This window comes from Brenneria salicis ATCC 15712 = DSM 30166 (genome assembly GCF_003315515.1).
Taxonomy (GTDB): Bacteria; Pseudomonadota; Gammaproteobacteria; order Enterobacterales; family Enterobacteriaceae; genus Brenneria; species Brenneria salicis.
Window position 1 is genome coordinate 1 of the sequence record NZ_QNRY01000011.1, and the last position, 57,671, is coordinate 57,671.

Annotated in this window: 50 protein-coding genes and 3 pseudogenes (1 of these 53 running past the window's edge); 18 read left to right on the forward strand and 35 right to left on the reverse strand. The window is 53.6% G+C overall.

Annotated features, from left to right (window positions below; genetic code table 11):
- Positions 1–121 precede the first annotated feature (121 nt).
- The 11 genes and pseudogenes from DES54_RS06815 to DES54_RS06870 form a co-directional block, all read right to left on the reverse strand.
- A pseudogene (locus tag DES54_RS06815) lies at positions 122–420 on the reverse strand (KUP/HAK/KT family potassium transporter); the annotation flags it as partial.
- Complete coding sequence (kdpE, locus tag DES54_RS06820) at positions 416–1,084, reverse strand: two-component system response regulator KdpE (protein ID WP_113865837.1); 669 nt, start codon at positions 1,082–1,084, stop codon at positions 416–418. The gene kdpE and the pseudogene DES54_RS06815, both read right to left, overlap by 5 nt.
- Positions 1,081–3,768, reverse strand: a complete 2,688-nt coding sequence (gene kdpD / locus DES54_RS06825) for a two-component system sensor histidine kinase KdpD (RefSeq protein WP_113865838.1) — start codon at positions 3,766–3,768, stop codon at positions 1,081–1,083. Before kdpD ends, kdpE begins: the two co-directional genes overlap by 4 nt.
- A gap of 9 nt (positions 3,769–3,777) precedes the next feature.
- Positions 3,778–4,353: a potassium-transporting ATPase subunit KdpC gene (kdpC, locus tag DES54_RS06830; protein WP_113865839.1), complete on the reverse strand. Its 576-nt coding sequence runs from the start codon at positions 4,351–4,353 to the stop codon at positions 3,778–3,780.
- Positions 4,354–4,364: 11 nt separating this feature from the next.
- Complete coding sequence (kdpB, locus tag DES54_RS06835) at positions 4,365–6,377, reverse strand: potassium-transporting ATPase subunit KdpB (RefSeq protein WP_427846348.1); 2,013 nt, start codon at positions 6,375–6,377, stop codon at positions 4,365–4,367.
- Between the two features lie 54 nt (positions 6,378–6,431).
- Positions 6,432–8,117, reverse strand: coding sequence for a potassium-transporting ATPase subunit KdpA (gene kdpA, locus DES54_RS06840; RefSeq protein WP_113865841.1), 1,686 nt, complete (start codon positions 8,115–8,117; stop codon positions 6,432–6,434).
- The gene (gene kdpF, locus DES54_RS19095) at positions 8,117–8,206 is read right to left on the reverse strand and encodes a K(+)-transporting ATPase subunit F (protein ID WP_113865842.1); all 90 of its coding nucleotides are present in this window, start codon (positions 8,204–8,206) and stop codon (positions 8,117–8,119) included. Before kdpF ends, kdpA begins: the two co-directional genes overlap by 1 nt.
- Before the next feature lie 594 nt (positions 8,207–8,800).
- Positions 8,801–8,965, reverse strand: a complete 165-nt coding sequence (locus DES54_RS18550) for a hypothetical protein (protein ID WP_169050426.1) — start codon at positions 8,963–8,965, stop codon at positions 8,801–8,803.
- A gap of 1,090 nt (positions 8,966–10,055) precedes the next feature.
- The gene (locus DES54_RS06860; protein ID WP_113865968.1) at positions 10,056–10,961 is read right to left on the reverse strand and encodes a DUF2145 domain-containing protein; all 906 of its coding nucleotides are present in this window, start codon (positions 10,959–10,961) and stop codon (positions 10,056–10,058) included.
- 41 nt (positions 10,962–11,002) lie between these two features.
- Complete coding sequence (locus DES54_RS06865) at positions 11,003–11,467, reverse strand: hypothetical protein (protein ID WP_113865847.1); 465 nt, start codon at positions 11,465–11,467, stop codon at positions 11,003–11,005.
- 361 nt (positions 11,468–11,828) lie between these two features.
- Complete coding sequence (locus DES54_RS06870; protein WP_113865849.1) at positions 11,829–12,485, reverse strand: TetR/AcrR family transcriptional regulator; 657 nt, start codon at positions 12,483–12,485, stop codon at positions 11,829–11,831.
- Positions 12,486–13,082: 597 nt separating this feature from the next.
- Between DES54_RS06870 and DES54_RS06875 the strand changes: the two genes are divergently transcribed.
- Positions 13,083–13,979: an MlaA family lipoprotein gene (locus tag DES54_RS06875; protein ID WP_113865851.1), complete on the forward strand. Its 897-nt coding sequence runs from the start codon at positions 13,083–13,085 to the stop codon at positions 13,977–13,979.
- A gap of 58 nt (positions 13,980–14,037) precedes the next feature.
- Here the strand turns inward: DES54_RS06875 and DES54_RS19355 are convergent, their stop codons facing one another.
- The 10 genes and pseudogenes from DES54_RS19355 to DES54_RS06920 all read right to left on the reverse strand — a co-directional run bounded on the left by DES54_RS19355 (position 14,038) and on the right by DES54_RS06920 (position 22,766).
- A complete protein-coding gene (locus tag DES54_RS19355) occupies positions 14,038–14,151 on the reverse strand; it encodes a DUF7916 family protein (RefSeq protein WP_439329957.1) in 114 nt (37 codons plus the stop codon).
- Positions 14,152–14,300: 149 nt separating this feature from the next.
- Positions 14,301–14,804, reverse strand: coding sequence for a nuclear transport factor 2 family protein (locus tag DES54_RS06880; protein ID WP_113865853.1), 504 nt, complete (start codon positions 14,802–14,804; stop codon positions 14,301–14,303).
- A gap of 423 nt (positions 14,805–15,227) precedes the next feature.
- A pseudogene (locus DES54_RS06885) lies at positions 15,228–16,237 on the reverse strand (S66 family peptidase).
- Between the two features lie 304 nt (positions 16,238–16,541).
- Positions 16,542–17,504, reverse strand: a complete 963-nt coding sequence (gene nrdF, locus DES54_RS06890) for a class 1b ribonucleoside-diphosphate reductase subunit beta (RefSeq protein ID WP_113865855.1) — start codon at positions 17,502–17,504, stop codon at positions 16,542–16,544.
- Positions 17,505–17,528: 24 nt separating this feature from the next.
- Positions 17,529–19,679, reverse strand: a complete 2,151-nt coding sequence (nrdE, locus tag DES54_RS06895; RefSeq protein ID WP_113865857.1) for a class 1b ribonucleoside-diphosphate reductase subunit alpha — start codon at positions 19,677–19,679, stop codon at positions 17,529–17,531.
- Positions 19,658–20,065, reverse strand: coding sequence for a class Ib ribonucleoside-diphosphate reductase assembly flavoprotein NrdI (gene nrdI, locus DES54_RS06900; protein WP_113865859.1), 408 nt, complete (start codon positions 20,063–20,065; stop codon positions 19,658–19,660). Before nrdI ends, nrdE begins: the two co-directional genes overlap by 22 nt.
- Positions 20,066–20,074: 9 nt before the next feature.
- Positions 20,075–20,314: a glutaredoxin-like protein NrdH gene (gene nrdH, locus DES54_RS06905; RefSeq protein WP_113865861.1), complete on the reverse strand. Its 240-nt coding sequence runs from the start codon at positions 20,312–20,314 to the stop codon at positions 20,075–20,077.
- 301 nt (positions 20,315–20,615) lie between these two features.
- Entirely contained in the window at positions 20,616–21,410 is a 795-nt protein-coding gene (gene speD / locus DES54_RS06910; RefSeq protein ID WP_113865863.1) for an adenosylmethionine decarboxylase, read from the reverse strand.
- 40 nt (positions 21,411–21,450) lie between these two features.
- On the reverse strand, positions 21,451–22,311 hold the full coding sequence (gene speE, locus DES54_RS06915; protein ID WP_113865864.1) for a polyamine aminopropyltransferase: 861 nt from the start codon (positions 22,309–22,311) through the stop codon (positions 21,451–21,453).
- A gap of 107 nt (positions 22,312–22,418) precedes the next feature.
- On the reverse strand, positions 22,419–22,766 hold the full coding sequence (locus DES54_RS06920; RefSeq protein ID WP_113865866.1) for a YacC family pilotin-like protein: 348 nt from the start codon (positions 22,764–22,766) through the stop codon (positions 22,419–22,421).
- Between the two features lie 282 nt (positions 22,767–23,048).
- Here DES54_RS06920 and DES54_RS06925 point away from each other — a divergent pair, with 282 nt between their 5' ends.
- The 3 genes from DES54_RS06925 (at position 23,049) to hpt (ending at position 26,518) form a co-directional block, all read left to right on the forward strand.
- Positions 23,049–24,701 (forward strand): ABC transporter permease, encoded by a 1,653-nt coding sequence (locus DES54_RS06925; protein ID WP_113865868.1) that lies wholly within the window; start codon positions 23,049–23,051, stop codon positions 24,699–24,701.
- Positions 24,702–24,705: 4 nt separating this feature from the next.
- Positions 24,706–25,764, forward strand: coding sequence for an ABC transporter ATP-binding protein (locus DES54_RS06930; RefSeq protein WP_113865870.1), 1,059 nt, complete (start codon positions 24,706–24,708; stop codon positions 25,762–25,764).
- Positions 25,765–25,984: 220 nt separating this feature from the next.
- A complete protein-coding gene (gene hpt, locus DES54_RS06935; RefSeq protein WP_113865970.1) occupies positions 25,985–26,518 on the forward strand; it encodes a hypoxanthine phosphoribosyltransferase in 534 nt (177 codons plus the stop codon).
- Positions 26,519–26,564: 46 nt separating this feature from the next.
- Here hpt and can read toward each other — a convergent pair whose 3' ends face one another.
- Positions 26,565–27,206: a carbonate dehydratase gene (gene can, locus DES54_RS06940; RefSeq protein ID WP_113865872.1), complete on the reverse strand. Its 642-nt coding sequence runs from the start codon at positions 27,204–27,206 to the stop codon at positions 26,565–26,567.
- A gap of 127 nt (positions 27,207–27,333) precedes the next feature.
- Here can and DES54_RS06945 point away from each other — a divergent pair, with 127 nt between their 5' ends.
- Together DES54_RS06945 and DES54_RS06950 are read left to right on the forward strand one after the other, a co-directional pair.
- On the forward strand, positions 27,334–28,257 hold the full coding sequence (locus tag DES54_RS06945) for an ABC transporter ATP-binding protein (protein WP_113865874.1): 924 nt from the start codon (positions 27,334–27,336) through the stop codon (positions 28,255–28,257).
- A complete protein-coding gene (locus tag DES54_RS06950; protein WP_113865875.1) occupies positions 28,254–29,024 on the forward strand; it encodes an ABC transporter permease in 771 nt (256 codons plus the stop codon). Before DES54_RS06945 ends, DES54_RS06950 begins: the two co-directional genes overlap by 4 nt.
- 44 nt (positions 29,025–29,068) lie before the next feature.
- On the opposite strand, the gene panD is transcribed toward DES54_RS06950, so the two are convergent.
- From panD to thpR, 9 genes are all read right to left on the reverse strand, one after another.
- Entirely contained in the window at positions 29,069–29,449 is a 381-nt protein-coding gene (gene panD, locus DES54_RS06955) for an aspartate 1-decarboxylase (RefSeq protein ID WP_113865877.1), read from the reverse strand.
- 17 nt (positions 29,450–29,466) lie between these two features.
- Positions 29,467–30,321: a pantoate--beta-alanine ligase gene (gene panC / locus DES54_RS06960; RefSeq protein WP_113865879.1), complete on the reverse strand. Its 855-nt coding sequence runs from the start codon at positions 30,319–30,321 to the stop codon at positions 29,467–29,469.
- A 30-nt stretch (positions 30,322–30,351) separates the two neighbouring features.
- Positions 30,352–31,146 carry a 3-methyl-2-oxobutanoate hydroxymethyltransferase gene (gene panB, locus DES54_RS06965; protein WP_113865881.1) on the reverse strand — a complete coding sequence of 265 codons (795 nt, stop codon included), beginning with the start codon at positions 31,144–31,146 and terminating at the stop codon, positions 30,352–30,354.
- Positions 31,147–31,280: 134 nt separating this feature from the next.
- Positions 31,281–31,778, reverse strand: a complete 498-nt coding sequence (gene folK / locus DES54_RS06970; protein ID WP_113865883.1) for a 2-amino-4-hydroxy-6-hydroxymethyldihydropteridine diphosphokinase — start codon at positions 31,776–31,778, stop codon at positions 31,281–31,283.
- A complete protein-coding gene (pcnB, locus tag DES54_RS06975; protein ID WP_147247271.1) occupies positions 31,775–33,190 on the reverse strand; it encodes a polynucleotide adenylyltransferase PcnB in 1,416 nt (471 codons plus the stop codon). Before pcnB ends, folK begins: the two co-directional genes overlap by 4 nt.
- Positions 33,191–33,276: 86 nt before the next feature.
- A complete protein-coding gene (gene gluQRS / locus DES54_RS06980) occupies positions 33,277–34,167 on the reverse strand; it encodes a tRNA glutamyl-Q(34) synthetase GluQRS (RefSeq protein ID WP_113865887.1) in 891 nt (296 codons plus the stop codon).
- Between the two features lie 71 nt (positions 34,168–34,238).
- Positions 34,239–34,694 carry an RNA polymerase-binding protein DksA gene (dksA, locus tag DES54_RS06985; protein WP_113865888.1) on the reverse strand — a complete coding sequence of 152 codons (456 nt, stop codon included), beginning with the start codon at positions 34,692–34,694 and terminating at the stop codon, positions 34,239–34,241.
- A 339-nt stretch (positions 34,695–35,033) separates the two neighbouring features.
- Positions 35,034–35,735 (reverse strand): DNA/RNA nuclease SfsA, encoded by a 702-nt coding sequence (sfsA, locus tag DES54_RS06990; RefSeq protein WP_113865890.1) that lies wholly within the window; start codon positions 35,733–35,735, stop codon positions 35,034–35,036.
- 7 nt (positions 35,736–35,742) lie between these two features.
- On the reverse strand, positions 35,743–36,285 hold the full coding sequence (gene thpR / locus DES54_RS06995) for an RNA 2',3'-cyclic phosphodiesterase (protein ID WP_113865892.1): 543 nt from the start codon (positions 36,283–36,285) through the stop codon (positions 35,743–35,745).
- Positions 36,286–36,368: 83 nt separating this feature from the next.
- Between thpR and hrpB the strand changes: the two genes are divergently transcribed.
- The 5 genes and pseudogenes from hrpB (at position 36,369) to fhuB (ending at position 45,472) form a co-directional block, all read left to right on the forward strand.
- Positions 36,369–38,828 (forward strand): ATP-dependent helicase HrpB, encoded by a 2,460-nt coding sequence (gene hrpB / locus DES54_RS07000; RefSeq protein ID WP_113865894.1) that lies wholly within the window; start codon positions 36,369–36,371, stop codon positions 38,826–38,828.
- Positions 38,829–38,930: 102 nt separating this feature from the next.
- Positions 38,931–41,405 (forward strand): bifunctional glycosyl transferase/transpeptidase, encoded by a 2,475-nt coding sequence (gene mrcB / locus DES54_RS07005; protein WP_113865896.1) that lies wholly within the window; start codon positions 38,931–38,933, stop codon positions 41,403–41,405.
- A gap of 370 nt (positions 41,406–41,775) precedes the next feature.
- The gene (fhuC, locus tag DES54_RS07010) at positions 41,776–42,573 is read left to right on the forward strand and encodes a Fe3+-hydroxamate ABC transporter ATP-binding protein FhuC (protein ID WP_113865972.1); all 798 of its coding nucleotides are present in this window, start codon (positions 41,776–41,778) and stop codon (positions 42,571–42,573) included.
- 2 nt (positions 42,574–42,575) lie between these two features.
- The gene (gene fhuD / locus DES54_RS07015; RefSeq protein ID WP_113865974.1) at positions 42,576–43,496 is read left to right on the forward strand and encodes a Fe(3+)-hydroxamate ABC transporter substrate-binding protein FhuD; all 921 of its coding nucleotides are present in this window, start codon (positions 42,576–42,578) and stop codon (positions 43,494–43,496) included.
- Positions 43,486–45,472 (forward strand): annotated as a pseudogene (gene fhuB / locus DES54_RS07020) (Fe(3+)-hydroxamate ABC transporter permease FhuB). The gene fhuD and the pseudogene fhuB overlap by 11 nt, the downstream one beginning before the upstream one ends.
- Position 45,473: 1 nt before the next feature.
- On the opposite strand, the gene DES54_RS07025 reads toward fhuB, so the two are convergent.
- Entirely contained in the window at positions 45,474–46,064 is a 591-nt protein-coding gene (locus DES54_RS07025; protein WP_113865898.1) for a LysE family translocator, read from the reverse strand.
- A gap of 139 nt (positions 46,065–46,203) precedes the next feature.
- Between DES54_RS07025 and DES54_RS07030 the strand changes: the two genes are divergently transcribed.
- Positions 46,204–47,664 (forward strand): aminotransferase-like domain-containing protein, encoded by a 1,461-nt coding sequence (locus DES54_RS07030; protein WP_113865900.1) that lies wholly within the window; start codon positions 46,204–46,206, stop codon positions 47,662–47,664.
- Positions 47,665–47,803: 139 nt separating this feature from the next.
- Here the strand turns inward: DES54_RS07030 and hemL are convergent, their stop codons facing one another.
- On the reverse strand, positions 47,804–49,084 hold the full coding sequence (hemL, locus tag DES54_RS07035) for a glutamate-1-semialdehyde 2,1-aminomutase (protein ID WP_113865902.1): 1,281 nt from the start codon (positions 49,082–49,084) through the stop codon (positions 47,804–47,806).
- 269 nt (positions 49,085–49,353) lie between these two features.
- Between hemL and erpA the strand changes: the two genes are divergently transcribed.
- Positions 49,354–49,698: an iron-sulfur cluster insertion protein ErpA gene (gene erpA, locus DES54_RS07040; protein WP_113865904.1), complete on the forward strand. Its 345-nt coding sequence runs from the start codon at positions 49,354–49,356 to the stop codon at positions 49,696–49,698.
- A gap of 72 nt (positions 49,699–49,770) precedes the next feature.
- On the opposite strand, the gene btuF is transcribed toward erpA, so the two are convergent.
- Positions 49,771–50,586 (reverse strand): vitamin B12 ABC transporter substrate-binding protein BtuF, encoded by an 816-nt coding sequence (btuF, locus tag DES54_RS07045; RefSeq protein WP_113865906.1) that lies wholly within the window; start codon positions 50,584–50,586, stop codon positions 49,771–49,773.
- A gap of 2 nt (positions 50,587–50,588) precedes the next feature.
- A complete protein-coding gene (gene mtnN, locus DES54_RS07050; RefSeq protein WP_113865908.1) occupies positions 50,589–51,287 on the reverse strand; it encodes a 5'-methylthioadenosine/S-adenosylhomocysteine nucleosidase in 699 nt (232 codons plus the stop codon).
- Positions 51,288–51,406: 119 nt separating this feature from the next.
- Here mtnN and dgt point away from each other — a divergent pair, with 119 nt between their 5' ends.
- The 5 genes from dgt to cysT form a co-directional block, all read left to right on the forward strand.
- Entirely contained in the window at positions 51,407–52,915 is a 1,509-nt protein-coding gene (gene dgt, locus DES54_RS07055) for a dGTPase (protein WP_113865910.1), read from the forward strand.
- A gap of 145 nt (positions 52,916–53,060) precedes the next feature.
- Entirely contained in the window at positions 53,061–54,503 is a 1,443-nt protein-coding gene (gene degP, locus DES54_RS07060; protein ID WP_113865912.1) for a serine endoprotease DegP, read from the forward strand.
- A 174-nt stretch (positions 54,504–54,677) separates the two neighbouring features.
- Entirely contained in the window at positions 54,678–55,835 is a 1,158-nt protein-coding gene (locus tag DES54_RS07065; protein ID WP_113865976.1) for a CdaR family transcriptional regulator, read from the forward strand.
- A 345-nt stretch (positions 55,836–56,180) separates the two neighbouring features.
- A complete protein-coding gene (locus DES54_RS07070) occupies positions 56,181–57,191 on the forward strand; it encodes a sulfate ABC transporter substrate-binding protein (RefSeq protein WP_113865914.1) in 1,011 nt (336 codons plus the stop codon).
- A 108-nt stretch (positions 57,192–57,299) separates the two neighbouring features.
- Positions 57,300–57,671: the 5' portion of a sulfate ABC transporter permease subunit CysT gene (gene cysT, locus DES54_RS07075; RefSeq protein ID WP_113865916.1), read on the forward strand. The gene runs 441 nt beyond the window's last position; only the first 372 of its 813 coding nucleotides appear in the window; the start codon lies at positions 57,300–57,302; the stop codon falls past the right edge of the window.

Below are 57,671 nucleotides of genomic sequence, written 5' to 3' on the forward strand. Positions count from 1 at the left end.
TGAATGCTATGATCGGCATAACTCAGTCCGGTTGGTGATTTGTTTTGATTTGGCGATTGATCAGATCGCTCAAACCGGATTGAGTTCCCTTCAGTGATCTACTATTAGGCGCAGTTATTTAGCCGAAATAATTAAGAATCAGGGAGGGCATCGCTAAAAATAACCATACTATTCTGATCGGAGCCTTACCCAGATGCTACATGTCGGCATAAAGCGCTTCCGCACCGGTGACGGCAACAATAACCATGCCTAATGCGGCAAAGGGGAGTGTTTTGTGCTGAACAAAGCACGCCAGTGCAACCGCAGGGTTCAGTGCTTTCAACACGCCGGCATTCATCACGATCCCTCTCTGCCTAGGGCAACCAGGGTAATAAACCACACCAGCATGACAGGTCCGAATATCCGGCTGACTAAATCACTGTACGAATCGGTATCCAACGCCATTCTCTGTAATAAAATGCGCTGGCTGTGCTGGTTGTGCTTCCAGTTTCTGACGCAGATGGCCCATATAAATGCGCAGATACTGGCTATTGTCCGTTTTAGGTCCCCAGACATGCTTCAAAATCTGTGCTTGCGTTAGCACTTTCCCGGGATTGCCCGCTAACAGGGCAAGTAAGCGGAATTCAGTCGGCGTCAGGTGGATATGTTCGCCGGAGCGTGTCACGGTATGCGCGTTGAGGTTGACGGTAACATCGCCAAAAGTGACTACCTGCTCCTTCTCATGTTCACCACGCCGGAGCGCGACGCGTACTCTTGCCTGTAGTTCCCCGATGCCAAATGGTTTGCAAAGGAAATCGTCAGCACCCAAATCTAATGCTTCGATTTTATCCTCTTCGCCCGAGCGTGCGGAAAGCACGATCACGGGATTATCACTCCACTGTCGAAATTCCCGGATGAACGAAATGCCATTGCCGTCGGGCAGTCCCAGATCGAGAATCACCAGATCGGGCTGCCTGGCCGCCGCGGTGCTTAAGCCCCTGGCCAGCGTATCCGCTTCATATACCTTGATCTCATCACTCTCCAGCGCAGTACGCAGAAATCTGCAAATTTGCTTTTCGTCATCGATAATCAGTATGTTCTTCACAGGTTCTCCTCCAGATTTTCCGCTAACAGCGGCACTGGTGGCAAAGGGAGGATAAGGGTAAAACAGGCACCGTTCTCAGGACGATTGGTTGCTTTAATTTCACCATGATGCATCGCTACAATAGCGCGACAGATAGCCAATCCCATCCCGACGCCTGGGATAGCCGACTCCTCACGTCCTCGAATGAATTTTTCAAAAATCTGCTGCTCCTTGCCAGGCGGGATACCTGGTCCATTATCCCAGACGTCGATCCTTATTTTTCCGGGCAGTAGGTGAGCTTTTATGCCAATTGTCGACTTATTGCCCGCATATTTCAGCGCATTTTCCAGCAAGTTGACAAAAACGCGTTCAAGCAGAGGCCCGTCGGCTTGAAGCAGCACCATCTCTTTAGGCAAATCCAGTTGAACGCTATGCGTAGACAGGATGGTTTCCAGCGACTTCAGCGCACTCCCCACAACCTCCTCAAGCGAAACCCAGTCCGTTTTCAGACGAAAACCATCAGATTCAATGCGCGCCATGTCCAGCATATTATTCACTAAGCTAATGGTGCTCAGCGTTTGCTGACGCATCTCATTTGCCTGTTGTACATATTTCGATCCTTCTTCCGACAAATCCAGCATCAGTATCTCGGCCTGGCCGAAAAGCACCGTCAGGGGAGTGCGCAGATCATGGGACAAGGCTGAAAGCAGTGAATTTCTGAGTTCTTCACGCTCTGCCGCCAGACGTGATTGCTGTTCTCGCCGGGTGAGTTCAAGCCGCTCAAGGGCACCGGAAATGATGACCAGGAAGGTATCCAGCAAACGCTGTTGCTCAGGGATCATCAGATGGCGCAGATTACTGGGCTCAATGACTAACAGCCCGAGCGTCCGCCCGGATGAAGCCAGCGGGAGAATCTTATAAGGTACGCCCGGCAACGTATCCGTACCAGCGCCGGCAACCTGCCCTTTATCGAAGCTCCATTTGATAATAGCGGGATCCGGCATCGTATTCAGCCTTCGCTCCGACGGCGCGACCAGGACGCCTTGTTTATCGGGAAGCCAGATTTCGCAACGGGCAAGCAACGCGGCGCTGACAACCTGCTGGCAAATTTGGGTGACGTCTGCCGGAAGAAGCGCCCGGCTTAATCCATCGGCCAGTTCATAAAGATAACGGGCGCGCTGTTCCCTGTGCCTGGCGACTCTGGCTTGATAGCGCACCCCCGCGGTCATATTGCCAGTGATCACGCCTACCGCCAACATAACCGAAAAAGTCACCAGATACTGTGCATCCATCACGGCGAAAGAGCCTGCCGGCGCCACAAAAAACAGATCAAACGCAATAATGTTAAGCACTGCGGCCACGACTGACGGAAGGCGGCCAAAACCAATCGCGATCAACACCACGCCCAACAAATAGATCATCACCAGATTAATCAGTGAAAAACCAGGCAGCAGGCATTTGCATACCAGCGTAATCAACATACACAGCGCGGCTGCCGCCAGACAACCGCGTAATTTCTGACGCCATTTTTCAGTTGAAACGCGCGAAGCAGCGACTCGCCCGCTACTGATCTCAGGCATGTCGTCGAGTGCCACAATCACCAGATCCAAATCCGGTCCGAGACGGCTCAAACGGCTGGCGAAACGATGAGAAAAACGCCAGCGGCGTTGCGGCGGGCGCCCCACAATAATTTTGCCCAAATTATGCTCCCGCGCATAACGCAACACGGCTTCCGCTTCATTAGGGTCTGACAAGGTAGCGGTAACAGCGCCCATATTCTGTGCCAGTTGCAGCGTTCGCAGAATAGCCCGGCGCCGAGTCTCCCCTTGCCGGTGCAGCGTTGGGGTTTCTACCGTCACGGCATGCCACTCGCTACCGAGTTTAGCCGCCAGCCGCGCCGCAATACGGACCAGTTTTTCACTGCCGGTGTTAGCGCCGATGCATAACAGAATCGCATCACGGGTATGCCAAACTTTCTCTTCACGCCCACGGGCGTCACGCCAGGCCCGCATCTGATCGTCAACTCGATCAGCCGTGCGGCGTAGGGCCAGTTCCCGTAAGGCAAATAAGTTGCCTTTACGGAAAAAATTCTCAATCGCGCGTTCTGCGCGATCTCCCACATAAACTTTCCCTTCCTTAAGCCGCTGACGCAGATCATCCGGCGGTAAATCCACCAAAACAACTTCCGATGCAGAGTCAAAAAAGGGATCGGGCACCGTTTCCCGCACACGAATACCCGTCACGCCACTGACGACATCATTCAAGCTTTCGAGATGTTGGACATTCACCGTGGTCAGAACATCAATGCCGGCATCAAGCAATTCATCAATATCCTGCCAGCGTTTGGGATGGAGGGAGCCCCGCGTATTCGAATGGGCAAGCTCATCCATCAGAATAACGGCGGGACGCCGCGCCAGCGCAGCATCCAGATCAAACTCCTGATAACGGTTGTGCCCGGTAGCTCGCCGAGGCAGGATTTCCAATCCCTCGAGCAAAGCAGCGGTTTCCTGGCGGCCGTGGGTTTCCACCACGCCGACCAGCACATCCAGGCCTTGCGCACGCAAGCGGCGCGCCTCCTGAAGCATGGCCCAGGTTTTGCCTACCCCCGCACAGGCGCCAAAAAATATTTTCAGTTTACCGCGCCCGTCGTTATCCGTCTGCGCCAGCAGTGCGTCTGGGTCCGGGCGCTGAGGCTCTTCCGTCATCATAATTCCTTAACGCTGTTGCAATGCATCCAGCGCCATATTCAGTTTCAGCACGTTTACGACGGGTTCACCGATAAAATACAGCAACGGATGAACAGTATTTTCATCAACCAGACGACGGACGTCCTCCTCCGGCAAATGGCGGGCCTGCGCTACACGTGGCACTTGCCACTCAGCGGCAGCCGGGTGAATGTTCGGATCCAGTCCACTGGCCGATGCGGTGACCAATTCAACCGGCACCGTCTCGTTCGCCTGCGGATTCGCTTTGCGCAATTTAGCCACACGTTGCTTGATCGCATCGTCCTGAGTCGGATTGCTGACCGCAAGGTTGCTGCCCGAAGACGCCATCGGGTTATAAGGTGTTTCCGCCGTAGCGGAGGGGCGCCCCTGAAAATAATCTGGACGAGTGAAGTTCTGACCAATCAAGGTCGATCCCACCACCCGATCGCCTTGCTGCGCCAATGATCCTGTTGCCGCACCAGAAAACCACCATTGCGACAGGCCGGTTGTCAACAGCGGGTACCCTACGCCGGTGATCAACGTCAACAGGATAAACAAAGAAATTGCGGGACGTAACAGATTCATTTTCTGTCTCCTCAACCCAGACCCAGAAGAGTCAATATGACATCAATCAGTTTGATGCCGATAAATGGAACCACAAGCCCGCCCACACCGTAGATCCAGAGATTACGGCGTAACAGAGAAGCAGCGGACATCGGCCGGTAGCTCACTCCTTTCAGCGCCAACGGGATTAAGAGAACAATAATCAGCGCGTTGAAAATAACCGCGGACATGATTGCCGACGTTGGAGAGTGCAACCCCATGATATTAAGCATATTAAGCTGAGGATAAGTCACGGCGAAGGCCGCCGGGATAATCGCAAAATATTTCGCCACATCGTTGGCGATGCTGAATGTAGTGAGTGAGCCACGGGTCATCAGCATCTGTTTACCGATATGAACGACTTCCAGCAGCTTGGTGGGGTTGGAGTCAAGATCGACCATATTGCCCGCTTCCTTTGCCGCCTGCGTACCCGAGTTCATCGCCACGGCTACGTCCGCCTGCGCCAGGGCCGGCGCATCATTAGTGCCGTCACCGGTCATCGCGACCATTCGCCCTTCGCTTTGATACTGGCGGATCAGCGCTAGTTTAGCTTCAGGCGTAGCCTCAGACAGGAAATCGTCAACACCCGCTTCCGCAGCAATGGCTGCGGCCGTTAATGGGTTATCGCCCGTCACCATCACGGTTTTGATCCCCATTTTACGCAACTCGGCGAAGCGTTCCTTGATGCCGCCTTTGATGATATCTTTCAGTTCCACGACGCCCATCACCGCACTGTCTTCGGCCACGACCAGGGGCGTTCCCCCTTTGCGCGCCACACTCTCTACCAGTTCCTCCACATCCTGCGGGAACCGGCCGCCATTGCTTTCAACGTGTCGGCGGATTGCATCGGCCGCACCTTTTCGCAGCATTTTCTGGCCGATATTTACGCCGCTCATCCGCGTCTGGGCAGAGAAAGGAATAAAGGTGGCGTCCAGGCTCTGCAAATCCCGTTCACGCAGATTGAACCGGGTTTTGGCAAGTATCACGATGCTACGCCCTTCCGGTGTTTCATCCGCCAGCGAAGCCAATTGCGCCGCATTCGCCAGGGCATCTTCCTTCACCCCTTTGGCGGGAAGAAACTGGCTGGCCTGCCGGTTTCCTAACGTAATGGTGCCTGTTTTATCCATCAGCAGAACATCTACATCGCCTGCCGCCTCAACCGCACGTCCACTGGTCGCTATCACATTCGCGCCCAGCATACGGCTCATGCCGGCGATACCGATGGCGGACAATAACGCGCCGATCGTTGTCGGGATCAGGCATACCAAAAGTGCCACCAGCACCGTTACGCTGACCGGAGCGCCGCCCCAGGCGGAAAACGGGTATAGGGTCGCCGTGGCCAACAGGAAAACGATAGTCAGCGAAATCAGCAAAATGGTCAGCGCCACTTCGTTAGGCGTTTTACGACGTTGGGCACTTTCTACCATCGCAATCATACGATCGAGAAAGGTCTCTCCCGGATTAACGCTGCACTGAATCACCAACCAATCGGACAGAATACGCGTCCCGCCGGTGACAGAAGCAAAATCGCCGCCGGACTCGCGAATAACAGGGGCGGATTCGCCAGTGATGGCGCTTTCATCCACAGAAGCCCCGCCGACCAGAACCTCGCCGTCACAAGGGATAATATCGCCCGCTTCCACCAAGACGAAATCCCCTTTACGCAGGCTGTCCGCCGCAACTTTTTTCTGTTCCGCATCATGCGCGGCTTCATACAGTTTTTTAGCCCAACTGGTGCGTTTGATACCTTTAAGACTCTCCGCCTGCGCTTTGCTGCGTCCTTCCGCCAGTGCTTCGGCATAGTTGGCGAATAAAACCGTAAACCACAACCATACGCTGATCGCCACGGTAAAACCGATCTGGTGATCTGCGTGGTTCGGCGCTATCGCGATTGCGATCACCGTGGTCAGAATACTGCCCAGATATACGATAAACATCACCGGATTACGATACTGAATCCGGGGGTCGAGCTTCCTGAAAGACTCGACGAACGCGGCACGCCACATGGCTTTGCGCTGTCGAGAAGGCAATTGATGTCCCATACAAGAATTCTCCGGCAATTAGTGACCCAGTAATTGCAAATGTTCAACAATGGGCCCAAGGGCCAGTGACGGAATGAAGGTCAGCGCCCCCACCAACCAAACAGTACCGATGATCAGCCCGACAAACAGGGTGCCGTGAGTCGGCAAAGTGCCTGGACTCGCCGGTTGAGTTTTTCTTGACGCCAGCGATCCTGCAATAACCATCAGCGGAATGAACGGCGCGAAGCGACCCATTAACATGGCCGCGCCCAGCAACAGATTCCAGAAAGGGGTGTTGGCGGACAGACCGGCGAACGCGCTGCCATTGTTATTCGCCGCAGAAGAAACCGCATACAGCACTTCGCTGAAACCATGCGCGCCTGGATTGAGCATTCCTGCACGACCGGCTTCGGACATCATCGCCAGCGCCGTGCCCAGCAGCACCAGGCAGGGAGTTATTAAGATATAAATCGCCGCCATCTTCATTTCCGGCACTCCGATTTTCTTACCGAGGTATTCGGGGGTCCGGCCGATCATCAACCCGGCGATAAATACCGCCAGCAGCACATTCATCAACATGCCGTACAACCCTGAACCAACGCCGCCGAACACCACTTCACCCAGTTGTATCAACCACATAGGGATCATGCCGCCCAACGACGTAAAGGAGTCATGCATGGCGTTTACCGCTCCGCAAGAGGCAGCGGTGGTAATGACGGCAAACAGGCTGGAATTGAGAATGCCGAACCGGCTTTCTTTTCCTTCCCAGTTCATCGCGCTGTCGGCGCCGGATGCCAGCAGATGCGAATTCCCCTTCACTTCGGCCATCATCACCAATGTGACCGCCAACACGAACATCAAAGACATCGCCCAAAGAATGGTTTTACCCTGACGACGATCGCCCACCGTCTCACCAAAGGTAAAACACAGAGCCGCCGGGATAATTAATATCGCCAGCATTTGAACGAAGTTGGTCAACGCTGTCGGGTTTTCAAACGGGTGCGCGGAGTTAGCGTTAAATAAGCCGCCTCCATTGGTTCCGAGCATCTTGATAGCTTCTTGCGAGGCCACCGGTCCCATAGGTAGTGTTTGCTGAACGCCTTCAAGCGTGGTGACGGTCAAATACGGGCTGAAGTTCTGTATCGCACCCTGGCTAACCAAAAACAGCGCCATAATGAACGACAACGGCAACAGGACGAACAGCGTAATACGCACCAGATCCCGCCATGCATTGCCCAGGTTATCCGTCGTATGGCGGGCAAAACCACGGAACAGTGCAAATAGCACCGCAATCCCGGTCGCCGCTGACAAAAAGTTCTGTACGGCAAGGCCGATCATTTGGCTGAAATAGCTCATGGTGGATTCACCGGCATACGACTGCCAGTTAGTGTTACTTACGAAACTGATTGCGGTATTCAATGCCAAATGCCAGGACAGCCCGCCGAACCCCTGCGGATTCAAGGGCAAAATTCCCTGCATTATCAAAATAGCGAACAAAAAAATCACGCCGAGCAGGTTGAACAACAAGATAGCGTACAGATATTGACGCCAACACATTTCCCCCTCTGAAACCCCACACAGACGCCATATCCAACGCTCAACACCCGCCATCGCGGGTAATGAACAATCCTGCGCCATCGTTGTCATCCACCGCCCCAGCGGTTGGGCCAGCACAAGCAAAACCACCATAAAGGTGGCCAGCAATAAAAACGCTTCGGCTGCCATCAGAGTTCCTCCGCCCGGAAAAGGGCATAAAACAGATAGGCCAGTAACAAAAACACCAGCGCGATGCCAGCTATCAACCCTATGTTCACAGCAATTCTCCAACATATTGAGTGTTGATAAATCTTAGATAAATAAAAATAAAAATGTCGTCAATTTCCCTTCTGCACATATATAAAAAATATAAAAATAGAGTGATAGAGATGATGTTTTACCTGACGGCGTATCTTAAATGACGGGAAAAAACAGCGGGAATGCCGGTTTCTCGAACAAAACCGGCAATAAGCTCCAAGCTGCGAATAGCCCAAATCAATGGCGATGATAAAAAAAGATGAGGCGGGTTATTTAAATATCACAGTAAAAAACTCATGTTGTATTATTCCCCTCTGTCATGAAGTTAATGTCAGCGTTAATTATTGGCGATAATGCACGAAGTATACGACGGGCCTTCAGTAATAATCGTTCCGTCATAATGGTTGAAGGATATCTGATGAATTTCTTGTTTGCCTCCTTTATTACCGTTGTTACAAAGCCTTTCAACAATGCCACGCAAGACTTCAGGGTGTGTGAAATGATACTGCGCGGCCACTCGGCCAACCTCATCTTTTGCGCCGCTGTGAAAATACCCTCTGCCCTAAAGACACAGGAGACATGGCCTGACTGGTGGCACTGCGCCAACCACAATCCTAATCCGTGCCCTGATATTCATCGCTGATGAAAACATCGCTCAGATAAGCGAATTTGTCAAAGTCCGTAATGATATGGGCAAAACCGACCTGACGGTTGCGCCGACCGTGACGGAACACGCCGGAAAAAATACTATTTTTATCGACATTTCGACATTTCGACATTTCGACATTTCGACATTTCGACAGTTTGTCTGTCTATGCCTTGGGCCCAGTAGGAGCGGGGCAGAAAACTATGAATAAACACAGTATTTAGCTCATTTAAATCCTTGCTAATTCGGAAATCGGGAACGGTGCCAGCGATGAATATTCCCGTTATCTCGCTTGCTTAAATATTCCCACGCTCAGGCATAATATTTAAATATCATACTCTTGATTAGAGTTGTTATCAATTTAACCCATATAAATATAAAAATCCTGTCATTTTATAAATTTCATATATGTTCCACTTCCGTAACCCGCTTCTCAATGTTATCTGGTTTTGCGCTTTTGCCAGTACTGAAAAAAAGAAAGAGATAGCCCAAAATCCAGTAAGATTCTCAGTCATTCATCATTAAAGTCGGAGATTATATTAGTTTCAAAACTGGGGTGTTAAGTTTTTCATATATTAAAAATCAGATGACCCATGTTGATATCTATTATATTAGTCTGAGAAATGAGGATATCAAAAACAACCCTCCCGCCGGCGCCGTGATTAAGAGTTCGGAAATATCTCATTTCCTGTATGGGGTACACGATAAAATAAAAAACGCCGATTATCTTTTTATCTCAGGTGCTGCGCAGAGAACAGGAACCTGAACAACATAATCTGATATCGGTTAAGGATGGCGTCGTTCATCCGAAGCAGGTAATGGCGGTTATTCAAAAGGTGGGGATTGAAGAGTACGGTAGGAAAGACGGCTATCGGTATTATAGGCGATGTTCCATGCTGATGAATAATGATATCAGCACGGCTGTCAGTTATCAGTTATCGGCTATTTGGCTGATAATGAACGACGATGCGTACAACATGTGTCGGCAAGATTAAGCTGGTTAAGCAACCCGCCGTTGCTTGATCGGATCAATACCATCAAGTCACTTTAGGGATTAGACCCGTTCTGAATAATTCGAATTGCGGCGAATTCGCCGGGAACGAATTCGGCGATCCAACAACGGGGCTGCGATGAGCAACAGGATGTCTCCTATCCATCACCAGGCTTTACCAAACTGTTCACGGGATGGGTAACACGGTTGCGAAGGCATTGCCAAAACGCTATCAATCAGCCAGGGCGATGACACGATCGTTCTCGCCCGGTTGACATCCCGCCGCAATGGGAGACCAGCCGTGGCTAACGACAACGCGCCGTCCGTCATGACAAATTTCAAGGCGTTCGCTGCCAGGTAGTTGCGCCTGAATGAAGGTTTCGACGGTTTCCGGCAAGCTGATTTTCAGCCGCATGGCCTCACGGTCTGCCTTGGGATGATCGTCCAGATGCAACAACGGCACAAACGTCGATGCCAACATCATCCAACGCGAGGGAATCGCAACGGGTTCAGGCGTATAGCGCGCCTGACGAAGCCAATCTTGCGCGCGCCCGCGCAAGTTTTCGCCATCGGCAAGGTTTCCCCACGCCACGGCGAGCAACTCCATGACCCACTGGTTACAGTTCTGATAGTCCAGACCAAAGGCATAGGCGTTGGCGCTGTAATCCGCCGCCAGCAATCGTAAGGCAAGCCGCGAGTCGAGCGCCGCTGAACGCAACTTTCGCGCCGCCTCCGCAGGGAGCTTGACTACCGAGATATAACCGAGCGATGCATTTTCAGTTCCCATCGCGAACCCGGCAAGCCCCTGATCGTAGATACGCGGCCGCCCTTCATCACAGGCGTAATAGAGTTGGCGCGCGGTCCATCGCCCATTTTCGCCACGCAAGGCAACCGCGGCATGTGAATAGCGGATATTAAAACGCGAGAGGTCAAGACCAGAACGGCTAATCAACACTGCATCCCCGTCGGTCGCGGCGAGTTCTTCGTCCACGACGGCGGCGAAACGCAGCAGCCTATCCTGCTGACCCGCGGAAAACTGCTGCGGGCGGTCACAAAAATCTGAACCCGCCGAAGTGGGGGACGATGATATGGGGGACGATGATGTGGCAGGAAGCTTCGCGCACCCCGTGGCTAGCATGACGACGGCCAGCACCCATGCGAACGGGCAGCCCTTCCTCATCACTGAGTAACGGCGCGTGCGGCGAGATCGTCGTGCCAGTTGTCGGCAAGCACTAGGTAAAAAGCTTCCCGCGTATCGCCACGAGCGAATTCCAGACCGTAGACTCTCTGCTGAGCGAGCACCATGTCGCCGGCCTCCAAGCCTTGCTTGTCGAGAACCGCCAACGGCAGATCGAGCACGAGGCTACGCCGTGTATCATCGCCTTGCAGGGTGACACGGCGAAATCCGGTGCGGTTAGGCGCGTCAGCAACATCAATGATGCGGTAATTGCCGCCCGCCGTCTTTTCATTATCCTTTGAACTGTCGCTCGATCCGCTTAACGAATCCGATACGCTCCCGCTGGATGCCGATCCTGCGCTGGAGGCCGATGAAGCGGATGACGCAAAGATTTCAGCCTGTGCGTGGAACGAAGCGCCGATGGCCGCCATCAGGCAGACATGACGAAAAATCGTTAGAAAGGCCATATTGGTTCCTTAAGTAAAGCAAACATTGACTACGTTGTTCTTGACAAGAAAGCGTCGCGGTTCAATGCCGACATCTCTCTTTTAACGCTACCGCGGCAACGGCTATTCCGGCTTGAGATTCGTGCCGCGCACCGTGGGATCGATATGGTTTGGCCCGTATCTGATGCGCGGACGATTTTGCCGGGATAACAACATATTTCTTAATGACCGATCGTTCATTAGTACTCTACTATTGAATGAACAGACAGTAAATACCCGGTTCGACAATATAGGCGCGCTTTTCGCGGCAGACCCGGAGGCCCAAGCCAAAAGAGACCGTTTGGCCACGCCGGACAGGAGGCGGATACTATACGGACTGCGGCTATTCGTCAGGGCGTAGCAACAAGGTCAACAGCTTGCGGTGCGTCTCTTTGACGGCCTGCACCTCTCTCTGCGCCTTCTCCTTGTCCATCACCATCTGAGCTACCGCCGAATAGACGACGGGGGCCATCACAACGCTGAAGTTTTCGGTCAACGGACTGGGCTTTACCACACCGGCCGCCACGTACCCATCGATAAGCGCCTGGCGATCTTTGCGTCCCTGCATGTTTCCGGCCCCCCATTTTGCGAGTAGGTGCGGCACACGATGCCCTTCAGTGATGAGAAGCCGGGCAATCGCAATCGTATCGTCGGTCAGTCCACCGTAGGCAAAATCAATAAGACGCTCGACAAGTTCGTCAGCATTTTCCACATCCCGCAACAGGTTCCAGTTGCTTTCCGAGCGGCTCATCAATTGCTCAAGGAGCGTCTCGAATATATCGTCCTTGCTGGCGAAATGGACATAAACGTTGGCCTTAGATATACCCGCTCGGCAGGCAATCCTGGAAATGCTGGCGGCGGTAAAGCCCAAGGCGTTGAATTCGGTCAGGGCCGCATCGAGAATCTGTCGGCGCCGAACTTCAAGAGGCAAACGCGTTCTTTTCTTTTTTTTGTTGGGATCAACCTCGGGCAGGGAGGCTGATGGATTTTTTTTCTTCATACTGCCAATGTCATATGAGCGTCGGATCACAAGGCCTGCGCGCAGCCCCCGTACACGACCGGCGGAATTAACGGGGCCAGGAGGGAAGCGTTTCCCTCGCTTTGGCGTCGTTCAAGGCTGTAAGCATCAAAGCGAATACAATGCCGCATGCCACTCGCCGCAAATCGTTCGATCACTTCCGGCAAGGCGCCATCACTGGGCGCATATTGGCTAGCCGCCCTCGTGTTCAGGAGTGAATGGGCGCAGCCCTGGTTCGTCAGAGTTTAAAACACGAGGTCGTCAAACGCTCTCTTTTATTATTACCGCCCTCCTGGACCGGAGCAACCGACCACTCCGCGCTCTCCAACGGGGCTGATACTGAAGTGGTTTAAACCGGCAAAAAAACATTACTGACCGATCGTTCATTATGATATAAATCGCTTACCGCCCCACAACTCAAGCCAGTCAAGGGAAAATACGGCAGCGCATTTGCTCCTTCAGACTTCGGCATACATAGCGGGGGCCATGCAGCGGAATGGGGGCAAATCCGGCCGCCGGACTGCTTGATGAAAATTACGGCTTGACCAACGGCCTTCTTCACAAGAAAGGAATACATCTATGAATGCATGCCGCCTCATCCTGCTTACCCTGATTGTGCTGGTTACCAGCGCCTGCGCCGGTGATAACGTGCAACAGAAGGCCGACGCTTCAAGTTCCCCTACGCCGATTGCCGCTGATCGGGCCGCTGAGTCTTCAGCCTCCACGTCGGAAGCCGCTCGCGCAACGGGGATAGCGGGTTCCGCCAGAACCGGGACGGCTGCGGAGCCAGTCACACCGCCGTCTGCTGGCGATGCGCAAACCGTTCCCCTGACGTCGGCCAACGACGCGGTTTCGCCCGGCACGGAAGGATCCGCGCGCGATCCGTGGGAGGGATTCAACCGTCGGATGCACGGCGTCAACAATGGCATCGACAAATACGTGACTCGTCCCCTGGCGATCACCTATGAGAAGATCACGCCAGAATCGGTGCAATCAAGCGTGACGCGGTTCTTCAAGAACCTGGGCGAACCGACAACGGCCGTCAACCACACCTTGCAAGGAAGACCGGGGCAGGGCGCACAATCATTGGGGCGCTTTGTCGTCAACTCGACTATCGGGATCGGCGGCCTGTTCGATCCGGCGTCCCACATCGGCTTATCCAGGCAATCCAGTGAGGACTTTGGGCAAACGCTTGCCACATGGGGCTGGCGCGATTCCCGTTATCTCGTGATGCCTTTACTCGGCCCACGTACCGTCCGCGACACCGTGAGCATGGTCGGTGACCAACCTCTGTCTCCCATCGGCTACGTGGAAAACAGCGGAGTGGCATACACGCTGCAAGTCATGAAACTGGTGGATGGGCGAGCGCGCGCGCTCCCCATGGACGAAGCCCGCGAACAGGCGGAAGACGAATATGTGCTGGTGCGTGACGCCTGGATGCAGCGGCGTGACCGTCAGATAGATCAGGATCTGTGATAAAAACCGGACTGAGAGGTTAAACGGCCACAGTGGTCGGCATCTTTCGCCAGATTAATTAACGACGTGATCCGCCAACTCGCCGATAGGTAAGATGTCGTCCTTTAGTCGTAATAGAAAGTTGAAGCAGATTTTCAGGCAGGGCAGCGCCTGAAAGACCTGCGCCACCAATGGCATAAACGCTGCATCTTTATCGGATGCGGACACTTCATGGTGTGCGAAGGTTTTCAGTAATTTCCGGCGTTGAATAATATACTGCGCGATTATTTCAAATGATTATCCAGCGTTATTGCCGTGGCGACAATAACGCTTGTCCGTACATTAAAACATGCCGTTCTGGTTGGCGCTGGTTTGTGGCACGGGCTGCACTACATCCCAATGTTCTACAATCTTCCCGTTGTCAACGCGCAGGATATCGACAACGGCATTTCCGGTATCCTGCGGACCGTTTTTGGCGAAAACATGCAGATAGACCAGATTGCCGTCGGTCGCGGTGCGAATGATGCGGCTTTCGGCATGCGGATAACTTGCATAATAGTCCCGGAGCGCGGTTACAAGCGCTTCCCGTCCTGTCGCGATGAACGGATTGTGCTGGATGTAATCTTCGCTCAGATATTGATACGCCAGATCCACATTGTGGTTAATTAAAACGGCGGTATAAAACTCAATCACCAGCGCCCGGTTTTTTTCTTCCTGCACCAGCTTTCTTTGACTGGTTTGTGTTAACTCCGTCGCTGCGGGTGACGGCGCTTGCCTCTGGGAACAGGCAGACAGCGACATCGTCAGGCAGAACGCACCAGCAATAACAATAAATCGTGGTTTCATCTTGTTCGCTCTCCGGTTCGACAAAATATCGGCTTTCCGACCGGCATCATACCAGTTTTGTCGCCAATCCCGCCGTATAAATAGTATGAGTTCCAATATTCAGCGATTTGTTATTAAATGCGCTGTAGATAATGTTAAAAGTAATGCTGTCGCAATGAGAAGTGGATTCACTTTCGAAGGCGCTTTACGAAATGCTGAGATACGGAATCGAATTTCCCATTATCCAAGTTTATACTCAAAACTAATAGGCTATTAATGACCCTTCAGCTATGGATGTTAATTTCGATATGGTTTGGCGATATTGATTTTGTTACTTGATATAGGTTAGCAATATAACAGGCAGGGTTTATAGTTCAACGCCTTTAGCCACTCATTTACACGCAGACTAAATATCTTCGCTATTAAATTTTTCTGCAATTATTTTTATTCCGATAAATATTGTCCCATAATGGATATCTGATCGTTATAAAAATCAATAGTTAATGTTGCGCCCACAGGCAAAGTAAGCATCGGATGTGTATGACAGCAATCGAAACCATCAACTATGGGGATTTGTTGCTCACCCAAAACCTCTGTCAATACATCATAGGGTTTCCGTCCACTTCCTGAGCAATCAAAAAGTTCATGTTTACCAAGGAGAATTGCACTTACTTTTTGGAAAATACCATTCAGTTTCAACATGGAAAATGAACGTTCAACAGTCGCTATGTCCTTCATGCTATCTTCAATAAACAAAATGTCGCCGGGCATTATTTCCGGCATCCATTCGCTTCCCTAAGATTACCCCCGATAACACGGCCTTTTATCAGCCCCTGGCCTATAAAACGGCAGTTATTCTTGTATAGCGTTTTAGGGCGAACAGGTTTTATGTCATCCCAGTTAAGACGCTCGTCAGTCCATTTACTGAGAAGTTTGTAAGTGTAGTTACCCTTTTTTCGCCTGGTGAGTATATCAATAAAGCATTCATAGGTTGAGTCAACAAGGGGGGGGAATTCCCCGAAGGAAGGAACCAGCGCTGGGCCATAAAATGTGATCAATCCCGTTTTGGCATAAATACCTGCAAGCAGCGCGGTTGTATCCGAATATCCAATTATCACTTTGGGATCCCCGATGAGAGCGTCATAGTCCAGAAAAGGTAGCAGAGAATTGCTATTATTTCCCCCTATCGTCGACATCACACAACGAACTTTCGGGTCACGGACAAGTTCATTAAACTCATGTGCTCTCTCAGCAATAGTGCCTGACCGATAAAAATCAGACTTGCCGGTCAAATTGCCTGCTTTAAGTAGAAACCCTTTATCCTCCAGGAATTTTTTCCCACGGCTAAAGCGATTTGGGGCCGTTGTTGTTACCGGATCTGATGAGGAGAAAAAACCAATCGTATCTCCGACAATCAGAGGTTTTGCTAAAAGTGGAGTGCTTAATTTGGCCATCTGGAATCCTTGCCTTTATAGACGATCAGAAGAACGGTATGAATGTCCTCACAGACGAATCCGCAGAATGTTTTATTGTTTCGACATGAAGCTTAGCCAACAAATTCGCAGACGGGGAATCATATTCCGCAAATGGTACCGGAAGCAATAATCGACCCTATATTGCCCCTGGGGGGTGAGTAATCTTTTGGGAAGTGAATAATGTATTCCACTATTATTTATTTGATTATTTATTTGATGGAATAGTTACCTAAGCCCCTGAATCAGCGATGATTCAGGGGTTTGTCGTTTCAGGGCGGTTACCTTAGAAATTCCAATCCTCATCTTCCGTATTGACTGCTTTACCAATAACGTATGAAGAGCCAGAGCCTGAGAAGAAGTCATGATTCTCATCGGCATTAGGGGATAGTGCGGAAAGAATGGCTGGATTGACGTCCGTCATGCTGGCAGGGAACAACGCTTCATAGCCCAGATTCATCAACGCTTTATTGGCGTTGTAGTGCAGGAATTTTTTGACATCTTCCGTCCAACCCACGCTGTCGTACAGTTCCTGGGTATAGAGCACTTCATTGTCATAGAGATCCTGCAATAGTTCATAAGCGAAGTTCTTGACCTGTTGCTGACGCGCACTGTCCGCTTTCGCCAGACCTTGCTGGAATTTATAGCCGATGTAATAACCGTGTACGGCTTCATCCCGGATGATCAGCCGTATCAAATCCGCGGTGTTGGTCAGTTTCGCCCGGCTTGACCAGTACATCGGCAGATAAAAACCGGAATAAAACAGAAACGACTCCAGAAAAACGCTGGCGACTTTTTTCATCAGCGGATCGTCATTGCGATAATGCGCCAGAATGATGGCCACTTTTTTCTGCAACGCCGGATTTTCCTCACTCCAGCGGTACGCGTCATCCACTTCACTGGTCAGACAAAGTGTTGAAAAAATAGAGCTATAGGAGCGCGCGTGAACCGCTTCCATAAAGCTGATGTTGGATAATACCGCTTCTTCGTGCGGTGTGACGGCGTCCGGCATAAGCGTGGGTGCGCCCAGCGTATTTTGAATGGTGTCCAGCAGCGTCAGCCCGGTAAATACCCGGATGGTCAACTGGCGTTCATGGGCATTCAATGTTCCCCATGATGGAATGTCATTCGAAAGTGGTACTTTTTCCGGCAACCAGAAATTTGATGTCAGCCGGTTCCAGACCTCCAAATCTTTATCATCTTCGATTTTGTTCCAGTTGATGGCCTGGACGCGCGTTAACAATGTCATAATCGGATTTCCTTCAGCGATGGCTTATAGCGCGCAGGACACACAGCCCTGAACCTCTGTACCTTCCAACGCCATCTGTCGTATACGAATGTAATAGATGGTTTTGATCCCCTTGGTCCAGGCATAGATTTGCGCTTTATTGATATCCCGCGTGGTGGCCGTATCACGGAAGAACAAGGTCAGCGACAATCCCTGATCGACGTGCTGAGTCGCGGCGGCATAGGTATCAATAATCTTCTGCGGACCAATTTCGTAGGCATCCTGGTAATACTCCAGGTTGTCATTGGTCATATAAGGGGCAGGGTAGTAAACCCGTCCGATTTTGCCTTCTTTGCGAATCTCAATACGCGACACAATCGGGTGAATGCTGGATGTGGAATGATTGATGTAAGAGATCGAGCCTGTCGGCGGCACGGCCTGTAAATTTTGGTTATAAATACCATAGGTCATGACCGATTCGCGCAAGTCCGCCCAATCCTGCTGATTGGGAAGCGTGATCCCGGCCTGAGAAAACAGCGCCTGTACCCGTTCTGTGGCGGGCAGCCAGCTTTGCTCAATGTATTTGTTAAAATATTCGCCGCAAGCATACTTCGAGTTTTCAAAGCCTTTGAAGCGCTGGCCGCGCTCTATCGCCAACTGATTCGATGCCCGCAGCGCGTGGTAGGCCACGGTATAAAAATAGATATTGGTGAAATCAATGCCTTCCTCAGAACCGTAAAAAATACGTTCCTTGGCCAGATAGCCGTGCAGGTTCATCTGGCCGAGGCCAATGGCATGAGATTCGTCATTGCCTTTTTCGATTGAAGGTACGCAGCGGATGTGACTCATATCGGAAACGGCGGTCAGCGCGCGAATAGCCATTTCCACCGTTAACCCGAAGTCAGGCGATGACATTGCTTTGGCGATATTCAGCGAGCCGAGATTGCAGGAGATATCCTTGCCGACATAATGATAGCCAAGATCCTCGTCGTACACGCTGGCGTCATTCACCTGCAAAATTTCAGAACACAGGTTGCTCATATTGATGCGCCCCTCAATCGGGTTCGCCCGGTTTACCGTATCCTCAAACATCATGTAGGGATAGCCGGATTCAAACTGGATCTCGGCAAGGATCTGAAAGAATTCTCTCGCTTTGATATGTGACTTGCGGATGCGCTTGTCATTCACCATCTCATGATACTTTTCACTGATGCTGATTTCCGACAGTGGAACGCCATACACCTGTTCGACATCGTAGGGTGAAAACAGGTACATCACCTGATTCTCTTTCGCCAGTTGGAAGGTGATATCGGGTATGACCACGCCCAGAGACAGCGTTTTAATACGGATTTTTTCATCGGCATTTTCGCGTTTGGTATCCAGAAAACGCAGAATATCGGGATGATGCGCGTTGAGATATACCGCGCCGGCGCCCTGACGCGCGCCCAACTGGTTAGCATAGGAGAAGGCGTCTTCCAGCATTTTCATCACCGGAATAATGCCGGACGACTGATTTTCGATGCGTTTGATCGGCGCGCCGGTTTCACGGATGTTGGTGAGCATGAAAGCGACGCCGCCTCCACGTTTGGAAAGCTGAAGCGCTGAGTTAACCGCGCGACCGATGGATTCCATATTGTCTTCAATGCGCAGCAGAAAACAGGAAACCAGTTCGCCACGTTGCTTTTTTCCGCAATTCAGAAACGTAGGCGTGGCGGGCTGGAACCGACCGCTGATGATTTCGTCCACCAGTGCGCTGGCAAGTGTGGCGTCACCCGCGGCAAGGGTCAGCGCGACCATGCAGACGCGATCTTCATAGCGTTCTAGATAACGTTTGCCGTCAAAGGTTTTAAGGGTGTAGCCAGTGTAATATTTAAAAGCGCCCAGGAACGTTTGAAAGCGAAACTTATGACGGTATGCTTGCTGGAAAAGACTTTTAATAAAACTGAAGGCGTATTGATCCAGAACCTGCGCTTCGTAATAGCCTTCCTCAACCAGATAGCGCAGTTTTTCCTCCAGATTATGGAAGAACACCGTGTTTTGATTCACATGTTGCAGGAAATAGCGCCGTGCGGCCAGTTTGTCCTGTTCGAACTGGATGTGTCCCTCTGCGTCGTAGAGGTTCAGCATGGCGTTGAGAGAATGGTAGTCCAGCTCCGTGTTGGCTGGTTTCGTGATCACGGATTCTGTTGTTGCCAAAATTCAGTTACTCCCTTACGCACATTTGCAACGTCTTCCGCGGTGCCAAGTAGCTCGAAGCGATACAGGTAAGGCACCTGACACTTCTGCGCGATAATGTCACCCGAGAGGCAGTACGCTGCGCCGAAGTTCATATTGCCTGCGGCAATGACGCCTCGCAGGTAATCACGATTTTGTCGTTCGTTCAGAAAATGGATCACCTGACGGGGTACGGCGCCTTTGCTGCTGCCGCCGCCATAGCTGGGCACCACCAGAATATAAGGCTGCTCCACTTTCAGGGTGGGAAGCCCGGTCGCGATGGGGATTCGCAGGGCGGGTAACCCAACCCTGCTAATGAAGCGATGGGTGTTTTCCGACTGGCTGGAAAAATAGACCAGTGGGTTCATCGCGCCCCCTTATTGCAACCGCTGCGAGGCGTGAAGCGTACTGATTTTGTCCGGGCGGAAGCCGCTCCAGTGATCGTCAGCCGTCATGACAACCGGTATTTGCTGATAACCTAATGCTCTAACCTGCTGTAACGCCTGCGCATCTTCCGTTAAGTCCACCAGTTGATAGTCAATTCCCTGTTTATCCAGCGCACGGCATGTCGCATTGCATTGAACACAATCTGGTTTGGTGAAAATAGTAATACGCATGATTCTTATTTACCCTTTGGCGTGAAAGAAGTTTATCGGAGCGGCTGGCCTGGCGGGTAGTGTTCCCGGACCGATCCACGAAGCAACCATCATTAGTGATGAGGCTACGCTTTGAATACTAGATGTAGTTGTTTTGAATTTCAACCATACAATATATAGGATTTATGTGTGAGCTAATACAACAGGTCGCCAACCCGGATGGCGCAAGGCGAAAAGGGAAAAACCGTCATTTTCAAGAAAGCGTGGCGAGGGTAATGTCTTGAGGATAAAAAAGGGAGCATCGGCTCCCTTCAACATGACATCACAATTTCGGCAGGTTCCTGCCGTAATAGATCTCCTGCATCTCATGATACAGCAGGTCAGTAATTCTCTTGCGTTCCGCATTGCTCAACGCGTCGGGACGGACATTGAACAGGTAATGTTGCAGATCGAAATCTTTCAGTAACATCTTGGTATGAAAAATATTTTCCTGATAAACATTAACGTCCATCAACTGATACAGCGATTTCATGTCTTCTGACATGAAGTTCTGAATCGAATTGATCTGGTGGTCGATGAAATGTTTCACGCCATTGATATCACGGGTAAAGCCTCGCACACGATAGTCAATGGTCACAATATCGGATTCTAGCTGGTGAATCAGATAGTTAAGTGCTTTTAAAGGGGAGATGACGCCACAGGTTGACACTTCAATGTCGGCGCGAAAAGTACATAATCCGCCTTCGGGGTGGCTTTCCGGGTAGGTATGCACGCAAATATGGCTTTTGTCCAGATGCGCGACCACGGCGTTCGGCAAAGGCCCCGGATGTTCGGAATTATCGACATCCCGTGGATCCATCGGCTCTTCGCTGACCAGAATGGTTACGCTGGCGCCTTGTGGTTCATAGTCCTGACGGGCGATGTTAAGAATATTGGCCCCGATGATCGAGCAGGTTTCACTCAGGATTTCGGTTAAGCGATTAGCGTTATACTGTTCATCAATGTAGGCGATATAACCCGCGCGGTCATCGGCTGTTTTGGCGTAACAGATATCGTAGATACAAAAACTCAGGCTTTTGGTCAGATTGTTAAAGCCGTGTAGTTTCAGCTTGTGCAATTTAAGTCACCCCCTTGTTGATTGGTTGCTGTGAGAATTGTTATGAACCGGATAATGCATTTAATAAATATTGCGGCAGCGCGAAGCTTCCCACATGCACCTCTGGATTGTAATAGCGACAGTCAATGCCGGAAGCCGCGAAGCGTTGACGCAACGTTTCCGCGTTAAGCAGGCGCAACGCCGCATGATTACTAGCCCAGGCAAAAGTCATGATGCCGCCATAGTAGGTCGGTATCGCTGCCTGATAAAAACTGACGTCACTGAAATAATGGCTCAGTTTTCGGTGGCTGTTGACGGCTTCATCCTGTTGTAGGAAACAGACGCCGTTCTGGGCGACAAAAATCCCGCCGTCATTCAGGCAACGCGCGCATCCCTGATAAAAATCCGAGGTAAACAGGCTTTCACCCGGCCCGATGGGATCGGTGCAGTCGGAAATGATGACGTCAAATTTCTCGGCGCATTGATTAACGAAGTTCACGCCATCATCAATGACCAGATGGAAACGGGGATCGTCATAAGCGCTGGCATGATGATTGGGCAAATATTGCCGACAGAAGGCGACTACGCCGGCGTCGATTTCCACCATGGTGATATGTTCGACGCCGCGGTGCCGACTAACTTCACGCAGCATCCCGCCGTCGCCGCCGCCGATGATCAGCACTCGTTTGGCGTTGCCATGAGCCAGCAACGGAACATGAGTCAGCATTTCGTGGTAGATGAATTCATCACGCTCGGTGGTCTGCACCACGCCATCAAGCGCCATGACGCGGCCCAATGCTGCATTTTCAAAAATAATCAGATCCTGATGATCGGTTTTTTGGTGATACAGCACCCGGTCGATGGAAAAATACTGACCAAAGTTGGCATGTAAGGTTTCATACCAAGTTTCTTTCTGGGACATGTTAGGGCTTCCTCCGCGATAACAGCCATGAAAATTGGCGCGCCATCATAGCTAACTCTTGCGCCGCTTGCACGGTCAAATTTCAGTCAGCACGGAGGATGGGGGAATTATTGCGCGTAGGCAAGCAATCCGAGTGAATTACGCGCCAGCGATTGGCATTTTTTAGGTGTCGCGATCGCAATATTACTCAGGTCACGGTAGCTGTCTTCACCCAAGGCGGTCATGTTGTAGGTATTGTAATTGCTGAGATCCCAGCGATTTTGCTGCGCGAATGCCACCAGCGTCCGACGAATCTGCTCATTGGGCAGATCCTGATAGCCGCAATTGTTCTTCAGATAAACGAAAATCGCGGTCAGATCCGCAAGATCTTCCGCTTCAAATTCGTTTAGTGCTTTGCTGGCGGAGGAGAAGCTCATCAGACTTAGCAAGAGCATCGCCAGCGCAGAGTTTTTCATGGTTGAACCTGTTTCATATATCGTCAGATGACGTTATCACAGATATTGCCTCTGGTTCCAAGCTTTCTTGTCGCGGGCGCACGGCGGCACGGGTAATAAAACCGGACAATATCAGGCGAGAAGCGGGCTGAAAAGCGAACGATAACGGCGTTGGGGTTCAGGCAAGCGCTTTTTTCAGGTTAATTGTGCGATTACAGGCTATTTATCGTTGATTGACGCCATGACGTCGGCGTCAGGCTCTGTTATTAATAATAATGGTCTAACTAATATAGTTTGTACTTTATGATCTCCGGTTTCTGGCGCGTCAGTAGTTGGTTGTTGGCGGGACTGTTGCTGCTTCCTTTAGCAACGGTTTTCGTTCAGGCTTTTTTTATGACGGGCATCCTGTCCGACCCTCAGTGGGCCGTCGCCAGCGACGTTGAAAATTTCTCACGGAAATTGCTTGCCGAAGGTCGCGCATTCACCCAGCTATGGCGGAGCGGACTGCCGGTATATCTGCTCAATTCGGCGGTGCTGGTGACGGGCACGGTGCTGCTCAGTTTGCTGATTGGTTTGCCAGCGGCCTGGTTGATGGCGATGTACCGTTTTCCCGGCCAGCGTATTTTGGGTTGGGCGCTTTGTTTGCCCTTGGCGATGCCCGCTTTCCTGCTTGCCTACCTTTATGCCGATATCGCCGCGCCTTTGCAGACCCTGATTGGACTGTCCGGTTCTGTGGCCGTGCCGTGCGGCGCATGCGTTGTCCTGGCGCTGGCGCTGTACCCTTATATTTATCTGTTGGTGCGCCACGCATTGGCAAAACAACCGGCCAGCCTGATTCATTCGGCCCGCATGCTTAAGCTTTCCCATGCGCAAGTAATAAAGCGGGTTTGTCTGCCCATCGCCCGACCAGCGATGGTGACGGGGGCGATACTGGTGGCGGTAGAGGCCTTCGGCGACTACGGCGCGGCATCTTATCTGGCGCTCCCTACACTGACGACCGCTGTGCTGGATATCTGGCAGCAGCAGGGCGATCTGGGCGCGGCGGCGCGTATTGCGGTAATCATCCTGCCTTTTATTTTCTTATTGATGTATCTGGCGCATGTCTGGCGGCGGAAAAACCAGATCTACCAGGCGCGTTTGCAGGCGGAACCGCTTGTCCCGCCCAGATTGCGCGGCTGGCGCAGCGGATTGGCGCAGTTCTACTGTTGGAGCCTTGTCTGTCTGGCATTCATTTTTCCACTCTTGCGGCTGGCGTGGGGGGCGATGGGGCAGGTTATGCCGGGTTGGGATCAGGTATTTCTGCTTGCTATCGGCAACAGCGTACTGATTTCTACCGTGGCCACTGCGTTGATTACGCTTATGGCGATATCATTTGTGTTTTATACCCGCACTGTGGGCCCATCGGCGAATCAACTTCCTATGCGGCTGATAGGCCTGAGCCTTGCGATCCCCGGCGCAGTGTTGGCGGTGGGATGGTTTATCCCTCTGGTTTGGATTGGTCATGGTCTTGGACAACTGGCGCAGCGTATGACGTTATCCGGGCCGGAAATGTGGGTATCAGGATCGTTATTTATCCTGATGCTGGTATACAGCGCCAAATTTGCCCGCCTGATGCTGGATGGTCTGGAATACCGGATGGCGACGATCCCGCTATCGCTGGATCGCGCCTGTCTGGTGCTTAAATGCTCTGCCCGCGAGCGCTGGTCGCGGGTGCATCTTCCTTTACTGAGGCGCGCTCTGCTGGTTGGCGCGCTGCTGGTTTTCACCGAAAGTATGAAAGAACTGAATGTTTCTTTGCTGTTGCGTCCATTGCATCTTGAAATGCTGGCAACCTATGTTTTCCGGTTGACGTCAGGGGAGCCGGCGACATCGCTGGCTTTGCCTGCATTGGTCCTGGTGCTGGTGGGAATGGTTCCTGTGGTTGGCTTGATCCGGGTTTTAAATATCAAAGGGTAATAACATGGTAACGTCGGTGGATATGCTCAGTGTGAAGTCATTACGCTGTGGCCTGAGTCTGGAAAACGTGACGTTTGCTGTCCGGGCTGATGAAACCATCTGCTTGCTGGGCAGAAATGACAGCGGTAAAACGACGCTGCTCCACGCTATCGCCGGCTTGTTGCCGATCGAACAGGGCGAGATTCTCTTTGACGGACAACCCATCAGTACCCCTCAGCAGATGTTGCCGCCGGAGCAACGTCAGATTGGCATGCTTTTTCAGGATTATGCCTTGTTTCCTCATTTGACTGTCGAAGGCAATGTGGCGTTTGGTTTATATGGTCAGGCGGCCAGCGACGTAGCGCGTATCGGCGGGGAGATGCTGACGCTGTTGAAGCTTGATGAGGTGGCGTCCCGCTATCCGCATGAATTGTCAAACGAACAGCAGCAGCGTTTGTCTCTGGCGCGGGCGCTGGCTTGCGACCCCAAATTACTGTTGCTGGACGAACCTTTCGCCGGACTGGATAGCCAGTGCCGTTATCAGCTGATAACCGAATTGCGGCAGATATTGAAACAGCGGCATATCGCGGCTATTTTTGCGACGCATAGCCGGGAAGAGGCGTTTGCCTGCGCCGATCATCTCATCTTGCTGGAGGCGGGTAAAATTGTTCAGCAAGGTTATCCGTATGAACTTTATCACCGCCCCGTCAGTCGGTTTGTAGCGGATTTTCTGGGTAATACGAATTATCTGCCTGTGAAGATCCAAAGCGATCATCAATGGCAGAGTGTGTTAGGCGATCACCATGCCAATCATCGGCTGAATCAACCGATTGATTCGCAATGCGACTGGATGGTGCGTCCTCTGGACGTCGCGCTGGCGCTGGACCCGGACGGCAGCGCGCAAATTGAGGATCGGCTTTTTACCGGCACATCCAATCTCTATAAGGTGAGCCTGGGCGAACTGATCATTCTGGTGCAGACCAGCAACTGGTTTGAGCCGGGGCAGAATGTGCGTCTGAGCATTAAGACCGAGCAGCCGGTGCTCTTTCCGGCGCTTACGACGCCTTCGCCGGCAGATCAATAAATGGCTGACCGGGCAGCGGTGCAGTCACCCGATAACTGATTTTGTAATCAGGCATGTTCATCAACGCGCCTTAACCGGAAGGATGGGGCTGGCCGGTGGTTTCTGGTATACTTCGCGCCCTTGGGCGCAATTTGCCTGCGCTGGCGACCGTTCAGCATAAGGGGCATCATCGTCTTTGCCGATGATACTGCATTCTTTTATTCAAAGAGTTATGAGTATGATGAAACATACCGTAGAAGTCATGATTCCTGAACAGGAAGTGATGGATCGCGTTAACGAGTTAGGCCGACAAATCAGCGATCACTATCGTGGCAGCGGCAGTGATATGGTGTTGGTCGGCTTGCTGCGTGGTTCATTTATCTTTATGGCGGATCTATGCCGGGCTATTGATGTTGCGCACGAAGTCGATTTCATGACGGCATCCAGCTATGGCAGCGGTATGAATACCACTCGCGATGTGAAAATCCTCAAGGATCTGGACGAAGATATTCGCGGTAAGGACGTGTTGATCGTCGAAGATATTATCGATTCCGGCAATACCTTGAGCAGAGTGCGTGAAATTCTGCAATTGCGTGAACCTAAATCGCTGGCGATATGTACCCTGCTGAATAAACCGGAACGTCGGGAAGTGGAGGTGAACGTCGAATGGGTCGGGTTCGCTATTCCTGACGAGTTCGTGGTGGGATATGGCATCGACTATGCTCAGCACTATCGCCATTTACCCTATATCGGAAAAGTGGTTCCTCAAGCATAAGCGAGGCGGTGAATTGACGCCCGTTGCAGGCGTCAATTGGCATCAATCAGGGCAGGGAAGAAATGGCGCGACGGTAGCGTTGTTCCAGCGTCTCCCTGTTGGTGGCGGTAACCTCCAGATCGCGCAATCGGCCATCCTGAATACCGTAAACCCAGCCGTGGATCATGATTTTTTGTCCGCGTTTCCAGGCTGACTGCATCACGGTGGAGTGACCGAGGTTATAAACCTGCTCAACGACATTGATCTCGCACAGCGTATTCAACCGCTGTTCGGGAGGCAGTTCTCCCAGCAGCGAACTATGCTTGTACCACAGATCGCGGATATGCAGCAGCCAGTTGTTGATTAAGCCCAGTTCCGGGTTTTCAACTGCCGCCTGCACGCCGCCACAACCGTAATGACCGCAAATAATGATGTGTTCGACTTCCAGCACTTCGACCGCGTATTGCACGACAGACAGGCAGTTGAGGTCTGTGTGAATAACCAGGTTGGCGACGTTACGGTGAACAAACAGTTCTCCTGGCGCGAGGCTGGTCAGGCTTTCCGCAGGTACGCGACTATCCGAGCATCCAATCCACAAGAAACGAGGTCGTTGCGCCTGCGCCAGCCGTTCAAAATAACCAGGATCTTCTTCCACCATCGTTTTTGACCAGCGTTGGTTATTCGCGATGAGTGCTTCAATTTCTTTCATGAAAGTAAATGACCTGTGACAGACAAGAAACAGTAGAGGTAATATAAGGCAACATTCGTCGTTTGAAAAACGATAGTTTTAAAATTGAAACTGTAGAACTCACTGATAATAAGGCAATCCATTTCTTATGATATATGCACTGGAACTGGCGCAATTAACCAAAACCTACTCAGGGGGCGTCAACGCATTGCGCGGCATCGACCTACAGGTTGAAGCAGGCGATTTTTATGCTCTGCTGGGGCCGAATGGCGCAGGCAAATCCACCACTATCGGGATTATTAGCTCATTAGTGAATAAAACCGCCGGCAAGGTACGGGTGTTTGGTTATGATCTGGATCGGGACGTGGTTAACGCCAAGCGTCAACTGGGGTTAGTGCCGCAGGAATTCAACTTCAACCAGTTTGAAACCGTATTGCAGATAGTGGTGAGTCAGGCGGGCTATTACGGCGTAAAACGCGGTGAAGCGATGCTGAGGGCGGAGAAATACCTCAGGCAATTGGATTTGTGGGACAAGCGTAATGAAAAATCCCGCATGCTCTCCGGCGGGATGAAACGCCGTCTGATGATCGCCCGCGCATTGATGCATGAACCTAAGCTGTTGATTCTGGATGAACCCACCGCTGGTGTGGATATTGAACTGCGCCGTTCCATGTGGGGCTTTCTCAAAGAGCTCAATGCGCAGGGCACCACGATCATTCTGACCACCCATTATCTGGAAGAAGCCGAAATGTTGTGCCGCAACATCGGCATTATCCAGCATGGCGAACTGGTGGAAAACACCTCGATGCGTCATCTGCTCTCCAAACTGAAATCTGAAACATTTATTTTTGATCTGGCCGCCAAAAGCCCGTTACCTCAGCTTGAAGGCTATCCGTTCCGGTTGGTGGATACTTCGACGCTTGAGGTGGAAGTGATGCGGGAACAGGGCATGAATGGGCTGTTCAGCCAGTTGAGCGCGCAGGGGATACAGGTACTGAGTATGCGTAACAAAGCAAACCGGCTGGAGGAGTTGTTTGTCTCGCTGGTTAACGGTAATGGAGAAAAAGCATGATGCAGTTGTATTGGGTGGCGTTACAGAGTATCTGGGTGAAAGAAGTCCACCGTTTTAGCCGTATCTGGATACAGACGCTGGTGCCGCCGGTTATCACCATGACGCTGTATTTTATTATTTTCGGCAATCTGATTGGTTCGCGTATTGGTGAGATGCATGGTTTTGATTATATGCAGTTCATCGTACCCGGCTTGATCATGATGTCGGTGATCACCAATTCTTACGCCAATGTCGCTTCTTCATTTTTTAGTGCGAAATTTCAACGCAATATCGAGGAACTGCTGGTCGCGCCGGTGCCGACCCATGTGGTCATCGCCGGCTATGTCGGCGGCGGCGTGGCGCGCGGCGTATGTGTCGGTATGTTGGTGACCGTGGTATCGCTGTTTTTTGTTCCACTTCAGGTTCATGCCTGGTGGATCATTGTGCTGACGCTATTACTGACGGCGGTGCTGTTCTCGCTGGCCGGACTGCTGAATGCGGTATTCGCCACCACCTTTGATGATATCAGCCTGATCCCGACCTTCGTGCTGACGCCGCTCACCTATCTTGGCGGGGTATTTTATTCACTGACGCTGTTGCCACCCTTCTGGCAGGCGGTGTCGAAGCTTAATCCGTTAGTGTATATGATAAGCGGGTTCCGCTATGGCTTCCTGGGGATTCATGATGTCCCGCTGGTTTTTACCATGACGGTGCTGCTCGGCTTTATCCTGGCGTTTTATCTGCTGGCGTGGTGGTTGATCGAGCGTGGGCGCGGGCTACGTACCTGATACATGATAGTGGGAAGGCGGTGATAGCACCGCCTTTTTCACCCTCAGGCAACCTGAACCGGAATGGCTTTGGCCTGACGTTGCAGTTCATTATCGCCAGTGAAATAGGCGACGTTGGGACGATGCTCTCGTGCTTGCTCATCGGACATCTGCACATAAGAACAGATGATCAGTTTGTCGCCCACGCAGGCGCAGCGTGCCGCCGCGCCATTGACGGAAATAATTCGCGAACCTCTCTCGCCCGCGATGGCGTAGGTCGAAAAACGCTGACCATTGTCCACGTTATAGATATCAATCGCTTCATATTCCAGAATGCCCGCGGCATCCATAAAATCCTGATCGATGGCGCAAGAGCCTTCATAGTGCAAATCTGCCTGGGTGACTTTCACCCGGTGCAATTTGCCTTGCAGCATGGTACGTATCATCGCTTTGTTACCTCGGTTCACACAGTCAAATCAACTTGCTGGTTATCAATCAATCGCGCTTTGCCTAACCAGGCGGCCATCAGAACAACCGCGCGAGCGCTGGCCGCGGTCAGCGGCTGTAATGTATCGGCATCACGAATAAACAGTTCATCCGGGGTAAAACCGGCCTGTCGAAGTTGTTCTTCGGCCTGACCCAGCAGCGCATCAATCTGCCGCTCGCCCTGCGACAACTGTTCAACCACGCCAGCCATCACCTTATGCAAGCGCGGGGCGATTTTGCGTTCTTCCGGGCTGAGATAGCCGTTACGCGAACTCAGCGCCAATCCGTCTTTCGCCCGCACAATCGGTACGCCGACAATGGCGATGTCATAGCCCATATCGCGGACTAACTGACGGATCAGCAACAACTGCTGATAATCTTTTTCGCCGAAGCAGGCTACATCCGGTTGCGCCATATTGAACAGTTTGCTGACGATGGTGGCGACGCCGCGAAAATGACCGGGACGACTGGCGCCTTCCAACATAGCGGACAGTCCCGGCACGTCGACGAAGGTTTGCGCTTCCAACCCATTCGGATATATCACGTCCGGGCTGGGGGCGAAAACCAAATCGACGCTTTTACGATTCAGTTTCTCGCAATCCTCCTGCAATGTGCGGGGATAATGCGCCAGATCATCCTGTCGTTCAAACTGCATGGGATTGACGAAAATACTGACGATCACGATATCGGCCCGCGCTCTGGCTTCATCCACCAATGTCAGATGCCCGTCGTGCAAATTCCCCATCGTGGGCACCAGCGCAATACGTTTCCCCTCTTGACGCCAGCGACGAATTTCGCGGCGCAGCAGCAGAGGGGTTTCAATAATCAACACACCCACACTCCTTAATGAGAACAGCCGGTGTTAATGGAAAGAATGTTCTTCAGCCGGATAACTCCCTTGTTCCACCTCTTGCACATAGAGGCGTGCGGCAGCGCGAATATCGCCGCTTTGCGCCAGAAAGTCTTTGGCGAATTTAGGGGTTTTCTCACCGGTAATGCCCAGGGCGTCATGCATGACCAGAACCTGTCCATCGGTGACATTGCCGGCGCCGATGCCGATGACCGGAATCGCAAGGGCTTCGGTGACGCGTTGCGCCAGCGCGACCGGCACACACTCCAGCACCAGTAGCTGGGCGCCGGCCTGCTCCAGCGCGAGTGCATCCTCCAGGAGTTGATTGGCCGTCGCTTCGTCGCGCCCCTGAATTTTGTAACCGCCGAAAATATTAATCGACTGCGGCGTCAGACCAAGGTGTCCGCATACGGGAACAGCGCGTTCGGTCAGCATTTTCACGGTCGGCGCCAGCCAGCTTCCGCCTTCCAGTTTGACCATATTGGCGCCGGCGCGCATCAATTCTGCGGCCTGGCTAAAGGCTTGTTCCGGCGTGGCGTAACTCATGAACGGCAGATCTGCGAGCACCAGCGCCAAAGGCGCGCCGCGGCGAACGCAATGCGTGTGATAGACAATATCGCTAACGGTAACGGGCAGCGTGGAATCGTGTCCCTGTAATGCCATGCCCAGAGAATCGCCAATCAGCATCACCTTGATCCCCTGTTCAAAGAACAGGCGAGAGAAGCTGGCGTCGTAAGCGGTGATCGAAGCGAATTTCCGCTTTTCTTGTTTCCATTGGTGCAAATGGGAGATGGTCGTCGGTTTCATGACAGCCTTCCTAAGTCAATAGGGCGAAGAATGAAAGGCGATCATTCTAATGGAAGCGGACGTGCAGGGATATACCCTTATCCTGCAAGTTTCTGTTGTCAATCGAAAACAACCGCTCATGGGGGCGGCGCGAGTTATGGGTGGTTATCGTCATCCCAGTACGTCAGGCCGTTGCGATCGACGCGGGCCAGGCGATGAGCAAGTGATTCACCATCCGGGAACACCAGATCAGGCGCGATCTCGGCCAGCGGATACAGCATGAACTCGCGATTTTTCATATCGTAATGAGGAACCGTCAGACGGGCCGTATCAATCACTACGTCGCCAAACAGCAGAATATCCAGATCCAGCGTGCGTGGCCCCCAACGGTGCGCCTTGCGCTCACGCCCCTGCTCAAGCTCAATCGCCTGCGTATGGTCGAGCAACTGTACGGCGCTCAGATCGGTTTCCAGCGCCACGACCGCATTAAGATAATCCGGCTGATCCTGCGGACCAAGCGGGCGACTGCGGTAAAATGAGGAACATATGCTCACGCGGGTGAGCGGCACAGTATCCAGCGCGGTCAACGCGGCGCGCACTTGTTGTAACGGCTGGGCCAGATTGCTGCCCAGCGCCACAAAAACGCGCGTCATCCGGCGTTTTCCCTGCGTATTGCCGCTGGCTTGCGTGGTCGGCGGGGGCGAGAGCGACGGTGCGGCATCGGGCCGTCATCCAATGATTTCAGCATATTTTGCTGTAGCGGCGGCGCGGCAACCTGAAACTCCCCCCACCATGCGGCCAGACGCAGCAATTCCTGATGGTTTTCTATTTCAGCGCGCAAGCAAAGCAGATCATAAGCCGCATGGAATTTCGGATGTTCCATCAGCTTATACGCCCGTTTCCCCTGACGGCGCGACAGGCGCAACTGCAATTGCCAGATATCGCGCACTAAAGAGGTAATACGTTTAGGAATAGCCAGTGAACGGCACTGTTCATCCAGCACATCGTTCATTGCCAGCGAGAAGGCATCGAAATACGCCAGTCCGCTTTCCTGCGCCAGCTTTTGCACATGTTCGATCAGCGGATACCACAACATGGCGGCGAACAGAAACGCCGGGTTAACACGCATATTGTTTTGCAGACGCTGGTCGGTATTTTTAAGAACCTGCTCCACCATCCGCTCCAGCGTGGTATCGCCCGCTTCGGTAAAGTGGCGGCTAATCAACGGGAATAGCGGCTGGAATAACTGATATTCGCACAGCATTTTGTAGGTTGGGTAGCCGTAACCGGTTTGCAGCAGCTTCAGCGACTCTTCGAACATCCGGGCGGCGGGAATATCATGCAACAAGGCCGCCAGACGCGGGATCGGTTGGGCGGTTTCCGGGCTAATGGTCATACCCAGTTTGGCGGCAAAACGCACGGCGCGCAGCATGCGCACCGGATCTTCACGGTAGCGGGTTTCAGGGTCGCCAATCATGCGAATGATCCCCTGACGCAGGTCATTCAACCCATTGGTGTAGTCACGAACAGTGAAGTCGGAAATCGTGTAATACAGGCTGTTGATGGAAAAATCACGACGCTGGGCATCTTCCTCAATCGAGCCAAAAATATTATCGCGTAACAGCATGCCGCTCTGCGCTTGCTGGGCGGAATTCTTGACTTCCTGCTGCTCCTGATGCTGGTCGTGATGACCGCGGAACGTCGCGACCTCAATCACTTCAGGCCCGAACATCACGTGAGCCAGACGGAAACGGCGACCGACCAAACGGCAGTTGCGAAATAGCTTACGCACCTGTTCGGGGGTCGCATTGGTGGTGATATCAAAATCTTTCGGCTTTTTGCCCAGCAGCAGGTCGCGAACGCCGCCGCCGACCAGATAAGCCTCGTAGCCCGCTTTGTTCAGACGATAAAGTACTTTCAGCGCATTATCGCTGATATCACTGCGTGAAATATTATGCTGGTCACGCGGGATTACCGTCAGATGCTGACGCGGTTCCTGGTGCTCGACCGTTTCGTTCTCACGATTCAGTACTTTACGGCAAAAATTAGCGACTCGGGTAAAGATAATACACCTCGATAGTGATGGATAAATAAAGGCACAACCGAAAAATAGCGGCTAATCATAGCTCACCAAACCCTCTTTGAGAATAATCATGTGACTGTCGAGCGGTTTATTGCCGCCTCGGTCGGGATTTTATCCAGCGACCAGTGCGCGATCGACCACTCAAGCAGCGCCGCAAGTGTTAAGTCCTGCCAGCTTTCCGGCAATGGCTGGTGCAGAAATTGCAACGCGGCGACAATAATCGGCCTGGGGTCGCTTGCCGGCAACGTGGGGGCATGGTTTTGTTTGGAGAGCTTTTGTCCTGCGTGATTCAGCACCAGCGGCAAGTGAATGTAATTGGGCGACTGATAAGCCAAATAATGGTAGAGCGAAATTTGTCGTACCGTCGGTTCAATCAGATCGGCGCCGCGCACGATTTCCGTGATCCCTTGCTGATGATCATCAACGACTACCGCCAGATTATAGGCAAACAGCCCGTCCCGGCGGTGGATAATAAAATCTTCTTCCGCCAGGGCGCGATCAGCATGAATCTCACCGCGCAGGCGGTCATGAAAATGGAGAACCGGGGTGGTTTGCCGTAAGCGCAGCGCGGCCTGCTGCGCCGGGCGGTCAAGATCACGGCAATGGCCGTCATAGCGCCCGCCCAGTTGCTGAATGCGGCGGCGGGGACAGGTGCAATAGTAGCTCAATCCGGCTTGGTGAAGTCGATGAAGCGCGTCAAGGTAGAGCGTATGGCGTTGTGATTGATAGACAACGTCGCCGTCCCAATACAGGCCGTAATGTTCGAGTTGGGAGAGAATACGGGATGACGCGCCGGGAACTTCACGGGGAGGGTCGATATCTTCAATACGCACCAGCCAGCGTCCGCGTTGAGCGCGAGCCTGAAGATAACTGCCTAGCGCGGCAATCAGCGAACCAAAATGCAGGTCGCCGGAAGGCGAGGGGGCAAAGCGCCCAACGTAATCTGTTGTTCCAGGCATAAGGACATAAATGATAAAGCCTACCCTGCGCGGATTTATATCGCAGGGCAGGCATTTTGCATGGCGGATGGTTATCCGGCCATTTGCTTTTCGCGTATTTCCGCCAGTGTTTTGCAGTCAATACACAGATCAGCGGTGGGACGCGCTTCCAGACGGCGGATACCGATTTCCACGCCACAGGAATCACAGAAACCAAAGTCTTCATCTTCGATTTTTTGCAATGTTTTGGCGATCTTCTTGATGAGCTTACGCTCACGGTCGCGATTGCGCAGTTCGAGGCTGAATTCTTCTTCTTGTGCCGCACGGTCAACGGGATCAGGGAAATTCGCGGCTTCATCACGCATATGCGATACAGTACGATCCACTTCATCCCTGAGTTGGTTGCGCCATGCTTCAAGAATACACTTGAAATGAGCGAGTTGAACAACGTTCATATACTCTTCGCCCGGCTTCTCCTGATACGGCTCTACTCCGGCAATTGCGAGAATGCTCAGAGAAGATGTCTTACGGTTTTGCCCTTCTTGCATGTTGCTTCTCCTACATAACACGACACGCACCATACCCTGCTTAGTTGAAGTTAATGCGTTGCCGGTCACCATAAAGGGTTGGCTTCTTTAACTTACCTGAATTACTTATTTTGATAAGTTATTCAGAATGCCTTTATTTGTTGCCAGGCCGTCACTTCAATCACTCTGGGTATATCGATCCCCTAAGGGGAAAAAACAGGCCGCTATAAATAGCAGATGGAGATTAGGTTGGCAATGATTCCTGACACCGGCCTGATAAAGTGTTAGGAACAACCAATTATCATCAGATGATAAACAACGTGTTAGCGTGTTATCGCCATGTTCACTTTATTTATCTACTTATAATAACGGCAACTTGTGCGTAATCCTGATGCCATCAGGAGATAACGTGGAGGCATAACATAGAATTTCAACCCCTTGCTGTTGTGCTGCCATTAATAATTCCGCATAACGCGGGTCAATATGCCGTGCGGGAGAAACCTGCGCGATCCCGGAGTGCAGCACGGCAAAAAACAGAACGGCGCGTTCACCGTGGGTCACGATCTGTTGCAGTTCACGCAGATGCTTCTGCCCCCGCAGGGTGACCGCATCAGGAAAGTAACCCCGTCCATGTTGCAATAATGTAACGGACTTAACCTCAATATAGCAGTTAATCTTGTCTTCCGCCTGTAACAGCAGATCAATACGGCTATTTTCCGCACCATATTTCACTTCGTTCTTTACGGTGGTGTAGCCCGTCAGTTCGGCGATCCGATTTTCCGCCAGGGCTTCATGCAATAATGTGTTGGCGCGCACTGTATTGACACAAATCCAGTCGTTATGTTGCGTTTGCGTTAGTTCCCAACTGTGCGGATATTTGCGTTTCGGATTCGCGGATGTCGAATACCAGACGGTGTCGCCCGGCGTCGCACACCCCGTCATCGCCCCGGTGTTGGCGCAGTGCAGTGTGAATGTTTCGCCCTGCGGCGTGACCACATCGGCGAGAAAGCGTTTGTAGCGTTTAATCAGTCTGGCTGGTTGCAAGCGTGGCGTGAATTGCATGGGTATCCTATTGTAAGCGTGGTTTGGTCAGCGGCCAGCTAGCCACTGTCTGATAGCGAGTTCTGCCGCTCTCAAACAGCGATTGATAAAGCGAGAAATGATCCATCGTTACCGACCAACTGAAATCGGCAAGCGGTAAGGTCACCGGTCTGGTCGCGCCGCGCAGCAGGATAATATGAGGATGGAAGGGCTGGGACGTTTGATGGCAGCCATTGCGGGCCGCCTGCGAGCGTAGCAATCCGGCCAGTTGCAGCAGGCCGTGCGATGCCTGTCGGCATCCGATCCAGACCACGCCGGGGCGCGGCCATTGTCCGGCGTCATTCAGGTTGACGGCAAATTCAGGCTGACTGATGCGTCCCGCCAGCGTGCGCAGCGCCTGTTCTTTCTGTTCGCTCACCTCGCCCAGAAAAGCCAACGTCAGGTGAAGGTTGGCGGCGGCCACCGGACGACCGGTTTCAGGCGGGAAATGTTCAGCGCGCCAGCGAATAATATCCTGCCGGATTTCTTCGGGTAGCGTTAAGGCAAAAAACAACCGGCGGGCGACAGGCATCTCTATCTCTCTTCTCATCCGATGCGACTTTCATTCGATGCTACAATGCCAGCCGCTGAAAGTTAACCTTTACGGAGAGTTCTGTGATTTTACCGCCCGTCAGCGCCGTATTAAATGATGTCGTCTCGGCGCTGCATACTTCGCCTCAGGTGTTGCTTAATGCGCCTACCGGCGCCGGGAAATCCACCTGGCTGCCGCTGCAACTGCTGCAACAGGGTAATCTGCACGGACGGATTATCATGCTCGAACCCCGCCGATTGGCGGCGAAAAGCGTGGCCTGGCGGCTGGCTCAGCAATTGGGCGAAGAGCCGGGGCGGACGGTGGGTTACCGGATGCGGGCGGAAAGTCGGGTTAGCGCCGCGACGCGTCTGGAAGTGGTCACCGAAGGGATATTGACGCGTCTATTGCAGCAGGATGCCGAGTTGCAGGGCGTCGCGCTGGTGATCCTGGATGAGTTTCACGAGCGTAGTTTGCAAGCTGATCTGGCGCTGGCGTTATTGTTGGATGTGCAGCAAGGACTGCGTGAGGATCTGAAACTGCTGATCATGTCCGCCACGCTGGATAATACGCGGCTTTCCGCGCTATTGCCGTCATCGGCGTGCATTGTATCCGCGGGGCGCAGTTATCCGGTCGAGCGTCATTATATGCCGCTGAACAGTCAGGAGCGGCTGGAGGAGGGCGTCGCCCGTCAGGTCAGGCGTCTTATGGCGGAGCAGGCCGGTTCGCTGCTGCTATTTTTACCCGGCGTGGCCGAAATTAAACGCGTGCAGGCGCTGTTGGAAAACAGCATAACGGATGAGGTGGATTTGTGTCCGTTGTACGGCGCGCTGACGTTGGCGGAACAGCAAAAAGCGATCCTGCCGTCGGCGACGGGGCGCCGTAAAGTGGTGCTGGCGACCAATATTGCGGAAACCAGCCTGACCATCGAAGGCATTTGTCTGGTTATTGATTGCGGTCTGGAGCGGGTGGCGCGTTTCGACGTGAAAAGCGGCTTAACCCGATTGGTCACGCAGCGCATCAGCCAGGCATCCATGACGCAGCGCGCCGGACGCGCCGGGCGTCTGAGTCCGGGGATTTGCTGGCATCTCTGTTCGCGTGAGCAGGCTGAGCGCGCGGCGGCGCAAAGCGATGCCGAAATACTTAATAGCGATCTGAGCAGTTTCTGGCTGGATTTATTGCAGTGGGGTTGTACGGATACGGCGCAGCTTACGTGGCTGGATACGCCGCCGCCTGCCACCTTGCAATCAGCCCGGGATTTGCTGAGCCGGTTGAAAATTACCGATCAGCAGGATCGGCTGACTGCCGCAGGACGCAAGATCGCCGCGCTGGGTTGCGATGTCAGGCTGGCAACCATGCTCTTCGCCGCCGCCGGACATCGCATTGATGTACAAAGCGACGATGTGCTGACGACCGCGGGGTGTCTGGCGGCGATCCTTGAGGAGCCGCCGCGCGGCGGATCGATTAATCTGCTGGACTGGCTGCATCGGCCATTGCCGCACTGGATACGGCGCGGACAGCAACTAACGCGCCGTCTGGCGCCGGTATCCAGTCGTATCGATAGCGCGTGGGCCGCCTGGTTGCTGGCACAGACTTTTGCCGATCGCATTGCCCGGCGGCGCGGTCAGGATGGCCGCTATCAACTGGCTGGCGGCATCGGGGCGATGATGGCGGACGATGATGCGCTGTCTGGCGCGGATTGGCTGTTGGCGCCCGCGCTATTGCATAACAGTCACTCAGCGGATGCGCACATCCTGCTGGCGTTGCCCCTGGAGATCGACCAACTGGCGCGGCAGTTGCCGATGTTGGTCAGCGAGCATAATGTCGTGCAGTGGGACGAGGAAAAAGGCACGTTGCGCGCCAGCAAACGCAGTCAGATTGGTCACCTGATATTACAGACGCGTCCATTGACGAAACCGTCTGATGAAGAGCTACACCTGGCGATGTTGGGCTGGTTGCGGGAACACGGGTTGGCGGCGTTAAACTGGCAACCGGCGGCGGCGCAGTTGCGCGCCCGCTTGCAATGCGCCCGGCAATGGTTGCCGGAAGTTGACTGGCCGCGGGTGGATGAGGAAACATTGCTGGCCACGCTGGAATCCTGGTTGCTGCCATCTTTAGCCGGTGTGCGTGATTTGCGCGGCTTACGGCAGGTGGATCTGAGCGACGCGTTGCTGCGGTTGCTGGACTGGCCTTTGCGTCAGCGGCTGGATAGTGCGCTGCCGAGCCATTACACTGTGCCCGGCGGCAGCCGTTTGCCCATCGCCTATGATGAAGATAAACCGCCGGTGCTGTCGGTACGGCTACAGGAAATGTTTGGCGAACGGCAAAGCCCGCGGCTGGCGGAAGGACGGGTGGCGCTGGTGTTGGCGCTCTTATCGCCGGCCCAACGTCCATTGCAGATTACGCGTGATTTGGCGGCCTTCTGGCAAGGCGCTTACCGTGAAGTGCAAAAAGAGATGAAAGGGCGTTATCCGAAACATGTGTGGCCCGACGACCCGGCAAATACAGCGCCGACCAGACGCACCAGGAAATATCAGAATCAATAATTTCAGACGTTTCCGCTTCCTTGATATGTACGGCGGAAACAGAGTAGACGGCTTGAGCGCAGCGCAGGTGGCCGTTAACAACCTGATGGAGAAGCAACAGTAATGTCTCGGGATGATCGCGAACCTATCGGGCGCAAAGGAAGGGCGTCAGGACGAAAACCTACACGCAGGCAGGCGATACGGCGTCACAGGGACGATGACTATGATGATGATTATGAAGATGATCAGGATGATTTTAACGACGATGACCGCTATGACGATGAGGATTCGATGACGCAGAAACCGCGTAAGAAACGGCGCTGGCTGGGACTGTTTATCAAACTGTCTCTGGTCTTTGCGGTCGTGTTGGCGATTTATGGCGTGTACCTCGACAGTCAGATCCATAGCCGTATCGAAGGCAAGGTATGGCAACTGCCGGCGGCGGTATATGGCCGGATGGTTAACCTTGAACCGGGCATGTCTTACAACCAGAAAGAGATGATTAGTCTGCTGGAAGGCATGCAGTATCGTCAGGTCAGCCGCATCACCAGACCGGGAGAGTTTAGCGTTCGCGGCAACAGCATTGAAATGCTGCGGCGTCCGTTTGATTTCCCGGACAGTAAAGAAGGGCAGATCCGCGCACGTCTGACGTTTAACAATGATCGTCTGGCGCAGATCCAGAATCTGGATAACCAGCGTAATTTCGGTTTCTTCCGCCTCGATCCGAAGCTGATCACCATGATGCAGTCGCCGAATGGCGAGCAACGTCTGTTTGTGCCGCGTTCTGGTTTCCCCGATCTGCTGGTCGATACGCTTATCGCGACCGAAGACCGCCACTTCTACGAACATGATGGGATCAGTTTGTATTCGATCGGGCGGGCGTTTCTGGCGAATATTACCGCCGGACGCGCGGTACAGGGGGGAAGCACCCTGACGCAGCAGTTGGTGAAAAACCTGTTCCTGACCAATGAGCGTTCTTTGTGGCGTAAAGCCAACGAAGCGTATATGGCGTTGATCATGGATTATCGCTACAGCAAAGATCGCATTCTGGAACTGTATCTGAACGAAGTGTATCTCGGTCAGAGCGGCAGCGACCAGATCCGCGGTTTCCCATTGGCTAGCCTGTATTACTTTGGTCGTCCGGTTAATGAACTGAGTCTGGATCAACAGGCGTTGCTGGTGGGCATGGTAAAAGGCGCGTCGCTGTATAATCCGTGGCGTAATCCCAGGATCACGCTGGAACGACGTAATCTGGTATTGCGTTTATTGCAAAATCAACAGGTTATCGACGCCGATCTCTACAATATGTTGAGCGCTCGCCCGCTGGGTGTGCAACCCAAAGGGGGCGTTATCAGTCCGCAGCCTGCTTTTATGCAAGTCGTGCGGCAGGAGTTGCAGCAACGGCTGGGCGATAAGGTTAACGATCTGTCGGGCGTAAAAATCTTTACCACGCTTGATCCCGTCTCACAGGATGCGGCGGAAAAAGCAGTGGAAGAGGGGATCCCCGCGTTGCGGGCCGCGAGGGGAGTGAACGATCTGGAATCGGCTATGGTGATTGTCGACCGCTTCAGTGGTGAGATCCGCGCCATGGTCGGCGGTTCGCAGACGCAATATGCCGGATTCAACCGTGCATTGCAGGCGCGCCGACCCGTCGGTTCTCTGGCGAAGCCGCCAACCTACCTCACGGCGTTAAGCCAGCCCGATGTTTATCGTCTGAACACCTGGCTGGCGGATGAACCGCTCTCGCTCAGGCAACCCAACGGGCAATTGTGGCAGCCGAAAAACTATGATCGTGAATTCAGGGGCCGCGTGATGCTGGTTGATGCGCTGGCAAACTCCCTGAATGTGCCGACGGTGAATCTGGGCATGGCCGTTGGTCTGGATCAGGTTACCGCAACGCTGAAACGGTTGGGTATCCCTGATAACGTCATTCAGCCTGTACCGGCAATGTTGCTGGGAGCCATCAGTCTGACGCCAATGGAAGTGGCACAGGAATATCAGACGATTGCCAGCGGCGGCAATCGTGCGCCGTTGTCGGCGTTGCGCTCGGTGATTGCGGAAGATGGCGCGGTGTTGTATCAGAGCTTCCCGCAGGCGGAACGCGCGGTTCCGGCGCAAGCGGCTTATCTGACGCTATACGGTATGCAGCAGGTGGTGGCGCGCGGGACATCCCGTTCGCTGGCGGTGAAATTCCCCAATTATCATCTGGCGGCGAAAACCGGTACGACCAACGATCTGCGTGATAGCTGGTTTGCCGGGGTGGACGGCAAAGAAGTGGCGATCAGTTGGGTGGGGCGCGATAACAACGGCCCGGCAAAACTGACGGGCGCCAACGGCGCGCTGACCATTTATCGCCGCTATCTGGAAAATCAAACGCCGTTGCCGCTGATGCTGACGCCGCCGGAAGGGATCGCGACCATGACGATTGATGCCAGCGGCAATTTTGTCTGCAATGGCAGCAGCGCCGGACGAACGCTGCCGGTCTGGACGGATAATCCGCAATCGCTGTGTCAGGTCGCTCAGCAACAGGCCCCGCAGCAAGAGCAGCAGAGCGGCGAGGGCGTGGCCGACTGGATCCGGGAAATGTTTGGTCAGTAATACGTTATTTCCCCCGATATTCCTGTTTTTGCCACAACCGAGGGAGAGGGATGAGGCAACAGCTTATCTCCCTGCGGCAAAGGAACCACGCGGCGCCGCCTTTGCCAGAGGCCCACGGATGGGCTATGTGGCGGGTGCGGCCAACGCGCCTGCAATGGGAAGTATGACGGGGATATACCGTTATCAGTAAAAATTGTGGCTAAGAGACAGGGAATTTTCTTACGCACGCTTAAATCCTCGTGCGGTAAATATCTTGCGGAGACAATCCCGTTAAGCCTATTATGCAACCTTTATATTAATCATTATCGTTTCTCTTTGGCCTGATGCCGGTTAATCATTCCCCTTGATTTTCATTGAACACCAAAACGTTATGCAAAATCGTAATAGATTGCCAGATGCCACATTCACACTGGATGCGGTAAGTTTTTCCATCACCGGTCGTACATTACTGCATCCGTTGTCGCTGACATTTCCGGTCGGTAAAGTCTGTGGTTTGATTGGACACAATGGCTCAGGGAAATCCACGCTGTTGAAAATTCTTGGTCGCCACCAGTCCGCCAGCGGCGGCAACGTGCTGCTGGGTGAGCAATCCGCGGCAAACTGGGACAGCAAATCCTTTGCCCGACAGGTTGCCTATCTGCCCCAGCAGTTGCCGGCGGCGGATGGCATGACGGTGCGTGAACTGGTCGCGATAGGGCGTTATCCCTGGCATGGCGCGCTGGGGCGTTTCGGGCGTGCCGATCGGGAAAAAGTGGACGAAGCGATCATGCTGGTGGGGCTGAGCGCGTTCGCCCATCGGCTGGTGGACAGCTTATCCGGCGGCGAGCGACAACGCGCTTGGCTGGCGATGACGGTGGCGCAGGATAGCCGCTGCCTGTTGTTGGATGAACCCACTTCGGCGCTGGATATCGCCCACCAGGTCGAGGTGCTGGCGCTCATTCAACGTATGAGCCGGGAACGGGGGCTGACGGTGATTGCCGTTTTGCATGACATCAATATGGCGGCCCGTTACTGTGATTATCTGGTGGCGTTGCGCCGTGGGGAAATGATTGCGCAAGGTGAACCGGCTGCGTTGATGCAAAGCGACGTGCTGGAGAGTATCTACGGCATCCCGATGGGAATATTGCCTCATCCCGGCGGCGGCGCGCCGGTAAGTTATGTTTGCTGACCATGACTGAATTACTTCTTCCCGCAGCGTTGCCGGATCACCAGCGACGCCGTCTATTGACCGCCTTGTTGCTGTCTCCCCTGATATATTCCTCAACCAGTTATGGCGCGGCGTATCCCGATCTTGAACGGATAGTCGCGCTTGAATGGCTGCCGGCAGAGCTACTGATGGCGCTGGGGATCACGCCGCTGGCGATAGCGGATAAACCGAACTATCGCTTGTGGGTGAGTGAACCGGCCCTCCCGGAGCGGGTGATTGACGTCGGGTTGCGTACCGAACCCAATCTGGAACAACTGACTTTACTGAAACCCTCGCTTATTCTGTATTCGGAAGGCTATGGCCCTTCGGTCCAAAAGATGACCCGTATCTCACCCATTCTGGGGTTCGGGTTTAGTGACAATAATGGTAAACCGCTGACGGTCGCCAGAACATCGCTGGTGAAACTAGCCGCTACGCTGGGTATCCCTGACGCGGCGGAACAACATTTAGCGCGGCTTGCACAATTCATGCGCCAGTCGGCCATCAGGCTGCAACCTTATACCCAACGCCCGCTATTACTATTATCGCTGTTGGATGAGCGTCATGTCTTGGTGATGGGTAAAAACAGTTTGTTTCAGGAAGTGATGGATGATATTGGCATCGAAAACGCCTGGCAGGGCGAAACCAATTTCTGGGGCAGCGCGGTGGTGGGGATTGAACGTCTGGCGGAAATTGATCATGCGCATGCGCTCTGTTTCGATCATGGCAACAGCGCGTTGATCGCGCAGGTGGCGCGCAGTCCGCTGTGGCAGGCGATGCCGTTTATCCGCGAACAGCGTTGGCAACGAGTGCCTGCGGTCTGGTTGTATGGCGGCACGCTGTCGGCCATGCGATTCGCTCAGGTTCTGGCGCAGGCGCTGGAGGCGCGGGGTGATCGCGGTTAAAAAACAGGCGTTGTCCATCCTGCTGATCGGCCTGTTGCTGGCGATAGCGCTGAGTCTGGGCGCGTACAATTTACAGCGTCAATTGCCTGTGGCGCTATGGCTGCAAGGATTCTGGCAGCCGAATAACGACGATATTCGTCAATTACTGTTTCACTATAGTTTGCTGCCGCGCATGGTGCTTGCCCTGCTGGTCGGCGCGGGTCTGGGGTTATGCGGCGTCTTATTCCAGCAGGTGCTGCGTAATCCGCTGGCGGAACCGTCGACGCTTGGGATTGCGTCCGGGGCGCAACTGGGCATTACGGTGGTGACGCTGTGGTCGGTGCCGGGGGGAATGGCGATTCAGCAGATCGCGGCGATGATCGGCGCATTAACGGTGGGCGCGCTGGTGTTTGGCGTCGCCTGGGGAAAACGGCTTTCGCCGGTCACCCTGATCCTGGCCGGGCTGGTGCTGAGTTTTTACTGCGGGGCGGTGAACCAGTTATTCGCGCTGTTTCACCATGAACAACTGCAAAATTTGTTTCTGTGGAGCAGCGGCGCATTGAATCAGCAGGACTGGCGCAATGTGCAGTTTGTGCTGCCGCGCCAGCTGATCTGCTTTTGTTTGTCGTTGCTGCTGCTGCGGCCGCTGACCCTGCTTGGGCTGGATGACGGCGTGGCGCGTAATCTGGGGCTTGGGCTGTCGCTGGCGCGGTTGAGCGCACTGGGGGTGGCGATTTTCCTGAGCGCAATTAGTGAATGCGGTGGGGATTATCGGTTTCATCGGCCTGTTCGCGCCGCTGCTGGCTAAAATGCTGGGGGCCAGACGTCTGTGGCATCGCCTCTGGCTGGCGCCGTTACTGGGCGCGTTGCTGTTGGTCGTCGCCGATCAGGGGGTGATCTGGCTGACGTCTGTCTGGCGCGAGGTGCCGACGGGCGCGGCCACCGCATTGCTGGGCGCGCCGTTATTACTGTGGCTGCTGCCACGCTTACGCAGTCATGGCTCTCCTGCGCTAATGGATCATGCCGGGGCGTCCGTCGTCGAACGTCGCCAGTGGGGATGGTGGCTGGCGTTGGGCGGCGTAGTGCTGGTGGCGATAACGCTGGTCGCCTTGCTGCTGGGGAAAAATGCGCAAGGGTGGCACTGGAGCGGCGGCGAACTGTTTACGGAACTGTTGCCGTGGCGCTGGCCGCGTATTCTGGCGGCATTGGCGGCGGGGATGATGCTGGCGGTGGCGGGGACATTGATACAGAAACTGACGGGTAATCCAATGGGCAGCCCGGAAGTGCTGGGGATCAGTTCGGGCGCGTCATTTGGCGTGATTATCCTGCTGTTTTTTGTCCCCGGTAACGCCTTTGTCTGGTTGCTGCCGGCAGGCAGCGCGGGTACGGCGTTAACGCTGTTGATCATGGTGGCGGTGGCCGGACAAGGCGGGTTTTCCACACAGCGCATGCTGCTGGCCGGGATAGCCCTGAGCATGGCTTTCACCACGGTGATCTCGCTGCTGCTGGCCAGTGGCGATCCGCGCATGGGCAACGTACTGACCTGGTTATCAGGTTCGACCTATGGGGTGGAAGCGGCTGATGCGCTGAGGACCGCCGCGATTGCCGGCGTGTTGTTGCTGGTGGTGCCGCTTTGTCAGCGCTGGTTGCGCATTCTGCCATTGGGGACGACGACGGCACGCGCGTTGGGCGTGGCCGTCACCCCGGTTCGTCTGTTGGTGCTGTTGCTGGCCGCGATCCTCACCGCGATGTCAACGCTGTTGGTGGGGCCAATGAGCTTCGTCGGCCTGATGGCGCCGCACCTGGCGCGTATGATGGGATTTAGCCGCGTCATGCCGCAGCTTTGTTGTTCCGCGTTACTGGGCGGCGGATTGATGGTGATGGCCGATTGGTGCGGCAGAATGGTGATGTTCCCGTATCAAATTCCGGCTGGATTGCTGGCGACGTTTATTGGCGCGCCTTACTTTGTTTATCTGCTGCGTAAGCAGGCAAAATAAGTTATGGGGCGAGATTGATCGCTTCCACCAGCATCCAGAGGGCGGTGATCACCAGCGACAATCCCATCACGCCGTTGAACAACCGCAGTTTTCTGGGATCCTGAAGGTGCTTGCCGATGCGATCGCCAAGCGCCGCCCATAGCAGAATGCACGGCAGATTCAGCGCCATAAAGCCGATCATGACGGTTAAAACACCGCTGTTGGCCGCATAGAGCAGCGCCACGTTGCTGGACATCAGCCAGGCTTTGGGGTTGACCGCCTGGAATAACGCGCCTTGAAGCAGGGTGAGCGGCTTACTTTTTCCATTCAGTTCCAGCGCGGACACACGCGCAATTTTCCACGACAGCCATAGCAGATAGGCACACCCCACCACGGTGAGCGGTACTCTTACCGCGCTCATTCCACTAAGCAACAGCTCCAGCGCCATCCCCATCAGCGCCGTTTGCAACGCGCAGCCGATCAGAACGCCCAATAACATTGGCAGTGTACGCCGTATGCCGAAGTTGACCCCGGAGGTCGCCAGCAGCAGATTGTTGGGGCCGGGGGTTATCGACATTACCGTGACATAGCTGAAGAAAGAGGGATCAAGCATGGTGCGTTCCTTTTGACGCTGAGTAAGAACACCATCATAAAAGGGAAGAAGGGAATGGTAACAGATACACAAAAAGATTATTGTAATGAGTACAGATGCTATGAATGATTAATTGTACCCATCGGTTGGCGAGGTAATTGTGTCCATTATCGATCCGCAGGAAAGCACGCTTTATCAACAGTTGGCGGAAACCTTCGCCACGGCGATCCATCACGGAACCTGGCAGCCGGGAAGCCGTCTACCGGCTATCCGTCGCGTAGCGGGATCGCATCAGGTCAGCGTCAATACTGTGCTTAATGCCTGGCGCATTCTCGAAGATCGCGGTTTGATCGAAGCGCGTCCGCAATCCGGCTATTTTGTGCGCGGACGGTTGCCGTCGTTGACGAAAGCGCCGCGGCATCGTGCTCAGGTCATCATTCCGGGTAGTGAAAAACTGGATCTGATCGATACGGTTTTCGCCGCGCAGAATCATCCCGATTACCTCAATATTTCTCTCGCCTGTCCACAAAACAGCGATTTTTATCCCAGCGCGAAGATCAGCCGCATTACCGCTTCGCTTCTGCGCCGTCATCCCGATATCATTGGCCGCTATGCCTTACCGCCGGGAAGTGAGCGGCTGCGTCGTGAAGTGGCGCGGCGGGCGATGGACTCAGGCATCGCGTTGAGCGGCGAGGATGTCACCGTCACTCACGGCTGCATGGAGGCGCTTCAGTTGGCATTACGGGCGGTGACGCAACCGGGGGACTGCGTGGGGCTGGAAACGCCGACCTATTTTTATCTGTTTCCATTGCTGGCCAGTCTGGGACTGAAAACAGTGGAAATTCCGACCGATCCGCAGCGTGGGCTATCATTGGATGCGCTGGAGATGCTGCTTTCGGAACGACGGCTTCAGGCGATCATCGCCATGCCGAATGTACAAAATCCGCTGGGTTGCAGCATGACGCTGGCGGATAAAAAGCGACTGGCGAAATTGGTGAACGACTATCAGGTTCCGCTGATAGAAGACGGTTTGTATGGCGAGCTACAGTTTAGCTGGCCGCTTTCCCCAGCGGTCAAGGCGTTCGATCGCGACGGGTGGGTGATTTACTGTTCGAGCTTCACCAAGACCCTGGCCCCCGATTTTCGTATCGGCTGGATGGCGGCGGGCCGCTTCAGTGCGATGATAGCGCGGCTGAAAGCCGTGTCGTCAATGGCGGAGTCCGCGCTGTTGTCGGAGACGCTGGCGCAATTTCTGCAATCCGGCGGCTACGATCACCATCTGCGCACGTTGCGCCGTCGCTATGCCGCCCAGTTGGATGAGGCCCGTGGGCTGATTGTCCGCCATTTTCCGCAAGGCACCCGCGCCACCCAGCCGCAAGGCGGTTTTGTCTTCTGGCTGGAAATGCCTGGCGAGGTGGATGGCGTGGCGCTGTTTCATCGTCTGTTGCAGGAAAAGATCTGCGTGACGCCCGGCGCGCTTTACACCTTGAGCGACCGCTGCCAACACGCCATTCGTCTCTCCTGTTGTTATCCTTTTGATGAGCGTTACCGGTATGCGCTTAAACGGGCGGGGGCGCTGGCTTGCGAAATGAGCGGCATTGCGCCCCCGGACGAAAACTAAGGCGGCGTTTTACGGCGTGCCGTTCGTCCCCAGATCAGTCACAATATAGGCGGGTTCAACTATTTTGGCGATAATCGAGATCTTTACATCGGTTGTGGCGCCAACTGAATGACGCCGTTAGAAATCAGGTCGCCTTACTTTACAAACGCGCAAAGCAACGTTGCGCCGCTTCGATCGTGCGTTCAATATCCTGTTGGCTGTGAGCCAGCGACATAAACCCGGCTTCGAAGGCGGAAGGGGCCAGATAGACGCCTTGTTCCAACATCATATGGAAGAAGCGCTTGAAGCGTTCCACGTCACACTGCATCACATCCTGATAGCAGGTCACGCTGTCGGCATCGGTAAAGAACAGACCAAACATCCCACCCGCCTGATTGACTGCCAGCGGAATATGTTCCGCTTTGGCGGCGGACAGCAGCCCTTCGGCAAGCTGTCGCGTCAGTTCCGTCAGTTTCTGATGGACGCCGGGTTTCGCCACTTCCGTCAGGCAGGCAAAACCCGCGGCCATCGCAATCGGGTTGCCGGAGAGCGTACCGGCCTGATACACCGGGCCGACCGGCGCCAGCGCCTGCATGACTTCTCGTTTGCCGCCGAAGGCGCCAACCGGCATGCCGCCGCCGATAATTTTACCCAGACAGGTTAAATCGGGCTGAACGCCATAGTGAGCTTGCGCGCCCGCCAGCGCCACACGAAAACCGGTCATCACTTCATCAATGATGAACAGTGCGCCGAATTCGTCACACAACGCGCGCAACCCCGGCAGGAATTCCGGCAACGGCGGCACGCAGTTCATATTGCCCGCCACCGGTTCGACAATAATCGCGGCGATGTCTTGCGGGTATTGCTCGAACGCGGCGCGCACCGAGGATAAGTCATTATAGGTGCAGGTCAGCGTGTGGCGGGCGAAGTCGGCGGGTACGCCGGGCGAGTTGGGCTGTCCCAGCGTCAGGGCGCCTGAACCGGCTTTGACCAGCAGACCATCGGCATGACCGTGATAGCATCCTTCAAACTTGATGATTTTATCGCGCCCGGTATAGCCGCGGGCCAGACGAATGGCGCTCATGGTGGCTTCCGTCCCGGAGTTCACCATGCGCACCATCTCCATGCCGGGCATCAGCGATGTCACCAGCCGGGCCATTTGCACTTCGATTTCCGTCGGCGCGCCGAAGCTTAATCCGTGCTCCGCCGCCGCGATCACCGCCTGACGAATGGCCGGGTGGTTATGTCCCAGCACCATCGGCCCCCAGGAGCCGACGTAATCGATATAGCATTGACCATCCGCGTCATAAAGGTAGGCGCCGTCCGCCCGTTCGATAAACAGCGGCACGCCGCCGACGCCGTTGAACGCGCGTACCGGCGAGTTGACGCCGCCCGGAATAAGTTGCTGTGCCGCGGCATACAGACTTTCAGATTTGTTCATTAAGTGATCCTGACGTTGTGATTATCATGGAAAGTAAGGCCATTCTAATCAACTGCCCACGGTTATGAAATCGTTGTACTGGCCCGCTGTTCAAAACATAACGTGCCATCGCCAATGAGATCACTGGCTGTGACGCAGGCGCCGTTGCATAATAGGACGATTAATTCAGCGGCCAGTGTCAAATCTTGAACGTTTTCGTTTACTGCCGGATAATAAGTCTATGAGTGCGGGCGTATCACCTGATAAGCCCTGAGTTGGGAGTAAAAAAGATGAGCGACGATATAGCATTGCCACTGCAATTTACCGATGCGGCAGCCATCAAGGTGAAAAACCTGATTGCCGATGAAGAGAATCCTGATCTGAAACTTCGGGTTTATATTACGGGTGGCGGTTGCAGCGGCTTCCAATACGGTTTTACCTTTGATGATCAAATCAACGAAGGCGACATGACCATTGAAAAGCAAGGCGTGGCTTTGGTGGTCGATCCGATGAGTCTGCAATATCTGGTGGGTGGTTCGGTGGACTACACGGAAGGGTTGGAAGGTTCGCGTTTTATCGTCACCAACCCGAATGCCAAAACCACTTGCGGTTGTGGCTCTTCTTTCAGTATCTGATAAGTCATTTCGTCGGTTGAAAAACCCGTGCGGCCATCGTCGGCGCACGGGTTTTTTTACGCGTGGGATGGGCTAATAGCGCGATAGTTGCCGGCAGATCTGTTGGGCCGCCAGCAGTAAACGTGGCCCGCTGCGATTAAACCAATCTTCATTCACCGCGATCACCGGAACAGCGAGTTGCGGTGTCCAGAACGCCTGCGTATTGGCAATGGCGGAGGCTGAACCGCTGATGATAATGGCCTGCGGCGCACGCCGTAAGACCTGCTCCCGGCTGACCTGCGGCCAGGGCACCGGGCTGTCGCTAAAAATATTCCGCGCGCCGCACAGTGACACGATCTGGCTTTGCAGGGTGTCTTTCGACGAGGTAAAAAGTGGTTGCGAGCCAAATTGTATAAAGACGCGCAACGGCGGGCGCGTTTTGCCGACGTAGCGTTGCCGTAAATCCGTTATTTGCCGGCGAAGCGCGGCAGCGGCTTTTTCTGCCTGATCAGGATGATCGCTGTATGCCGCCAATTGTTGCAGCGCGGCGGGAATAGCGTCCAGTGTTTTGGGATCGAGATAAACGATGGGAATGCCGAAATTGGCCAGTTGTTCCAGCGGCCTTTGCGCGTTGCCTTCACGCCAGACCAGAATGAGATCAGGCTTGAGCGCCAGGATCCGCTCCAAATTAATCCCCTGCCAGGATGCTACTCGCTCCAGTTTTTTCGCCGCTGGCGGATAATACGACCAGGCGCTGACCGCGATCAATTGCTCGCCCATGCCCGCCGCATAAGCGAGTTCGGTGGCATGGGGCGCCAGGCTGATCACGCGTTCTGGCGCGGCGTTTGCCGTCGCCAGTAGTGAAAAAAGCAGCGCACCCAGCAGGCGTCGCGTCCATGACTGCCTCATGATTAACGCTTAGCCAACGCCTGCAACATGGTTTCCACCATTCGGGTAGATTGCTCGGCGGCCACCGCCAGGAACGCGTCGAAACTGAGGTGCGATTCCTGATCGGCCACGTCGGAAATGGCTCGCACGACGACAAAAGGAACACCAAACTGATGGCAGACATGCGCCACCGCAGTGGCTTCCATTTCTACCGCGATAGCCTGAGGAAACGTGTTGCGGATACGCGCCAGCGGTTCAGCGCCGTTGATAAAGGCATCGCCGCTGACCACCAAACCGCGCACGGCATTGAGTTGCAGCCGGGCAATCGCCTCCTGCGCCAGCGTGATCAAACGCTCGTCGGCGATGAACGCCGCCGGACAGCCCGCCATCTGACCGGGTTCATAGCCAAACGCGGTCACATCGGCATCGTGATAGCGCACCTCATCGGAAACCACAATATCGCCGACGTTCAAGGTGGAGGCGAGTCTGCCGGCGGAACCGGTATTAATCACCACATCCGGCTGGCAATGCTCCAGCAACAAGGTGGCGCCCAACGCGGCGGACACTTTGCCAATCCCGGATTTCAGTAATGCGACTTCCACACCATTTAACTGTCCGCTGTAGATTTCACATCCGGCGCGCTGCAAGGTCTGCCGATTTTCGATGCGATCGCGCAGCAGCGTCACTTCTTGTTCCATTGCGCCAATAATGCCGACTTTCATAAAGATCCCCACAAATTTTGTTATAAATAGCACGAGTATAGTGTCAGCTAGTCTATCATGGCTGACAAGCGTAAATGGAGCGTGTGAACTGACGTTAGCGGTGTTACATGGAGAATCGTATGTCTGATATCGATTTTACGAAGAAGATAAGCTTCCAGCGGCCCTTTAGCGCCGAGATTACAGCCGAGGATGAATATGCCGTCGTTCGTCAGTTTGAAAGCGATCGCGGACGCATCATCAATTCTGCGGCGATCCGCCGCCTTCAGCAAAAAACGCAGGTCTTTCCGCTGGAGCGCAATGCCGCGGTGCGCTCACGTCTGACTCACTCTATGGAAGTGCAACAGGTAGGACGTTATATCGTTAAAGAGCTCATCCACCGCCTGAAAGAAACGGACCGACTCAAGGAACTGGGATTGGAAAACCGGCAAACCCCGTTTGAAAGCATGGTGGAAATGGCGTGCCTGATGCATGACATCGGCAATCCGCCGTTCGGTCATTTTGGCGAATCCGCGATTAATAACTGGTTCTGCCGGTTAATGGATATTGACTTTCTTGGCGACGAGGCAAGTCAAGAAGACCGCTGTCGGGTCGATTTCCTCCGAATGCAGGATGACGGGTTTAATGAATTGCGCGGCAGAATTCGTCAGGATTTAAGTCATTTTGAAGGCAATGCGCAGGCTATCCGCTTGGTGCATACTTTGCTCAAGCTGAATCTGACCTACGGTCAGGTCGGTTGCATTCTGAAATATACCCGTCCTGCCTACTGGTGCGAGAAAATCCCCGCCGAATACGATTATCTGATGAAAAAGCCGGGTTATTATCTGGCGGAGGAAGCGTTCGTCACCCGTTTGCGCGACGAGTTATCGATGGGCGAATTTCATCGTTATCCGCTGACTTACATCATGGAAGCGGCGGACGATATCTCTTACTGCATTGCCGATTTAGAAGACGCGGTAGAAAAAGATATTCTCACCATTGAACAACTCCACGATCACCTGCGTGACGCCTGGGGGGAGGTGAAGAACGGCGATCTGTTCGCCAAAACCGTCGGCAAGGCGTATGAGGGCCGAGAACGTCAACCGTGGCGCAGCGTTAACGATCAGTTTTTTATGAACCTGCGGGTCAATACCGTCGCCCGAATGGTGCCGCATGCTTCACAACGCTTTATCGATAATTTACCGGCGATTTATGCCGGGTCATTTAATCATGCGTTGCTGGAAGATGGCAGTCCGCAGAATCGCCTGCTGAAAGTATTCAAAAATGTTGCGCTGAAGCATGTGTTTAATCACTACGAAGTGGAGCAGCTTGAACTCCAGGGATATCGGGTTATCCGTGGGCTGCTGGATATTTATAGCCCGTTGCTTGAGATGTCATACCGGGATTTCAGCCAGTTGGTGAAAGAAGATAGTCATAAGCACTATCCTATTGAAACCCGGCTGTACCATAAATTATCCAGTAAGCACTGTCTGGCTTACCGTGAAGCGGTGGATAAGTTGCACGGTCTGTCCGTCAAAGAGCAGGAGATCCGCGAATATTATTATCGCGCCCGTTTGATTCAGGACTACATCAGCGGCATGACCGATTTATATGCATATGATGAGTATCGGAAATTGATGGCGGCGGAATAAGGTTTTTTGTAAAGCGGGTCAATACTTTCTTACGCTTCAACCTCTTCCCAATCTGAACGGTATTGGTCCATATTTATCTCATACAACATGACCGTGGCGTGTGGGCCGCAAGACTTGCCTGTTGATAAATATGAGACCTATCCCTATGAAAAGAAAATCATTGGTTCTAAGCGCGCTGACCTTAAGCCTGGCGATGGCCATCGTGCCTGTCGCGTCGAATGCGGCTGAGTCAGTTTCCTCATCTTCCTTGCCTGCCAGCGGACAGCTTCCCAGCCTGGCGCCGATGTTGGAAAAAGTGATGCCTTCCGTCGTCAGTATCTTTGTGGAAGGGCATACCAATGTCGATCAAGCGCGTGTTCCGTCACAGCTTCAGCCTTTCTTTGGCAAGGATTCACCGTTCTGTCAGGAAGGTTCGCCATTCCAGCAATCACCCATGTGTCAAGGTGACGACGACGATGAAGGGCAACCCTCCAAACAACAGAACTTTCAGGCGCTAGGCGCCGGGGTGGTAATCAATGCGCAAAAAGGCTATGTGGTCACCAATAACCATGTCGTTGACGATGCGGATAAAATTCAGGTCAGGCTCAGTGATGGACGTAAATATGATGCCAAAGTCATCGGCAAAGATCCGCGTTCGGATATTGCGTTGGTGCAGTTAAAAGATTTTAAAAACCTGACCGCCATCAAACTGGCCGATTCAGATCAGTTACGCGTCGGGGATTATACCGTGGCGATCGGAAACCCCTATGGATTGGGGGAAACGGCAACCTCCGGCATTGTGTCTGCGTTGGGGCGCAGCGGACTGAATATTGAAAACTATGAAAACTTTATTCAGACCGATGCGGCGATCAACCGGGGAAATTCCGGCGGCGCGTTGGTGAATCTCAACGGTGAGTTGATCGGCCTGAATACGGCGATCCTGGCGCCGGACGGCGGCAACATCGGGATCGGTTTTGCCATTCCCAGCAATATGGTGAAAAGTCTGGTCGAGCAGATCGTCGAATTCGGTGAGGTAAGACGAGGCGAGTTGGGGATAACCGGAACGGAATTGAATTCGGAACTGGCGCAGGCCATGAAAGTGGATGCGCAGCGCGGCGCGTTTGTCAGTCAGGTTCAACCGAAATCCGCAGCGGCGGCGGCGGGTATCAAAGCCGGCGACGTGATTGTTTCGTTAAACGGCAAAGCAATCAGCAGCTTCGCGGCGTTGCGCGCTCAGGTCGGTTCGTTACCGGTCGGCAGCAAGATTGCGCTGGGGCTGTTGCGCTACGGAAAACCGTTGACGGTCGAAGTGACGCTTCAGCAAAGCAGCCAGACTCAGGTGGCGTCTGGTAACCTCTATACGGGGATTGAAGGCGCTGAATTAAGCAACACGGAATTGGATGGTCAGAAGGGCGTCAAGGTTGATAATGTCAAGGTAGGCTCGGCTGCTGAGAAAATTGGTCTGAAAAAGGACGACATTATCTTCGGCGTCAATCAGCAGCCGGTGCGGAATATTGGCGAGTTGCGTAAAATTCTCGACAGCAAACCTGCGGTGCTGGCGCTGAACATTCGGCGTGGCGAAAGCGATATCTATTTGTTAACTCAGTAATTTATCTCTAACGCCGGGTGCTGCCGCACCCGGCTGACGCCTTTTCCCGCCACATTTTGTGAGTTCTTCCACAGTTCCAAACGAATTCCCGGTTCTTTGTTAATTTGCACAATGTGCAGCGCCGCACGTAACGTTATGCTGGTGCAATTGTCAGTGTTGCTGTCCGAGGTGGAAATGGCGTCGTATCAGCTTAATGCTAGGATGGCGCAGGATATCGTTGCGCGGACCATGCAGATTATTGATAGTAATATCAATGTGATGGATGATCGCGGCAAAATCATTGGCAGCGGCGATCAGGAGCGGTTAGGTGAATTGCACGAGGGGGCGCTGCTGGCGTTATCTCAGGGACGGGTCGTGGATATTGATGATGCGGTGGCGCGTCATTTACATGGCGTGCGCCCCGGCATTAATCTGCCGCTGCGTATTGATGGCGAAATTGTGGGCGTTATCGGTCTGACCGGGAATCCCGCCCAGTTGCGGCAATACGGCGAACTGGTATGCATGACCGCTGAAATGATGCTGGAACAGGCCAGGCTGCTGCATATACTGGCGCAGGATAGCCGCCTGCGCGAAGAACTGGTTTTGAACCTGATTCGCACCGATGAGCTATCGCCCGCCTTGATGGAGTGGGCGCAGCGTCTGGGGATCGATCTGAATAAGCCACGGGTCGTGGCCGTGCTGGAGGTCGATAGCGGGCAACTCGGGGTAGACAGCGCGATGGCGGAGTTGCAGCAGCTACAGACGCTGCTGACCACGCCTGAACGCGATAACCTGATCGCCATTGTGTCCCTGACCGAAATGGTGGTGCTGAAACCCGCCTTGAACAGTCATGGGCGTTGGGATGCGGAAGAACATCGCCGTCGGGTTGACCATTTGCTGTCCCGAATGGCGGAAAGCAGTCGTCTGCGGATCCGTCTGGCGCTGGGGAACTATTTTCCCGGCGCGGGCAGTATCGCCCGCTCTTATCGTACCGCCCGAACCACCATGAGCGTCGGCAAGCAGCGTATGCCGTCACAGCGTTGTTATTTCTATCAGGATCTGATGCTGCCGGTATTGCTGGATAGTTTGCGCGGCGGCTGGCAGGCGAATGAACTGGTACGTCCCCTGACCAAACTAAAGGCGATGGATGGCAACGGATTGTTGCGCCGGACGCTGGGCGCCTGGTTTCGTAATAATGTCCAGCCCGGCGCGACCGCCAAAACGCTGTTTATCCACCGCAATACGCTTGAGTACCGTCTTAATCGCATTTCTGAACTTACCGGGCTGGATCTGGGGAATTTCGACGATCGTCTGTTGTTATATGTTGCACTGCAACTTGACGAAGAAGACTAAGTCCGCAGGGGACTAAATACGCAGAGAATGACGCCGCTGGTTGCGATCCTTAAAAGGGAAGCCGCGGCGTTCGTTCTGGACGATGATTGACTTAGATTGAAAACTATTACATAACCATTAACAATATAACGCGATAGCATAAATTATCGCGAAACAGTATTTTTGCCACTTTCCCATATCCTCTATTGTCACTTCCATATTGTCAGTCTGATAGCCGTGTCGATTAAGCGCGTAAATCAGCCATGCTCATCGTTATTTATACATTTGCCTGATTCGCTACGTAACGAATAACCCGATGCGCCGGGCAGGTCGATAGGTGCTTGCAAATTCCAGGGAGTGATAACCATGTCAATACGTCGTCTGGGGCTTTCCGTTGCTGCGGCAGCGCTGTTGTTTTCCGGCGTGGCGTCTGCTGCGACGGAATTATTGAATGTTTCCTACGATCCCACGCGAGAGCTTTATCAACAATATAACGCGGCTTTCAGCCAGCACTGGAAAGCGACGACGGGCGAAGCTATTTCCATCAGGAATTCCCACGGCGGGTCGGGCAAACAGGCGCGTTCGGTTATCGACGGCCTTCAGGCGGATGTGGTGACGTTGGCGCTGGCAGGCGATATTGATGCGCTTAATCTGAATCGGCAACTCATCGATCCGAACTGGCAGGCGCGTCTGCCGGAAAACAGCACGCCGTATACCTCCACCATCGTTTTCCTGGTGAGAAAGGGCAATCCGAAACAGATTAAGGACTGGGGCGATCTGGTGAAGCCGGGCGTTGAAGTCATTACGCCAAACCCGAAAACCTCCGGCGGAGCGCGCTGGAATTTCCTGGCGGCCTGGGCTTACGCCAAAGCGCAACCCGGCGGCAACGATGAAAGCGCGCTGAAGTTCGTGACGGAGTTGTACCGTCATGCGCCCGTTCTGGACACAGGCGCCCGCGGTTCAACCATCAGCTTTGTTCAGCGTCAGTTAGGCGATGTGCTTCTGGCGTGGGAAAACGAAGCCTACCTCTCTTTGCAAGAACAGGGCGGCGATCAGCTTGAGATTGTGACGCCATCCCTGTCCATTCTGGCCGAGCCGCCGGTTGCGGTGGTGGACAACGTGGTAGAGCGCAAAGGGACGCGCAAACAGGCGGAAGCCTATCTGCAATACCTGTACAGCGATGAGGCGCAGCGGATTATCGGTAAAAACTTTTACCGTCCGCGCAACGCTAAGATTGCCGAAGAATTTAAAGATCAGTTTGCGCCGGTGAAACTGGTAACGATCGACAAAGACTTTGGCGGCTGGAAAGCCGCACAGGACACCTTTTTTAACGATGGCGGCGTATTCGACAAAATCTTCCAGAAAATTAATAAGTAAGTAATGGGTTTCCGCTGTTGGTAAGCCGCTGTGTATCGCAGCGGCTTTGATTTGTCGGCAACAGTTTGATTCGCCGGAATCATTGAGTACGACTATTGAAGGCACCGTATGTCACACCGTAGCTCCCCGGTAATGCCCGGTTTCGGATTAACTTTGGGCTTCAGCTTGAGTTATTTAGGCTTGATTGTCCTTATTCCCTTGGCAGGGATGTTTATTTATGCAAGCCAGTTAACGCTGGCGCAATTTTGGGATCTAATCACCAGCCGACAGGTGCTTTTCTCCCTGCGACTCTCCTTTGGCACCGCGCTGGCGGCGGCGTTTATCAATGGCATCTTGGGAACGCTGCTGGCATGGGTATTGGTTCGTTATACTTTTCCGGGGCGAAAAATCATCGATGCAATGATCGACATGCCGTTTGCGTTGCCCACCGCGGTCGCCGGGATCGCATTAACGGCGTTGTATGCCCCGAACGGGCTGATT

Coding starts and splice junctions, on each gene's coding strand:
- kdpD (WP_113865838.1), bottom strand. CDS start 3,768: ATGACGGAAGAGCCTCAGCGCCCGGACCCAGACGCACTGCTGGCGCAG.
- folK (WP_113865883.1), bottom strand. CDS start 31,778: ATGACGCGCGTTTTTGTGGCGCTGGGCAGCAATCTGGCCCAGCCGTTA.
- nrdH (WP_113865861.1), bottom strand. CDS start 20,314: ATGCGTATTACTATTTTCACCAAACCAGATTGTGTTCAATGCAATGCG.
- nrdF (WP_113865855.1), bottom strand. CDS start 17,504: ATGACATTGTTAACGCGCGTCCAGGCCATCAACTGGAACAAAATCGAA.
- DES54_RS06945 (WP_113865874.1), top strand. CDS start 27,334: ATGATATATGCACTGGAACTGGCGCAATTAACCAAAACCTACTCAGGG.
- DES54_RS06865 (WP_113865847.1), bottom strand. CDS start 11,467: ATGGCCTTTCTAACGATTTTTCGTCATGTCTGCCTGATGGCGGCCATC.
- sfsA (WP_113865890.1), bottom strand. CDS start 35,735: ATGCAATTCACGCCACGCTTGCAACCAGCCAGACTGATTAAACGCTAC.
- DES54_RS06925 (WP_113865868.1), top strand. CDS start 23,049: ATGATCTCCGGTTTCTGGCGCGTCAGTAGTTGGTTGTTGGCGGGACTG.
- DES54_RS06875 (WP_113865851.1), top strand. CDS start 13,083: ATGAATGCATGCCGCCTCATCCTGCTTACCCTGATTGTGCTGGTTACC.
- DES54_RS06880 (WP_113865853.1), bottom strand. CDS start 14,804: ATGAAACCACGATTTATTGTTATTGCTGGTGCGTTCTGCCTGACGATG.
- fhuC (WP_113865972.1), top strand. CDS start 41,776: ATGCAAAATCGTAATAGATTGCCAGATGCCACATTCACACTGGATGCG.
- mrcB (WP_113865896.1), top strand. CDS start 38,931: ATGTCTCGGGATGATCGCGAACCTATCGGGCGCAAAGGAAGGGCGTCA.
- panD (WP_113865877.1), bottom strand. CDS start 29,449: ATGATACGTACCATGCTGCAAGGCAAATTGCACCGGGTGAAAGTCACC.
- DES54_RS06860 (WP_113865968.1), bottom strand. CDS start 10,961: ATGCTAGCCACGGGGTGCGCGAAGCTTCCTGCCACATCATCGTCCCCC.
- kdpC (WP_113865839.1), bottom strand. CDS start 4,353: ATGAATCTGTTACGTCCCGCAATTTCTTTGTTTATCCTGTTGACGTTG.
- panB (WP_113865881.1), bottom strand. CDS start 31,146: ATGAAACCGACGACCATCTCCCATTTGCACCAATGGAAACAAGAAAAG.
- thpR (WP_113865892.1), bottom strand. CDS start 36,285: ATGCCTGTCGCCCGCCGGTTGTTTTTTGCCTTAACGCTACCCGAAGAA.
- can (WP_113865872.1), bottom strand. CDS start 27,206: ATGAAAGAAATTGAAGCACTCATCGCGAATAACCAACGCTGGTCAAAA.
- DES54_RS06870 (WP_113865849.1), bottom strand. CDS start 12,485: ATGAAGAAAAAAAATCCATCAGCCTCCCTGCCCGAGGTTGATCCCAAC.
- mtnN (WP_113865908.1), bottom strand. CDS start 51,287: ATGAAAGTCGGCATTATTGGCGCAATGGAACAAGAAGTGACGCTGCTG.
- gluQRS (WP_113865887.1), bottom strand. CDS start 34,167: ATGCCTGGAACAACAGATTACGTTGGGCGCTTTGCCCCCTCGCCTTCC.
- nrdI (WP_113865859.1), bottom strand. CDS start 20,065: ATGAACCCACTGGTCTATTTTTCCAGCCAGTCGGAAAACACCCATCGC.
- DES54_RS18550 (WP_169050426.1), bottom strand. CDS start 8,965: ATGTCGAAATGTCGAAATGTCGATAAAAATAGTATTTTTTCCGGCGTG.
- btuF (WP_113865906.1), bottom strand. CDS start 50,586: ATGAGGCAGTCATGGACGCGACGCCTGCTGGGTGCGCTGCTTTTTTCA.
- DES54_RS06950 (WP_113865875.1), top strand. CDS start 28,254: ATGATGCAGTTGTATTGGGTGGCGTTACAGAGTATCTGGGTGAAAGAA.
- hpt (WP_113865970.1), top strand. CDS start 25,985: ATGAAACATACCGTAGAAGTCATGATTCCTGAACAGGAAGTGATGGAT.
- kdpB (WP_427846348.1), bottom strand. CDS start 6,377: ATGTGGCGTGCCGCGTTCGTCGAGTCTTTCAGGAAGCTCGACCCCCGG.
- degP (WP_113865912.1), top strand. CDS start 53,061: ATGAAAAGAAAATCATTGGTTCTAAGCGCGCTGACCTTAAGCCTGGCG.
- kdpA (WP_113865841.1), bottom strand. CDS start 8,117: ATGGCAGCCGAAGCGTTTTTATTGCTGGCCACCTTTATGGTGGTTTTG.
- dgt (WP_113865910.1), top strand. CDS start 51,407: ATGTCTGATATCGATTTTACGAAGAAGATAAGCTTCCAGCGGCCCTTT.
- DES54_RS07065 (WP_113865976.1), top strand. CDS start 54,678: ATGGCGTCGTATCAGCTTAATGCTAGGATGGCGCAGGATATCGTTGCG.
- DES54_RS07025 (WP_113865898.1), bottom strand. CDS start 46,064: ATGCTTGATCCCTCTTTCTTCAGCTATGTCACGGTAATGTCGATAACC.
- DES54_RS07070 (WP_113865914.1), top strand. CDS start 56,181: ATGTCAATACGTCGTCTGGGGCTTTCCGTTGCTGCGGCAGCGCTGTTG.
- DES54_RS06930 (WP_113865870.1), top strand. CDS start 24,706: ATGGTAACGTCGGTGGATATGCTCAGTGTGAAGTCATTACGCTGTGGC.
- erpA (WP_113865904.1), top strand. CDS start 49,354: ATGAGCGACGATATAGCATTGCCACTGCAATTTACCGATGCGGCAGCC.
- DES54_RS06920 (WP_113865866.1), bottom strand. CDS start 22,766: ATGAAAAACTCTGCGCTGGCGATGCTCTTGCTAAGTCTGATGAGCTTC.
- speE (WP_113865864.1), bottom strand. CDS start 22,311: ATGTCCCAGAAAGAAACTTGGTATGAAACCTTACATGCCAACTTTGGT.
- dksA (WP_113865888.1), bottom strand. CDS start 34,694: ATGCAAGAAGGGCAAAACCGTAAGACATCTTCTCTGAGCATTCTCGCA.
- hemL (WP_113865902.1), bottom strand. CDS start 49,084: ATGAACAAATCTGAAAGTCTGTATGCCGCGGCACAGCAACTTATTCCG.
- fhuD (WP_113865974.1), top strand. CDS start 42,576: ATGACTGAATTACTTCTTCCCGCAGCGTTGCCGGATCACCAGCGACGC.